The following is a 46,096-nucleotide window of genomic DNA, read 5'->3' as shown; positions in this document are numbered from 1 at the left end:
CGGTCCAGAACGACGCGCTCGTACCGTCGCTCGCCGTCACGTCCTGCCTGGCTTGGACCGTCTGCCCCGCCGACAGGACGAAGCCGGCCTCGGCAGGCGATCCGTCCACCAGATAGACCGTCGCCGTCCCGGCGATCCCGGACGGGTGCGAATAGACCCCGGCGGTGAAGGCCGCCTCCGGGCTCTGCTGCTCCGCCAGTACGCCGAGGCGAGGACTCTCGGTCCCGGTGATCGGATGCCGGGCGATCGTGGCCGCTGACGTGAACCGCTGCTCCAGGCCGTCCGCCGCGCGCACCGTCTCGGTGACGGTGTAGCTCGTGCCGCCCACCGCCCGCTCGTGCGCGGGGGCGAAGTCGTGCGCGACCACCGTCGCCGGGCCCGAGCCGTGGCTGTAGGTGCCCGGCACGTAAGCTTCCCCGAGCGGCATGCCGTCGTCGAGCGCGTCGAGCCGCGGTGCCGTCGCCTGGACGATCGGATCGACCTTCGGGCCCGGCTTCTTGGGACCTCCCTTGCCCTGGGTGGAGGCGCTCAGTCCAATACCAATCGAGATCAGCATAGGACCGTGATCCCGGTGGCGGTCGTCCCGGTGGCCCAGATCCGCGACACACGGATCGGAAAGGTGATGCCCGCGGCGACGAAGACGGACGCGACGTCTCCGGCCGCCGTGGTCACGCGCACCGAACCGGGTTCGGCCACGTTGAGCGCGCGCGACACCAGCGCCAGGTCCTCGTCGTCATGAGGCTGGATCTCGATCACGCGAGTGGCGGGACTCTCGAGGCCGCTCTGGAATCGCTTGAACGGATCGGACATTCGGCATCTCCTGAGGATGGAAGCGTCTGGGCGTTCCGGTCCGAAGGGGCCGGACGCCTTTGAAGCGCGACGATAGGAAAGCCGTGTTCACGGTTTTTTAAGCGACCGTCCGGCCCCCGTGGATCATCCGCACCCGGTGCGCTAGCACTCCCGAAACCGGAGGTTCCCGGCATGACGCCACCCAGACCGCTCCTCGCTCCGCGCCTCGGATCCGGAGCGCGCCTCGACCGCCCGCTCGCGGTCGATCCCGGCCTGTGGGAGGGCGCGACGGCGATCGCGCTGCAATGGTGCCGCGACGGGGATCCCATCGCCGGCGCCACCGGGTCCGCCTACACCCCCGCTGACGAGGACGACGGCGCGGCGCTGAGCGTCCGGGTGCGCGCCAGCGGCCCCGGCGGCGAGAGCCTCGCCGAGACGGAGCCCGTCCGCGTGACCTGCGCGGCGCCGGTGGCCAAGCCACTCGTCCTCGACGACGTCTTCGACGCCGGCACCGGCCTTCAGGTCGTGCCCGCCGCGCACGCCTTCGCCGGCCGGGCGCTCCGCTTCACCGCAGAAGGCGCGGGCGCCACGGCCGACCCGCGGACGGGCGAGGTCTTCGTCCCCACCGACCGCCCGACCGAGGGCGAGGACGTGGTGGTGACCGCCCGCAACTCGGGCGGCGCCGATCACCTGGTGTTCCGGGTCGCGATCGAGGGCGAGGCCGGGGAAGACCTCGCGCAGACCCGCCGGACCTCGGAGCTCGTCGCCGACGGCGTCACCTTCCGCTTCGCCGACGCCGCCGAGACCGGCGCCTTCATCACCGGTGCCGCCGGCGCGGGCGATCCGTTCGTGGTGGGGCCGGTGACACTGCTGGGCTACGATCCCGGCCCAGCGCGACTGCCCGGCGGCCGCGAGGTCAACGGCGCCATGGTGAACCCACCATGCGGCCGCACCTTCGGCTTCGACAGCATCGCCCGCAAGAAGTACGACCCGGCGCTGAACGCGGGCCTCCGCCTGCCGCTCCGCCTCGAGCCGGGCGACAGTCTGGTGGTCGCCGTCAGCGACCCGTCGGCCGAAGAGTCAAAGCGCTCCCTCGATCGGTTCGTGGTCCTGACCTGCCTGGCCGAGACGCCGCCCGCCGACGCCTTCCGCCCCCCCTATTCCGGGTCGGAAAAGCCGCTCCACCGGCTCGGCGACATCGACTTGTCCCGGCTCGCGCGGCTCGAGATCCACGCCGCCGACCTGATGCCGCCGCTGGCCGAGCTCGAGGCACGCTTCGCCCGCTTCGCCATGGACCCGGTGCCGAACTGGAACCGGGACTTCCTCAGGGCCGACAAGCATCCGCCGCACTACGGCCGCGGCCTCTGCCACGACGAGGCGGCGCCCTACGTCTGGGTCAACTCGGCGATGCCCGACGCGCACAAGCTCAGGCTGGTCCTGGGCCTCGTGCAGCGCGGCATCGACCGCTACGGCGTGTTCCGCAGCGCGCGCGAGCAGGGCTTCCAGCCGTGGCGCGGCAGCGGCGGACATAATTCGGGACGCAAGTTCTCGATCATGTTCGCCGGCCACCTGCTCGACGTAGACGAGATGCGCCACGTGGTGCGCCAGACGCCCCCGGGTGCAGGATTTCAGGAAGACGAGATGACCTTCCACATCGCCCCCGAGCATGTGGAGGCGACGAACGGTCCGGACTGGGACCCCTCCTACGAGGACCGGCGGCCGCAGCAGCCCTACCCGCCGGCCATGATCGGCACGCCGGAATGGCGCGGACGCCGCGAACCCGAGAAGGCCAGCGCCTCGTGGACCGGGCATCCCTACCGCCTCGTCGCCACCCACAACGCGATGCACGGCCAGACGCTGGCGGCGCTCGCTATGGGCCTGCAGGACGCCTGGGGGCACGACGCCTACTTCGACTACCACATCCGCTTCATGGAGATCATGAACGGCGCCTACGACCCCTGGCGGTTCCGCGGCGGCAAGCAGGCGCTCTACAACCCCGTGACCGGCTCGCGCCGCCAGGAGCCTTGGCCCGGCTGGCAGCGCCGCTGGCATGACGAATGGTCGTGGCAGATGCTCAAGCGCCACCGCTTCGACTTCTACCGCTTTCCCTGGAGCTAGCCCCGCGGGCTCCACGGCCGCCGTTGTCTGGCGGCCGGGCATCTGTCATGTTTCCGTTACAAACGGGATCGGCAGTCCGCGTCAGGCGGCCGGCCATGTGAAGGTAAGACACGACATGACGAGTGACCCCCATTCCTCCCACGCCGCGGAGGACAAGAAGTCGGATATCGACAACCTCTACGCGGCGCTGCGCACCGTCGATCTCGCGCCGTGGCTGATGAGCGGCGCGATGCTGGGGTGCATCCTCCATCAGGACACGCTTCCCGGAGACCGGGACATCGACTTCGGCCTGATGGCCACGGACAGGGACGCCTTCGACAGGGCAATCCCGGAGCTGAGGCGCCGAGGCTTCGACATCCGCGAGCGGTTCGATCCGGTCACGCTGCGCCGCAAGAACATGGTGACGCTCCGGCGCCGGTCGCTGCCGATCGACGTCAAGTTCTTCGACGCGAACGAGGGCTACGTCTTCCGCGAGATCCACAAGAGTTTCGACAGGAAGGCCGCGCTCGTTTGGGAGCTCGCCGATTTCCTCCACTTCGGACGGTTCGGCACGTACTCGCAGGTCCGGCGCAGGTCGGTCCTGCTCGCGCGGGTCCTGACGGCGGCGCGGGCGGTGACGCCGGGACCGCTGCACCGGGCGCTCGGACGCATGCTCTGCCGGAAGTGGCGGACGATGAACACTGCCTATGGCGTCGAGATCCACCGCGCGGAGCAGTTCGTGGACACCGAGAAGGCAGTCTATGCCGGCGCCGAGGTCCTCATTCCGCGCAACTGGCGGGAGTACGTCCTCGAGGAATACGGTGACGGCTGGCGCGATCCCGATCCGGCCGGAAAGGGCGGCTGGAACAAGAAGAGCCACCTCGTCTTCCCGAAGTCGAGGACGCAGCTGAAGCTGATCGACGCGGAGACCCTCGAGCGCTTCCGGGCTGCACGCCTCGTCGAGGCCTAGGGCGCCTTGCCTCCCGAGGCGGCGGGCATCACGCCGGATGCCGCCGCTTCCCGCCCTTGTTCAGCCGCCGACGCCCACCAGCGCCATCTCGCGGAAGGTCTGGCTCCCGGCGATGAGCTCGTCGTAGGTGCCGCTGGCCGCCACCTCGCCGTGCTCCATCAGGAAGATCCGGTCGCAGCCCCTCACGGTGCTCAGGCGGTGCGCGATCATGATGATCGTCTTGTCGTGGCCGAGATTGCGCACCGCGTCCATCACCGCCCGCTCGGTGAGGTTGTCGAGCGCGCTCGTCGCCTCGTCGAGGATCAGCACGCCCGGATCGTGGTAGAGCGCCCGCGCGATCCCGATCCGCTGGCGCTGGCCGCCCGACAGGCGCACGCCGCGCTCGCCGACCTTGGTCGCATAGCCCTCGGGCAGCTCGTTCACCACGAAGTCGTGCAGCTCGGCCAGCCGGGCCGCGCGCTCGACCGCGGCATGGTCGATCTTGCGCGCCTCGATGCCGAAGGCGATGTTGGCGGCGACCGTGTCGTCCACCAGGTAGATCTGCTGCGGCACGTAGCCGAGGTTGTTCTGCCAGGCGCGCCGCGTCTCCGGCGTGATCGCGGTGCCGTCGACACGAATCTCGCCCGCGTCGGGCGTCAGCAGTCCCAGGACCAGGTCGACGAGCGTCGTCTTTCCGGCGCCGGTGCCGCCGACGATGCCGATGGTGGTGCGCGCCTCGATCAACATGTCGACCCCCCGCAGCACGGCCCGGTCGGTTCCGCCGGGATAGGCGTAGCGGATGCCGCGCATCTCCAGCCGGTGCCGGAGCGGCATCGGCGGGATGATGCTGCCGTCGCGCAGCGGCTCGCCCGTCGCGCGGAGGGAGACGAGGTTGTTCCGCACCGCGTCGAGCGCCGGCGTCGCGCCCCTGAGGGTGCCGAACGAGCTGTAGACCCGCTGGATCGCCGGGAACATCCGCACCCCCGCCAGCGCGAAGAGGCCGAGCGTGGGGATGGCGCTGGTGAGGTCGCCACCCTCGCGCATCAGCACGAAGAGCACCAGCACGACCATGCCACCGAAGGTGGTCGCCTCAAGGATGTAGCGCGGCACCTCGTTGATCACGCTGCTCTTGACCGCTGTCTGCGCCAGCCGCCGCGACGGCACCTGGAACCGGCCGAGATAGTGGTTCTCGAGGCCGCCGAGCTTCACCTCCTTGATCCCGCCCATCATCTCCGAGCTGATGCGGAAGCGCTGCGTGTTCGCCTCGTAGCGGATGCGCCCGAACCTCAGGAGCATGCCCCGGACGCCGGCGAAGATCGCCAGGTAGATGCCGCCGACCACGAGCACCGAGGCCAGCGCGACCACCGGATCGACCAGCACCAGGAACGCCACCAGGAAGATCAGCGAGACGATCTGCGCCAGCACCTTCATCGCCGGGGACATCGCGCTGTTGATCACCTCGCCGACCTCCTGCAGCGCCTGCTTGCCGAGGTCGGCGGTGTGCTGCCTGAGAAACCAGACGTAGGGCTGGCGCAGGTAGGCCGCGATCAGCCGCGTGCTCAGATGGTGCCGCCGCATCTGGCTGAAGCGGGCGATCGCGTAGACGGTGACCAGCTTCACCGCCAGGCTGACGATGATCGCCACGAAGACCAGCACCCCCAGCATCACCAGGAACTCCTGATGATTGGCGGGATCCAGCGTCTCGTAGATCACCCCCATGGTCCGGTTCCGCTCGATCACGTCGGGGTCGGCGACCACGGCGAGGAACGGCAGGATCGCGGCCACGCCGATGAGATCGAACACCCCCATGACCAGGATCAGCCCGAGCAGCAGGAAGAAGTACACGCGCTCGCGCCCTTCGAGGAGGTCGAGGAGCTTTCGGTAGACGTCGATCAAGAACAGCCTCCGGCCATGTGGCCTTTTCGCACCGGCACCAACGCGCCCTTGTCTCACCCGAGGGGGCAGAGGCGCAATCGCGAAAGGGGCCGCCGGACCCGGCCGCCTCGCGAACGTGATAGGATGATCTGGTTCTGACTTTCTTAAAGTATCTCGACGAAATCTCGCCTTCCACTTGAGCGAACATGCCACTTCATCGCATGTGAGACGATAGTGGAGCCGGACCCAGGGCGGCCATCAACGGTTTGAGCACGGATGACACACGCCGCAACTCACGAGGTCGACGCTCCGCGCACCGGCGCCTCCCGCGACTGGCACCGGCCGGTCGTCGCCGCGACCTCGGCGGGGCTGATGGTCGTCTTCTTCGTCACGATGATCATGCCGGTCTCGGTCGACGTCGTCGGGCTGCGCCTCACCCCGCTCCGGATCTTCCTGCTGCTCGCGTTCGTGCCGCTCTTCGTGCGCCTGGTCTCCGGGCAGGTCGGGCGACTGAACGGCGTCGACATCTGCATGATGCTCTTCTGCGTCTGGATGTACGTCACGCTGCTGGTGAACAACGGCATGTCCCGCTTCGCCTATTCCGGCATCTCGACGGTCGAGCTGCTCGGCGGCTACCTCGTGGGGCGGTGCCTGATCCGCAACGCCACGGACTTCAAGCTGTTCTTCCAGATCCAGCTCGGCACGATGCTGTTCCTGGCCCCCTTCGCGCTCATCGACCACCTGACCAACCGGCAGATCTGGTCCGACATCCTGAGCATCTTCGGCGACGCCAAGTACCGCGGCGGCAGCTCCCGCCCGCGCTGGGGCCTGCAACGGGTCAGCACCGGCTTCGACCACCCGATCCTCTACGGCCTCTACTGCTCGCTCGCCGCCGCCACGACCTTCTACATCTGGCGCGACCGAATCGCCGGCGCCCTCGGCCGCTTCGCCTTCGTCGCGGGCATGGTCTTCATGTCGCTCTCGTCGGGCGCGCTTCTGTCGGTGATGATCCAGTTCTACCTGATGCTCTGGGACTGGATCACCCGCTCGAAGTGGAAGCTGCTGGCTCTTCTCTTCGTCGTCGCCTACGTCGCGCTCAGTGTCCTCTCGAACCGGGGACCGATCCTCATCTTCATCGAGGAGCTGACCTTCAGCCCCGGCACCGGCTGGACCCGAATCCACCAATGGAACTACGGCACCGCCGAGGTGATGCGGAATCCGATCCTCGGCATGGGCCTCCTCGGCGGCGACTGGGAGCGGCCTGGCTGGCTTACCAGCTCCGTCGACAACTTCTGGCTGGTGATCGCGATGCGGCACGGCCTGCCCGGCATCGGCTTCCTCGTAGGAGCCTTCATCCTGCTGACACGCCGAACCGTCTCCGCCGGACCGCTGCCCCCGCTCGAGGCGCGCTACCGGACGGGCTTCATGATTGCTTTCATCGGCCTCTGCTTCACCCTCGCGACCGTCCACATCTGGGGTGCGGTCAGCGTCTATTCGATGTGCTTCCTGGGCATCGGGGTCTGGTTCGCCGAGGTGGCTCGCCCGGAACCGGAACCTGCCGCTGACCCGCCCGATCCCGCGGCGCGGCCTGCGGGACCTGCACCCGGAAAGGCTCCGAAGATACGCCGCGAGCTGGCGCCACAGGAGCGTCGCGGGCCATCGGTCCGGACGGTGGAGCGCGAGCCGCGGGATTCGCGGCCTGCCAGAAGCGCCTCGGCCTCCGGCGACCGCTGGCTCCCATATCGCCGCAACCTGCACCGCGATCGGTCCAGGTAACCGTGGGTATGGGGATCCGGACGCTGCTCCCCATGGCTGCCGACGGCATCGGGCCGAGCTTCACCTGCGCCCGCCTGGTCGAGGGCGCACGCCGGAGCGGCGCCGATATCGACCTGCTGGTCAACAGGTACCGCATGGGCGAGCGCTCTCCGGGCGTGCAGGCGCTGCTTGGGGGGCCGCTGTCGCGCCTGCCCTACCGGGTGATCCACACGCCGGCCTCGCGCGCGCTCGAGCGCTGGTATCTCTCGCGGATCCGTCCCGGCGACGTCGCATGGCTCTGGCCCAGCGTGTCGCTCGACCTGCACGAGCGGCTCGCCCGCCGCGGCGTGCCGATCGTGCTCGAGGGCATCAACACCCGCATGGCCCGCGCCAGGGAGGTGCTCGACGCGGCCTACGAGAACTTCGGCGCGGCCCCCGCGCACGGCATCACCGAGGCGCGCATCGTCGAGGAAGAGGCCAAGTTCGCCCTCGCCGACACCATCTTCGCGCCGAGCCCGGGCGTCGAGGCGGCGCTGCGCGGCTCGCCGCTCGAGCACCGCTACCTCGCCTCGAGCTACGGCGTGGACACCGCGCAGCCGCTGCCGCCCCGCGCGGCGCGGCCGGGCGGCGTCACCTACGTCTTCTGCGGCTATTTCTGCGTGCGGAAGGGGGCGCACCACCTGCTCGACGTCTGGCCGCGGATGCCCTCGGACGCGCGGCTGCGCATCGTCGGCCGCATCGAGCCGGTGATCGCCACGCGCTACGCCGACCTGCTCTCCTCGGACCGGATCGAGGCGGTGGGCTTCACCCGCGACGTCGCCCCGCACTACGCAGCGTCCGACGTCATGGTGTTCCCCTCGCTCGAGGAGGGCGACCCGCTCGTGACCTACGAGGCGGCGCTGCACGGGCTGGCGATCGTCGCCTCGGCGCCCGGCGCCGGCCGGATCGGCGCCGAGCAGGACTGCATCACCGTGATCGACCCGCAGGACCGGGAAGCGTTCCTCGAGGCGCTCCTCGGGCTGCACCGCTCGGCCGAGGCCCGCGCCGACTGGGGCGCCCGCGCCCGCGCGGCCGTGTCCCGCTACGACTGGACCCGCGTCGGCGGCGCGCGCGCGGCCCAGCTCGCCGAGCGCTTCGCCGCCGGCCCCGCCCTGGCCTGAAGGTCGTCCGGCCGCGTCCCGGAGGTCCGGTATCCCGGCTGGACCGCTAGACGAGGCCCGCGCAGAAATCGTCCGGCAGCTGCCCGCGGGCGCGGGCGTCGCGGATGACCGCAGGCACGCCCTCGGTGAAGAAGCGCGGCCGCACGCCCGGATCGCCGACGTAATGGCGCGCCGCCGCCCCAGCCCGCGTGGCCCCCATGTGGATGTCGTAGGCGGGCGGCAGCGGCCGCGCCGCCTCCCCTTGCGTCGAGGCCAGCAGCGCGAACAGCGTCTGGTGCATCCAGTAGCGCAGCGGATCGGTGCGCGGATCGGCCGCGAGCGCGGCAAGCGCCGCGTCGAGGAAGGCCCAGTCTTCGTCATTGAGGCGCCAGGCCACCATGAAGCCGCCGTTCAGCCGGTCGGGCAGCGGCCCGACGCGCGCGCCCACGACCTCGCGCAGGAGCGCCTCGGGATAGGCGTAGCAGGGCCGCGCGTCGCGGTTCCACGCCATGCGCCAGCTCTCCGAGGCCAGGCACGCGCGCACCGCCACGGGGTCGTCCAGCACCAGCACGTCGCTGTCCATGTCCACCAGGCGCGGCGTTTCCGCGGCGGCGTAGAAGGCGCCGAGCTTCGAGCCGAAGTGATAGCGCCGGGTCCAGTCCAGCACGTGCGGAAAGGCGGCGAGCCGCGCCGCGACGGCCGCCTCGCTCTCCTCGGGCGACAGCACCCGCGTCCCCGGCATCAGGCGCCGCCAGAGGGCGATCGTCTCCGCCGTCAGTGTCCCGTCGGAATGCAGCACCAGCCGCGCCCGCGGCAGGAAGCGCATCATGCTCCAGCCCGCCCAGATCCCCATCGCCGCCTGGCCCTCGCCGCAGAGCGTATGCACCTCGGCCTCGACCTCCGCCGGCTCGGGCAGCGGCGTCAGCGCGCGCGCGGCCTCGACGATCCAGCCGGTCCGCGCCGCCACCGCCGCCTCGGCAAGCCGGCGGTTGCGCCGGCCGTGGAGCAGCCGGTCACGGGCGCGCCCCAGCCGGCGCCGCATTTCCTGGACTTTCACCGCCACCTCCTTCGGCCGGCCCCCGCGGATGCCGCTTGCCGAGGTCGGCACGACCTTGTCAACGACTGCCTAACCCGCGCCCGCTAGACGGACGTCACGTAGACCGGAGGCCGGCTTGCATTTCCTTGGCGGGTTTTCGCTTATAGTCGATACACTAAGCTGTCGGGTGAGGATGATCCGGATCGTGAACGAGCTGCCGTCTTGCGGACAAGCGGGCCTGTGAGCCTGTCATGAGCACCCCCGCGGTCTCCGTCGTGCTGCCCGCCTTCAACCGCGTCCACGCGATCCGCGACGCGGTCGACAGCGTGCTGCGCCAGACCTGGACGGACTTCGAGCTGCTCGTCGTCGACGATTGTTCGACCGACGACACGCTCGCGGTGGTGCGCGCGGTGGACGATCCGCGGGTGCGGGTGCTCTCCACCCCGCGCAACATGGGCCCGTCGGGGGCGCGCAACGTCGGCATCGCCGAGGCGCGGGGCGCGTGGGTCGCCTTCCAGGACAGCGATGACGAGTGGATGCCGGAAAAGCTCGCCCGGCAGATGGCGCGCCTCTCGGAGACGCGCGAGACGCCGTGGATCGCCGCCTATTGCGGCATGATCATCGTCGGCGGCGTGATGGTGAACGGACCGGGCCGCACCAAGGTGCGCTACTTCCCCGGCCCCGAGATCGAGGCGGTCGAGGGCGACATCCTGCCCACCCTGCTCAGGACCAGCCTCGTCAGCACGCAGATGCTGGTGGTGCGCCGCGACGAGCTGGAACGGATCGGCGGCTTCGACGAGAACCTGCCGGCGCTGGTCGACTGGGACCTGGTGCTGCGCCTCGCGGAGCGCGGGCCCTTCGCCTTCGTCGACGAGCCGCTGGTGCTGCAGCGCTTCTCGTCGAACTCGATCACCCGCGACCAGGCCCGCCGCACGCTGGCGCTCGAGCAGATCATCGAGAAGCACCAGCCCCAGCTTTCGCGGATGCCGGGCCTCCTGGCGCAGCAGTACCGCACCCTGGCCGGGGCGCACCGCCGGCTGGGCCGGGTGGCCGAGGCGCACCAGGCGATCGAGAAGGCGCGCCGGGTGCAGCCGCGCGACCCAACCCTCTGGATGCGCTCGGCCTACCTGAACTTCCGCATGGTCACGAGACGGCTGTTCGGCTAGGCCCCTGACCGGCAGCAGCAGCAACCGGGACCGATCGATGCGCATACACGGCGTGATGCTGGTGAAGAACGAGGCCGACGTCGTCGGCGACACGCTCCGCAGCGCGGCCCGCTGGTGCGACCGGATCTACGTCTACGACAACGGCAGCACGGACGGCTCGTGGGAGATCGTCCGCGAGCTGGGCCGGACCCACGAGGCGGTGATCCCGTTCCGGCAGGACGACGCGCCCTATGCCAACCAGCTCCGCGCCGAGGTGCTGGAGGCGGTGCGCGACGACCTCGCGCCCGGGGACTGGTGGTGCAAGCTCGACGCCGACGAGATCTACATCGACCACCCGTTCAACTTCCTGACCCGGGTGCCGGCGCACTACCAGCTCGTCTATGGCGCGAGCTTCCAGTTCTACTTCACCGACCGCGACCTCGCGGCCTGGGAGGCCGCGCCCGAGAAGTACGCCGCCGACGTCCCGGTCGAGGAGCGGCTGCGCTACTACATGAACAACCATTCCGAGCCGCGCTTCGCCCGCACGCTCGGGCCCGGCAACTGGATCAACGGCAACGCCTCCGGCACGCCCGTCTTTCCCTGGCGGATCTGGCTCAAGCACTACCAGTACCGCTCGCCGGAGCAGATCCAGAAGCGGATCGAGAACCGCCGCGCGGTGGCCAGGACCGGCGCCGGCTTCCGGCACGAGGCCTCGGCCGACTGGGGGCGGCGGCTGAAGGGCGAGGCGGCGCAATCCTCGGCCGAGGCGGACTGGCGGGAGCGCGTGGTGCCCGCGGACCAGCTCTGCCACGACGCCGGCGACGGCCGCTTCATCCAGCGCGAGGATCTGATGCGGCCGATCCCGATGCCGCGCTTCGGCGACGACGTGCGGCTCGCCTACGAGCGGATCAGGTTCCGGATCGAGCTGCGCCGCCGGCGGCGCGCCAAGGGCGCGCGGGCCTGAGCGGCCCGGGCAGGAGCCGATGCCCCTGCCCGGCCCCTTGATCAGAAGACGAACTCGTCCGCGCCGAGGCTCCGCAGCACGGTGAAGTCGTCGATCTCGCCCTGGATGCTCGGCCCCCAGTTGTCGCCGAGATGCATCGAGAAGTACGACCGGCCGGGCGTGTGCCCGCTGGCCTCGACCGTCCCTTCGGACTCGCCGTCCACGATCAGCTCCAGGTCCTCGCCGTCGTAGTCGAGCCGGACCGCGTGCCAGTCGTCGTCGTCGAACACGGCGCTCTTGCTCCTGAGCTCGAAGTCGCCGTCCGAGGTCTCGAGCAGCACGGTCATGTGCCCGTCCTCGCCGACCCCCATGTCCAGCGTGCCGTGCTGGTAGAGCAGCCGTCCGGCGGCGTCCGGGCTCGCGGCGCGGAAGTCGAAGTCGATGGCGAACTCGTCCATCTGGTAGAGCAGGTCGTTCGAGCGGCCGAGCCGGACCGAGTTCTGCCCGTTCATCACGTAGGACGTGCCGCCGTCGGGGTCGGTGCCCCAGGCTTCCATGCCGAGCGACCGCGCCGAATCGTGGTAGCCGGAACTGTCCTCAAGCCCGTCCTCGAACGTCAGCCGCAGCACCGGCGACCGTCCCGCGGCGGGTGCGCCGCCGCCCGCCGGATTGCCGCCGGTGACGGGGGCCGTCGGGTCGTCGTCCGGCTCGTCCACGGGATCGGGCTCCTCGACCGGATCGGGGTCCTCCACCGGGTCCGGCTCCTCGACCGGATCGGGCTCATCCACGGGGTCCGGATCCACGACCGGGTCGGGCTCCGGCTCCGGCTCCGGATCGACGACCGGATCGGGTTCCTCGACCGGATCCGATCCGCCGCCATCGACCTCGCCCACGATCCCGGCGTCCCCGCCGAGGCGGACGTTGTCGATGACCGCCGGCAGCGTCTCGTGCCAGGCATGGCCCAGGATCATGCTGTGGCTCCCGGCCCGGGCCGTGGTCCCCGAGGCCGCGGTCTCGGCCACCACCTCGCCGTCCGCCACGAGGGCGAGGCTCTCGCCATCATAGGCGATGCCGATCCGGTGGAACCCGGTGTCGTCGAACACCGGCCGGTCGCTCGTCAGCTCGTAGCTGCCGTCGCTCGTCCACATCCGGAAGCGGACCGTTCCGTCGTCGTTGACGCGGCCGTCGAACACGCCGTTGAAGTGCAGGAAGTAGCCTTCCTCCCCCTTCTCCGACAGGCGCAGGTCCATCGTCAGGCCGAACGAGTCGAGTTCGTGGATCTGCCCGTTGCCCCGGTCGATGCGGATCTCGCGGTCGCCGCCGATGCGGTAGCCGTCGCCGCTCTCGCCGGCCGGCTGCTCCTGCGGCCCCATCAGCTCGACGTTCGAGGCGTAGGGCGAGCGGTCGCTCACCCCGCCCTCGAAGTCGAGGACGAGGAGGTCCGCGTCGGCGTCGACCGGCGGAGCGGGCTCTTCCCCGCCGTCGTCCGCACCATCGTCCTCGTCGTCGCCGTCATCCTCGCCCGGATCGGCCGGCCCCGGATCGCCGGCACCTCCGTCCTGATCCTCGCCGCCGTCCTGATCGCCGTCGTCGGAATCGTCCCCGGTCTCCTGGTCGTCGCCGTCGGTCGGGCCGCCTGCGTCGCCGCTCCCCCAATCCTCGGGCAGCGTTCCGGCGACCTCGGGATCGGCGCTGAAGTAGATGTTGTCGAGCACCGCCGGGACGGTCTCGTGCCATGCATGGCCGAAGATCATGCTGGAATGATTGATGGGCGCGGTCATCCCCGAGGCTTCCGTCTCGGCCACGATCTCGCCGTCGGCGATGAGCGCCAGCCGCCCCTCGACGCCGTCATAGGCGATGCCGATCCGGTGGAATCCGGTGTCGTCGAATACCGCCCGGTCGGTCGTCAGCTCGTACCTGCCGTCGCTCGTCCGGAACTGGAACCGCACCGTTCCATCGTCGTTGACGCGGCCGTCGAACACGCCGTTGAAGTGCAGGAAGTAGCCCTCGCCTCCCTTCTGCAGCAGGCGCAGGTCCAGCGTCAGACCGAACGTCTCGAGGTTGTGGATCTGCCCGTTGCCCCGGTCGACCCGGATCTCGCGGTCGCCGCCGATGCGGTAGCCGTCGCCGCTCTCGCCGCTCAGCAGCTCCTGTGGCCCCAGCAGCTTCAGCTTCGACTCGTGCGAGGAGAGGTCGACCGCGCCATCCTCGAAGTCGAGGATCAGCAGGTCCTTGGTCTCGACCGAGAAGTCGCGGGTGATGCGGTCGGCCACCTTGCCGTCGCGAACCACCTCGAGCGTGACCGAGTGCGCGCCCTCGCCGTCATAGAGCCGCTCGACCGTCTCGCCCTGCTTCACCACCCCGTCCGAGAAAGTCCAGACGAAGCGGGTGTCCGGACCCGCCGCGCGCCCGTCCTCGTCCAGCGACAGGCCCGCGTCGAACTCCACCAGATAGCGGTCATCGGGCGCGTAGCCGTAGGAGATCACCGCCTCGACGCCGTCCTCCGACCGGGTCTGCGCCTGCGACAGGCTCGCGCCGACCTTGCCGTTCCAGGGGCTGTCGGGCAGCAGGCGCAGGTCGCGCAGGTCGACCAGCCCCTCGGCCAGCGCGTTGACGAAGTGCGTCCCCACGTAGTCGGGCGAGCGCGGGTCGTCGTAGCTGAGCGAGACGTTGTTGTTCCCCGTGATCCCGTCGCCCCAGGACGTGCCGGAGGAGATGTTGTTCTCGATCACCGCGTCCGTCACGTTGACCAGGCGGACCTTCGGCGCGCCGCTGACGCCCTCGCTCCATGCATGCGTGTACATCGCCGAGGCCTTGTTCCACAGCAGCGTGTTGCCCTCGACCCTCACGCCCGTGGTGTCGGCGACATGGACGCCGTGGATGTGGCCGTTGCGGATCACGTTGTCGGTGATCTCGATGTCGCTGTAGAGGCCGGTCGAACCGACCTTCTCGTTGCGGATGAAGATCGTCTGGCTGGCCGGCCCGTTGCCGCTGTCGAAGTAGTTGCCGCTGATCCTGACATCCTGGGTCGCACGGTTCGTGTTGTTGCCCCAGATCTGGATCATGTCGTCATGGTTCCGGTCATTGGTGGAACCATAAAAATCGTGGAAGTGGTTGCCGGTGATCTCGATGCCGCGCACGCCGCCCATGCGGATGCCGTCGCCCTGGATCTTGGTGAACTCGTTGCCCTCGATCCTGATACCGTCGGCCTCGAACACGCCGAGCGCGTGGTAGTAGCCGGTGATGGTGTTCTCTGCGAAGACGACGTTTTCGCTGCCTTCGATGTTGCCCAGCCCCGCGCCCTTCTCGACGTTGGTGGTGTTGTTCTTGACGATGAAGCCGTCGGCGTCGCTGCGGAACTCCACGTCCCGGATCTCGACGTTCTTCGAGCTGCCGATCCGGAAGTCGCCGTCCCACCAGTCGTTGCCGGCTCCGGTGCCGTCCACGACCAGGTTCGTCACCGTGACGTTCTCGACGCCGCTCATGTTGAGCTGGCTGACCAGAACGGGCTCATCGGGATCCTGCGAGGTGATCAGGACCGGCGCCTTGCCCGCGCTGTCGCCGTCGAACGAGACGTTGAACCGCTCGGCGCCGCTCTCGATGAGGATCGTCCCGCCGTTCCCCTTCGAAAGCGCATCGTAGGCCGAACGCAATTCCTTCTCGTCGGACACCAGGATGGTGTCCGCCCGCTGATTGTCTGCCATGACTGTCCCCGTCTTCTTGCTGCGCGACTGCTAGCGCAGGGGCCTCGGCATTGCATCCGCCAGCTCAACAACGGGGCGGCAGAGTGCGGATTGTTGCCGACAAGGGCTCAATCTTGCCGACCGGAGGAACCGGCCCGACCCGGGCCGCCCGCTTTCGCCACTCTGCCGCAGGCACCCGCAACGCGCCTCGCGCCTCGGGTCAGGTGCGGCAGCCATCGCTCGCGCGTGGGTTGCGAATCGCTACTCGCCTGGGGCGGTGTAGCCTTGCAGCCAGTCGCGGCGGGCGTGCCAGACCGCTTCCCAGGTCTCGCGCCGGGTGCCGCCGGCAAGTCGGCCGCCGGTCATCCGCAGCGCGCCCCAGAGCCACATCAGCCCCACCCCCAGCGGCACCAGCGCCGCCGGCCAGTGGTCGCGGATGAGTTGCGTGCGCGCCTGCGCCAGCAGCACCCGCTTGCCGGACTGGGTGCGGCTGGCGGCGCCGACGAGATGCATGATCTGCGCGTCGGGCGTGATCGCCGGGCGCCAGCCGCGGGCGCGGGCGCGGGCGCAAAGGTCCGCCTCCTCGCCGTACATCCAGTAGCGCAGGTCGAAGCCACCCAGCTCGCGCCAGAGGTCGCGGCGGATCAGGAGGAAGCAGCCGACCACGATGTCGACCTCACGCACGCTGTCGCGCTTCCAGGATGGCATCGCCTCGGGGTTGAAGAGCTCCGAGCGCGGGAACGCCGCCGTCAGCCCGGTCGCCATGCAGAACGCGCTCCAGGGCGTGATCCGCCGCCAGCAGGAGGCGATGTTGAGGCTGCCGTCGGGGAACACCGTGCGGCCGCCGTAGATCCCCGCCTCGGGGTGCGCGCGGGCGAAGGCCATCAGGTTGTCGATCGCCCCCTCGTGCACCTCGGTGTCGGGGTTGAGGAGCAGCAGCCACTCGGTCCCCGCCCGATCGGCCACCCGGTTGTTGGCGGCAGCGAAGCCGATGTTGTCGTCCGACGCGATCAGTTCGGCCTCGGGGAACTCGGCCGCCACCGCCTCGGCCGAGCCGTCCTCCGAGGCGTTGTCCCAGACCACCACGTGCAGCGCGGTCGCCTTCGTCGTGGCGTGGAGCGTCCTCAGCGCCGCCAGCGTCAGCTCGCGCGTGTTGTAGCTGACGACGATGACCGTCAGCTCGGCCGGCTGTGCCTCGGGGCGCCCGTCGTCGGCGCGGCGGGTCTCGGTCATGCCTCGATGAACTCCTTCAGGCGGGCGATCAGGGCGTCGCGGCTGGCGCTGCCGCCCTCGCCCGCCGGGTCCAGCTCGCGCGCCAGGATCGGCCCCAGTTCGTCCGCCTGCCACGCGACATGGATGCCGGGCAGCTTCGCCACCGCCCGCGCGGTTGCCAGCTGGTGGTCGTTGCGGTGCTCGCCCAATGCGTGGCGCCGGGGCAGAATCACCAGCGGCCGCCGGTGCCGTCGCGCCGAAAGGATGGAGCCGATCCCGGCGTGGGCGACGACCACGCGCGCCTCCTTGAAGAGCGCATCGAACTCGGCGGGCGCCAGCGTCGGGCGCTGGTCGAGGTGCGGCCAGGCCCCCTGCCCCCGTCCCGAAACCGGCCCGGTCTGCGCCACCACGCGCTCGCCCGTCTCGGCCGCGATCCGCTCCATCGCGTCGATCAGGCGCGGAAACGGCAGCTGGGTGCCGACCGTGACCAGGATCACAGCACCGCCCCCGCATACCCGGCTCCGGATTGGGCTGCGACATGTTCCCACTGGCTGAGCCAGAGGTCGGCCACCCGCCGCGCCAGCCGGCCCGACAGCGACATCTCCTCGGCGTTGGCGACGGAATCGACCCAGATCGTCCGCGCCCCCCGCGCCTTGCCGAACGCCAGCGCGATCACGCCCGGCAGCGCGCCGGTCGAGATCACCACCTGCGGCCGCACCCGCCAGACGAGCCGCACGAGCGCCGCGGTCGAGTGCAGCGCCGCGAGCTTCCGGTCGCGGTTGCAGTCGGGCACGATCACCGCCGGCGCCGCCCCGAAGCGTTCGGGCAGGCCCGGCATGGTCGTCGCGTAGGTGACGTCGTGCCCCTCGAAGGCGGGGCGCATCTCCATCAGCTGCTGCCAGTGCCCGCCGCCCGAGGCGATGGCCAGGATCCGCTTGCCCAAACCGTACCGCTCCTTCGCTTCGTCTCGGGAGGTAAGGCCCAGGGACAAAGATTGTGCAAATGTTTCGCGGCGAAATATCGCTCAGGGCCGCCCAGTGGCCGCCTGGCGCAGCATCCAGCCCGCCCGTGCCAGTCTGAGGCGCGTGAGCGTCCCCAACGCCCGGCCCTTCTCGGCGGCCGAAAGGCGGGGATCGCGCAGCACGCGCGGCGCGTGGGCCAGGACGCTCGCCGGCATCGCCAGCGCCTTCGTGGCCCAGAGCGCCCGAGCGCCCTGCCCGTCCGTGGCGAAGCCCTCGGCGCTCAGCCGCCGCCACTTCTTCGCCAGCGACGCCCAGTCCCCGCGCGACGGATGCGCCACCCTCAGCGCATCGTCGTAGACGAGCCGCGCGCCCCCCGCGACCGCCCGGCGGCACCAGTCGAGATCCTCGCTGAGACCGGGCACGAACGGCCCCGTCGCCTCGAACACCGCCCGTGTGGTGACGAGGTTCGCGGTGACGGAGAAGCCCTTCTGCTCGACATAGGCCCGCTGGTCGAAGGCGAAGACCGTCTCGAACGCCTGCGGCCCGCTGCGGGGCCCCTCGGTCTCGTCGAAGACGTCTACCCGCCCGCCGGTGACGGTGCCGAACCTGACCGCCCGCCGCGCCGCCGCCAGCCAGTCCGGCGCAGGCACGCAGTCGGCGTCGAGGAAGATGAGGCCCGTGGCGGTCGTCTCGGCCACGCCCCGGTTGCGTGCCGCCGCCGCGCCCTTCTGGGCCTCGGTCACGAACCGCGCCCAAGGATGCGCCGCCCGCACTGCGTCGAGGCTCTGGGTCGAGCCGTTGTCGACCACCACCAACTCGATCCCCGAGCGATCCTGCGCCGCGAGAGCGTCGAGGCACCGGCCGAGCCGTGCCACGTCGTCGTAGTGCGGAATGACGATCGCGGCCCTCGGGCGCCCGTTCGTCGCGTCGGTGGTGTCGCTCATAGCCTCGCTCGCGCAGGACGTCCGGGGCGGCAGATAGCCCGCCCGGCCGCGCGACGGAAGCCGCCTCCTCAGCCGCCGAAATGTTTCGCGCGCGAAACATCTAGCCAACAAGTCATTGATTTCGCGACCGGCCTTGGGGCGAAACACGGGTGTGCCAGGCGGCGGAAGATGGCTGGCGTGGTAAATCCGCCGAGCCCGGGATGCCGCGCAGGATGTTTCGCGCGCGAAACATCTGCCGCGCAAGTCATTGAAACCGCCAGATCAGGCGTTGCGCTGCGCGAGCCATGCCTCGAGATCCCTCGCCAGCGCCTCGTCCACCCCCGCGCCCTCGAGCACGATGCGGTGGCCCTTGCGGGAGAGGCGCACCCCCGGTTCGGGGCGCGCGGGTGCCGTGGGCGGCTTGCGCAGAACGCGGGCCAGCGCCGCCTGCTCGGCCGCGGCGTCGGCGGATGCGGTGGCCTCCAGAGCGGTGCGCAGGCGGGCGGCGAGGCCGGCGTCGGCATCGAGCGACTTCGCGAGGTCGAGGCCCAGCCGCTCGGGCAGCGCGGCGGGAAACCGCAGGGCGCCGTCGAGTGCCTGGTAGAGCGTCAGGAACGACCCGATCTTGGAGCGCTTCGGCCGGCTCGCCGTCGCGAAGAGTGCCCGCACCGCGTGGCGCGCCGTGGGGTAGAGGCCGAGCTCCGCCGCCTTGGCCGCCACCCGCGCCCGCTCCCAGTGGCTGAGGCCGACGCGGATCTCGTTCTCGTCGACCATCGCCTGATATGCCTCGGCCGCGCCCTCAGGGCGGCGCAGGATCGCCTCGACCCGCTCGAACCGCGGATCGCCCGTTTCGTCGCGAAGCGCCCGGAGCGCGGTCAGCCGGCGCCAGCCCGAGATCAGGCCGAACCGGCCCTCGCTCAGCTCGACCACCTCGATCGGGGTCTGCTGACCGCGGGCGGCGATGCTGGCCTTGAGCGTCGCCATCTCCTCGCCGTCGGCGCTGAGCCGGTCGCGCACCAGATGCTCGGCCTCGATCGCATCGAGCGGGATCTGCTGGATGAAGCGCCCCTCGCGCCGCGCCGCCTCGAACTCGGACGAGAGCTCGGCAAGCGCGGCCTCGGCCGCCGCCTCGCCGGCGACGCGGGCGATCGGCGGACGGCCGCGGGTGACAGTGCGGGCGAGGCCCATCGCCTTGGTCTCGGGCGCGGCCTCGGGTTCGGCGAAGATGGCGGGGGTCAGGCGCTTGCGGGCCATGGAAGCCTCCTGGTCGCGGGACGGGCAGGGTGGGGCGGCCGGGGTTGAGGGCGCGCGAAACGGGCGTTCGCCGCGAAACGTCGCTCGGGCCGATCTAGTGAATCCAGTGACTTGGCAGCGGGATGTTTCGCGCGCGAAACATCTCGTGGCTGTCGCCGGATTTCGGGACGCGCTAGACCGGGCCGCCGGAGCGAGGGGAGGGCGGGATGCGGAGCGAGAAGGACAAGATGCTGGCGGGCGAGCTCTACGTGGCGGAGGGTCCCGAGATCGCCGCGGACAGCGCTCGCGCGAACGCCTGGATGGACCGCTTCAACGGCCGCCTCGCCATGCCGCGCGAGGAGCGGCACGCGATGCTCGTCGAGCTCTTCGCCCATGCGGGAGAGGGGGCCTTCATCCGGCCGCCGTTCCACTGCGACTACGGCTACAACATCAGCCTCGGCGCAGGCGCGTTCCTGAACTTCGGCTGCATCATCCTCGACGTGGTGGAGGTAGCGATCGGCGAGATGACGCAGATCGGGCCGGGGGTGCAGATCCTGACCGCCGACCATCCGCGCGATCCGGCGCTGAGGCGGCAGCGGCTGGAGTTCGGGCGCCCGGTGCGGATCGGCGCGAACGTCTGGGTGGGCGGCGGCGCGCTCTTCATGCCGGGCGTCACGGTGGGCGACGACGCCACCGTCGGCGCGGGCGCGGTGGTCACGCGCGACGTCCCCGCGGGCGCCACCGTGGTGGGCAACCCGGCGCGGATCCGCGTGCCCGCCGGAGATGTGCCGTCTACGTAATATCAGTGGGTTAAGAGGAGGATGTTTCGCGCGCGAAACGTTTCGCGGCATCACTCGGCCACCTGCGCCGCGGCCTTCGCGGCCCGCGCGTCGCGCCGCCAGGTGCCGTAGAGAAGGCGCTTGAAGCCGGCATAGGTCTCGTCGAACGTGGCCCGGCCCCGCGCGTAGGTCTCGCGGTTGAAGTCGCGGTAGTCGGCCTCGTAGATGCCCGACGCGGCCTCGCCCGCCTGGCCGATCAGCGCGGTGTAGTCCTGCCGGTAGGGGCTGAGGGTGCGGCCCAGATAGGCGCCGATCAGGCTCGCCATCTCGGCCTGCTGGCCGCCGTCGTAGCGGGTGACGACCGCGCGCACCGCGTCCCACTCGAAGGCGAGCTCGGGCCGGCCCAGGGCGCGGGCGGCCATGTTCTCGCCCTCCTCGATCGAGGCGAAGGTGGCGTGCAGCATGTCGAAGAACCGGCCCGTCGAGTCGAACTCGAGGAAGCTCGCGCCGAGCGGCACCAGCAGGATGTCGGCGGCGGAGAGGCCGTTGATCGTCAGGTAGCCGAGGGCAGGGGGCGTATCGAGGAAGACGAGGTCGTAGCGGTCGAGCACCCCGTCCTCGGCCAGGCTGTCGGAAAGCGCGTCCCACAGCTTCCAGGCCCGCGACTGCATCCGCCAGACCGGGATCTGGAACTCGGACCAGTAGAGGTTCAGCTGCGCGCCGATCAGGTCGATGTTGGGCCAGTGGGTCGGGCGGATCACGTCGGCGGCGGTCATCTTCAGCGCCTCGGTCATCGTCTCGTCGAGCGGCACCGGCTGGTCGCCCCGGTCCATCCGGCGCTGGTTGTCGACGCGCAGATGGCGCGCGTAGTGCCGGGCGAGGAGGGGGAAGACGGTGCCCCACTCGTCCTCCACCCGGGCGCCGAAGACGCTGGTCATCGAGCCCTGGCTGTCGAGGTCGACGACCAGCACCCGGTAGCCGTCGAGCGCCGCGGACATGGCGAGATGCGCACAGGTCGAGGTCTTGCCGACGCCGCCCTTGAAGTTCGCCACCGCCACGATCTTGGCCGGCAATCCCTGGGGGCGGTAGGGCAGGTACTCCTTGGCCTTGGACCCCTCGGCGCCGAAATGGGCGCGCAGCCGCAGCACCTCGTCGAGGGTGAACCACTTGGCGCCGCCCTCGGTCTCGGACCGGCCCTGCGGCAGGCCGGGGTTCTCGCGCAGCACCCGGCGGAAGTGACCCGGCGCGACCGGGATCAGATACTTGGTGATCTCCCACGTCGAGAAGAGGCGCAGCCGCTTCGTCCCAGCTTCGTCGAGACCCCGCCCGGCGAGGTCGTCGCGCCCCCGGCGGCAGGCCTCGGCGATCGCCGCGAAGCCCCCGGTCCCGGTCGGCGGGTCGAGCTCCGCCAGCGCCGCGTCGGGCGAGATGTTGAAGTACGGAGGAAGGCCGTCCCTGCTCATGCCGCTGCCTCTCTGTCTCGCGACATCTGGAATGTGCCGCGTTTTTCTCAGCATGTCACGAATCGCGTCACATGGGAAGAACTTCGGGACACAGGCGGGTTTCCAGGGCTTTCCGGGGGTGGCGGCGCCTCCGGAGGTCCGGCCTCGAAAAAAGACGCGCTGTTAGATCTACGTTATTTCTCTGTTACGGGTCCACCGCCGCCGGCCCAAGTCCTTGGAGGCGTTGCGCTTTCGACGCCATGCTTTGGCCCGGGCGATTCCGATCCCACGATCGCGCGACTCCGAAGCCACGACCGCCCGATTCCGATCCCACGATCCCGGCGCTGGACCGGGCGGGGCGGGGTCCGTAGCGTGGGTGTCAATGAAACGACGAACCGGACAACCGGGCGGATGGACGAGGCGGGCAGGCATCAGGTGAGCGCGGGCGGCGGGGTGGCGGCGCGCGACTTCTTCGTGTGCGACATCCTGGCGGCGATCCCCAAGCACGACCTCGCCTCAATGGAACATCCGGTCTTCTCGCTCTCGACTCGGCCCGACCGGCGGGTGCTGAGCTATCTCCACGGCGAGACCGAGATCACCGTGACGCCGAGCGTGAAGGGCCGGGCCACGATCTTCGACGCCGACATCCTGATCTTCTGCATCAGCCAGCTCGTCGCCGCGCTGAACGCGGGGCGGCCGACCTCGCGCCGGGTGACGCTGACCGCGCACGACCTCCTGCTCGCCACCAACCGCGAAACCTCGGGCGACGGCTACCGCCGCCTCCGCGACGCGTTCGAGCGGCTGGCCGGCACGCGGATCACCACCAACATCGCCACCGGCGACATGGAGGTGACGACCGGCTTCGGCCTGATCGAGGAGTGGCAGATCGTGCGGCGGACGCGCCAGGGCCGGATGGTGAGCGTGAGCGTCACGCTTTCGGATTGGCTCTACCGCGCGGTGCTGTCGAAGTCGGTGCTGACGCTTTCCCGCGACTACTTCCGGCTGAGGAAGCCGCTGGAGCGGCGGCTCTACGAGCTCGCGCGGAAGCATTGCGGCCGCCAGCCCGAATGGCGCGTCTCGGTTGAGACGCTCTCCAAGAAGTCGGGCTCGGCCAGCCCCCGGCGCGTCTTCCGCGCGATGCTGCGCGAGATCATCCGGGCGGACACCATCCCCGACTACCTGCTGGAGGAGGAGCCGGGCGACCTGATCCGGGTGAGCCGCCGCGCGATGGTGATCGAGCCGGGGGAGGGGCCGCACCTGAGCCCCGAGGTGCTCGACGAGGCCCGCGCGCTCGCCCCCGGCGCCGACGTCCACGCGCTGGCCGCCGAATGGCGGGCCTGGTGGGCCTCGACCGGCCGCCCCCGCCTGCGCGCCCCCGACCGCGCCTTCCTCGGCTGGGTGAAGGCGCGTGGAGGCAGGTAGAGAGGGCGCCCTCGCGCGGGATTTGTCATCTCACGGTGAACTTGTGGTCGTAATGGGGGGTTCGGGTTCCGTCGCGCGGCGAAGGAAAGAGCACCATGCAGAACGTCTTCTTCCATATCGGCTTTCCGAAGACAGCGACGACGACGCTGCAGAGGACGATGCGCGACTTCGACGGGTGCGCCTATCTGGGCAAGGGCCTGCGGGATTCGCTGCAGCCCTCCGACTCGCTCGAGATCGCGCGTGCGGTGTTCTTCGCCGACACCCGCCGGTTCGAGGCGATGCTTCCCGACCTGAGGACGCGCCTCGCGCGCCACGCGGCCGCGTCCCCGTGCGTCTTCGTGTCGGACGAGGCCTTCGCCTTCGCCGAGCACATGGTCCTCGGCCGCAAGTGGCAGCGGCAGGTGGTAACGGACCACGAGACAGTGGCCGAGCGGCTGTCGCGGATCGCGCCGGGGGCGGGCATCCTCTTCAGCGTGCGCGAGCAGGTCTCGCTCCTGGAGAGCTTCTACCGGCAGCATGTCAAGATCGACGCGCTGTCGGAGCCCTTCGGCAGCTACATCCAGCGCGAGATCGACGCGCTGCCGCACCGCTCGATGCTGCATCATCTCCGCTACGACGAGGTATTCTCGGCCTACCGGCAGCGCTTCGGCGACCGCATCCTCGTCTCGGTCTACGAGGCCTACGCGCAGGACTTCGGCGGCTATCTCGACGACGTCGCGAGGTTCTGCGGCATGGACGCGGCGGGGCTGCGGGCAAGCTGGCAGGGACGGCGCCTGAACGAGAACGTGGTCTACGGCGCCTTCACCGGACGGCTGCGGCGCCACGTGCCCGATCGGCTGCTTGCGACGCTCTCCCCCGCACGCAGGCAGGCGATCCGCAGGCGGCTCTCGCGCGGGCCGGCCGAGGTGGCCTGGAGCGGCGCGCAGCGGCAGGCGGTCGCGGCGCATTTCGAGCGCCCGAACGCCACCTTCGCCTGGCAGGCGGGGCTCGACCTCGAGCGCTTCGGCTACATCCTGCCGGAGCCGGACGTCACGCCGGTCACGAGGATACGGTCCGCCGCTGTCCCGTGAGGTGGTACTTCCCGTTGAAGAGCCAGCCGAGGGCGGGCACCCGGGCGACGAGCCCGAAGTGGAGCACGTAGCCGAAGCCGAAGGTCAGCGGCACGACGCACGCATAGAGCGCATAGACCCCCTCGACGACCGGCCCGAGCGCGAGCGCGAGCGCGTAGATCAACGTGAAGTGGAAGAGATAGATCGTGTAGACCGAGGCCGAGAGCCGCGCGACCCAGATCCGCTCGCCCGAGAGGAACGCGCGGAAGACCAGCAGCAGTGCGCAGACGGCCGCGGCGGTGATGGTCTCTTCGGCGGCGATCTCGACCACCGTGCGGACCGGCTCGGGCAGGCCGGCGGGCAGCCGCGGAAGGAGTGCGTAGAGCGCAAGTCCGGCGGCGAAGGTGACGAGGCTGATCCGGTGCATCGCCTCGAAGAGCGGCCGGTGCGCGAAGGCCGCCATCCCGATCAGGAAGTAGATCCAGTAGCCCAGCGTCGCCCGCGGCAGCCAGGCGAAGGGCCCGCCCTCGAGCGCCGCCTCGAAGGTCAGCCGCCAGACGATGCGCGTGGCGATCTCGCCGCCCGCGGCGATCAGCGCGACGAGCGGCACCGTCAGCGGCCCCGACCGCGCCAGGCGGTCGATCGCCGCGCGCAGGGGGCGGCTCTCCAGCAGCGGGCGGATGAGCGGCACCGCGGCGACGTAGACCGAGAGCGAGACCAGGAACCACAGGTGCAGGTGCCAGCTCTGCGGGCCGCGGGCGGGCACGGGGCGCTCGCCGGCGAGGTAGTCGAGAAACCCCACCGGCCCGGAGTGCCAGAGATAGACGAGCCAGTTGGTCAGCGGGACGAGCAGCACGAGGCCTGCCGCCAGCGGCACCAGCAGCGCCTGCGCGCGGGCGCTGAGGAACGCCGCGTTGCCCCGCCGGCTGGCCACCATCAGCGCGAAGAAGCCCGAGACCACGAAGAAGGTCGCCATGCGGAAATGGTCCGAGACCAGCGAGACCAGCGACATCCCCGGCGCGTAGCCCAGCGTCGCCGCGTGCAGGAAGAGCCCGAAGAGCATCGCGAAGCTGCGCAGCGCGTCGATGTAGTGGAGACGTCCGGTCATCAGGTGCTCTGCATCTGGCCCTTGTCGCGGCGGGCACGACGGGCGATTGGAACGGATCGACATTAGGGGAAGACCCCCCGTGGCGAAAGCTGCTCGCGAGGTAACATGCAAAGGCTGACGGAGTCCGAACCGCTGCGCTGCTTCAAGGCCTACGACGTGCGCGGCCGGATCGGGGTGGAGCTCGACGAGGCGGTGGCGCGGCGGATCGGCCGCGCAGCGGCGCGTGTCCTGTCGCCCCGGCTGGTGGTGGTGGGCCACGACGCCCGCGCCTCGAGCCCCGGCCTGGCCGCCGCGCTGGCCGAGGGGCTGCGCGAGGGCGGGGCAGGGGTGTGCGACATCGGCCTCTGCGGCACCGAGGAGGTCTATTTCGCGACCGGCCGCCTGCCGGCGGACGCGGGCATCATGGTCACCGCCTCGCACAACCCGATCGACTACAACGGCATGAAGCTGGTGGGTCCCGGCAGCCGCCCGCTGAGCGAGGCCGAGTTCGCGGCGATCCGCGATGCCGCCGCGGATCCCGGCACCGCGCCGGCGGCGGGGCAGGGGGGCCTCGAGACGCGCGACCTGCGCCCGGCCTATGCCGCCCATGTGGCCGACCAGGTCCGGGCCGAGGCGCTCGGGCCGATGCGGATCGTCACCGACGCGGGCAACGGCACCGCGGGACTGGCGCTCGACGCGATCGCGGCCGAGCTCGCGCGCCGGGGCGCCCGGCTCGACCTCGTGCGCGTGCGCCACGAGCCCGACGCAGGCTTTCCGCACGGCATTCCGAACCCTCTGGTGCCGGAGAACCGCGCCCTCACCGCGGCGGCGGTGCGCGAGGCGGGCGCCGACCTTGGCGTCGCCTGGGACGGCGACTTCGACCGCTGCTTCCTCTTCGACGCGACCGGCGCCTTCGTGCCCGGCGAATACGTCGTGGCGCTCCTGGCCCGCGCGGTGCTGGCGCGCGAGCCCGGCGCCGCCATCGTGCACGACCCGCGCGTGATCTGGGCGATCGAGGAGACGGTGGCGCGCGAGGGCGGCCGCGCGGTCGCCGCGCGGACCGGCCACGCCTTCGTCAAGGCGGCGATGCGCGAGAGCGGCGCGGCCTATGGCGGCGAGATGTCGGCGCACCACTACTTCCGCGACTTCTACTTCTGCGACAGCGGCATGATCCCGTGGCTGAGGATCGTGGAGCTGCTCTCGGCCTCCGGCCAGAGCCTGGCCGAGGCGGTGGCCGAGCTGCGCGCGCGCCATCCCTCCTCGGGCGAGATCAACTTCGAGGTGCCCGACCCGGCGGCCGCGATCGCCCGCGTCGAGGCGCGTCTCGCCCCGGACGCCGAGGCGGTCGACCGGCGCGACGGGCTCGGCCTCGGCTTCGGCGCCTGGCGGCTGAACCTGCGCGCCTCGAACACCGAGCCGCTCCTGCGGCTGAACCTCGAGACCCGCGGCGACGCCGAGCTGCTCCGCCGCAAGACGGCGGAGCTGACGGCGCTGATCGGGGCAGGGGCCGGCTGAGCGGCTCAGCCGGGCGTGCGCCCGCGCAGCTCGGCCAGCACCGCCTCGAGCCCGGCACGCCAGTCGGGGCGCGCGAGGCCGAAGACGGCCTCGGTCGCGGCGCAGTCGAGGCGCGAGTTGAGCGGCCGCGGCGCCGGCGTGGGATAGTCCGCGGTCGGGATCTCCGTCACCTCGACCGCGAGCCCCGCGGCGGCGAAGATGGCGCGGGCGAAGCCGGCCCAGCTGACGTCGGGCGCGCCCGAGTAATGGTAGGTGCCGGTGCGGGCGGGTTCGTCGGCAAGGCCGCGCGCGATCGTCAGGCAGGCGCGGGCGATGTCGGCAGCGGGCGTCGGGCCGCCGACCTGGTCGGTGACGATGCGCAGGCCGTCGCGCTCGGCCCCGAGGCGCAGCATCGTCTTCACGAAGTTCGACCCGTGCGCCGAGAACACCCAGCTGGTGCGCAGGATGGCGTGCGTCCCGCCGGCGGCGCGCACGCCCTCCTCGCCGGCGAGCTTGGAGGCGCCGTAGGCCCCGAGCGGGCCGGTGGCGTCCTCCGGGGCCCAAGGCCGGTCGCCGGACCCGTCGAAGACGTAGTCGGTCGAGATCTGGACGAAGGGCAGTCCCCGCGCGGCGCAGGCCTCCGCCATCGCCGCGGGCGCCGCGCCGTTGGCGGCGAAGGCAGCCTCGCGATTGTCCTCGGCGGCGTCGACCGCGGTCCAGGCGGCGGCGTTCACGACCGCGTCCACCTCGGCCGCCGCGACGGCGCGGGCGCCGGCGGCGGGGTCGGCGAGATCGGCCTGCTCCCGCCCGAGAAACACCGCCTCGGGCGCGATCCGCGCAAGCTCGGTCGCCACCTGTCCCGTTCGTCCGAATACCAGAAGACGCACTGCTCACCCCTCGCGGCCCGGACCCTCCCTTAGCCCGGACGCGTCCCGGGCGACACCCCGTCCGAGGGCGGGTCAGCCCTGCCGGAGCAGGCGGATGCGCCGGCGGACGCGCCTCAGCAAATTGTGCCTAAACCCGGCGCGGGCGCGGGCCAGGAGGTGCCAGCGTTGTCTAGCGATCCAGGCCTCGAAGCTGTAGCGCGCCTCGTAGTCGCGCCGCACCGCGTCGCGGGCCTCCGCGCTCTCGGCCCGCGCGAGATCGCCGGCCAGCGCGTCGACGATCCGCGCCCAGTCCCGCGGCCGGTGGAGTGCGGGCTCCTTGCGCTCAACGATCCGGCGGACGCCGAACAGGCTGACCTGGCAGATGCCGCGCATGGCGGCGATCACGTCGAAGTCCCGGGTATGGTCGTGCCGCAGGAGAATGAATCGTGCATGCGGGGCCCGCAAAAGGACTGCGGCGTGGAAGGCTGAGCCCTGCAGCCCCGCGACGACCTCTGCGTGCGCAAGCATGGACAACTGCTCCTGCACGGAGTGCCGCTCGGGAGCGACGATTCGCCAGCCCCGCGCGGCCAGCACGTCCTCGATAGCAGGTTCGCCTTTGCTGCGCCGGTTCGGCGTCGTGCCGCTGCGCGAGAGCCAGATGCGCCCGTAATCCTCGGCCGGAGGCTCCTGCCGGGCCAGGAACTCCGCGTGCCGGGGATGGACCTGCCCCGCGATCCGGTGGCCGATCTCGGGCACGATCAGCCGCCGGACCCGCACCGGCCCGTCTGGGAAGAGATGCCCCCCGGTCAGGCCGGCCATGCCCAGGATCTCGTCCTGCCAGCGCGCCGGCGGACCGCCCGAGATCCAGACGAAGGGCATCGGGCCAAGCTCGTCCACCACCCAGCCGCGGGCGAGCGATTCGAGCAGGAAGTGTCCGAAATGATGGAAGAAGGGGCCGCCGTAGACGTGCGGCGCCTCGACGACCGGCAGCGCGTCGCGGTCCAGCCCCGCGATGGCGGGCGCCTGCGCCACGGGGCCGCCGCCCCAGGTGCGGGTGAGCAGCGAATTCCCGATCAGCCGGCCCTCGGCATCGAAGGCGGCGCCGTCGATACCGCGATAGACGCCGCGGTTCGCGGTCGGCACGACCAGCGCGTCCTCGTAGACGCGGTAGCGGAGCGGCTCGTCCGCGGCGGGAAACTGTTCGATCTGAGGCTCCATCGCGCGTCTCCGGCAGGTCAGCCGGTGCCGAGGCGGCGGCCGACGCCGTCGCGCTCCATGAGCGGGCGCCACCACCATTCGTTCCCGAGGTACCAGTCGACGGTGCGGGCGAGCCCCTCCTCGACGGTGACGGAGGGACGCCAGCCGAGCTCGTCGCGGATGCGGGAGGGGTCGATCGCGTAGCGGGCGTCGTGGCCGGGGCGGTCGGTGACGAACTCGATGAGCCGCTCGTGCGGGGCGGCGTCGGGGCGACGGTCGTCGAGCAGGCGGCAGATGGTGCGGACGAGGTCGATGTTCCGCCGCTCGTTTTCGCCGCCGATGTTGTAGTTGCGGCCCGTCCGGCCCTTCTCCAGCACCAGGAGGAGCGCGTCGGCGTGATCCTCGACATAGAGCCAGTCGCGCACGTTCTCGCCCGCCCCGTAGACCGGGACCCTGCGCCCGTGCAGCGCGTTCAGGATCACCACCGGGATTAGCTTCTCGGGGAAGTGGAACGGCCCGTAATTGTTCGAGCAGTTGGTCAGGACCACCGGCAGCCCGTAGGTCTCGTGCCAGGCCCGCACCAGGTGGTCGGACCCGGCCTTCGACGCCGAATAGGGGCTGCGCGGGTCGTAGGGCGTTTCCTCGGTGAACTGCCCCTCGGGGCCCAGCGAGCCGAACACCTCGTCGGTCGAGATGTGGTGGAAGCGAAAGCTCTCGGGCCGGCCGACCTTCACCCAGTGGGCGCGCGCCGCCTCGAGCAGGTGGAATGTGCCCATGACGTTGGTCTCGACAAACGTCGCAGGCCCGTCGATCGAGCGGTCGACGTGGCTCTCGGCGGCCAGGTGCATCACCGCGTCGGGTCGGTGCGCGGCGAAGATCCGGTCGAGCGCCGCGCGGTCGCGGATGTCGGCCCGCTCGAAGGCGTAGAGCGGGCTCCCGGCCACCTCCTCGACGTTTCGCAGGTCGGCGGCGTAGGTCAGCGCGTCGAGGTTGACCACCTCGTGGCCGCGGCTCACGGCCAGCCGCACCGCCGCCGAGCCGATGAACCCGGCCCCGCCCGTCACCAGTATCTTCATCGCGCTCCCCGTCCTTGGCGTCAGGCGCCCTCTAGCAGGGTCGCGCCGTCCTGTCCCCCAAGCTTTCGGTCCAGGGTAACCAGCGCCGCCCCCGCCCGCCGCGCCGCCGCCAGGATCATCAGGTCGGCGAAGTCCGCGGCCCCCGCGCGATAGGCGTCGAGCGCGCGGGCGGCATCGTCGGCGGTCTCCACGGCGAAGGTGCTGGTGCTCAGGACACCTTCGAGGGCGTTGCAGATCTCCCCCCGCGGCAAGCGATAGACCCGGCGCAGCACCCAGGCGAGCTCGACGAGCACCTCGCGCGCGACGAAGCCGGGCACTTCGGGCGTGAGGCCTCCGACCAGGTTCTGGGCAAGGTGTTCCTGGGCGGTGTCGTCCCCGACCAGGATCCGGACCAGGATGTTGGTGTCGAGCGCGATCACCTCTCGACGGCGCGGCGGAACCGTGCGGCGGCTTCGTCGGCGATGGCCTCGTCCATCTCCTCGAGCGAGACTGGCGGTCCCTCGTAGTGTTTCTTCAGCATCCCGAAGAGCGCCGAGGCGGGCTTCGGCCGGACGATCCGCACCGTGTCGCCGTGGACGAAATAGCGCAGCTTGTCGCCGGGCTTGAGCCCCAGCGCCTCGCGCACCTCCTTGGGCAGGGTGGTCTGGCCCTTCGAGGTCAGGGTGGATTCGATCATGCGGAGCACCTCCGAGTAAGGAGAATAGACTCTGCGCCTTGCAAACTCAACTCTGGCCTTCCCAGCGGAACGGGCTCTCGAACGCCTCGAGCGGCGGCGCGGCGGCGTCCTTGTCGCTGAGGATCGGGGCGGAGAGGCCGGCGGGCAGCGGCCAGTCGATGCCGCAGCTGTCCCAGCGGACCCCGCCGTCGGCGGCGGCGGCGTAGTAGCCGGTGCACTTGTAGACGACCTCGGTGTCGTCCTCGAGCGTGAGGAAGCCGTGCAGGAAGCCGGGCGGGATCCAGACCTGGCGGCCGTTCTCGTGGCTGAGCTCCTCGCCGACCCAGGCCCCGTAGGTGGGCGAGCCGCGCCGCACATCCACCGCCACGTCGAAGAGCCGGCCGCGGCCGCAGCGCACAAGCTTGCCCTGGGCGTGCGGCGGCGCCTGGAAGTGCATGCCCCTGAGCGTGCCGGCGCGGGCGCTGAGCGAATGGTTGTCCTGCACGAAGTCCGCCTCGAGCCCGGCCGCGGCCAGCGTCCGGCGGTTCCAGGTCTCGGCGAAGAAGCCGCGCGCGTCGCCGAACCGCTTCGGCGTCAGGACCATCACTCCGGGCAGGCCGGTCTCGCGCACATCCATCGGGGCACCTCTCTCCTCGTTACCGCCGGCGGCATAGCAGGCCCCGACGCACCAGCCCATCCTGTCAGGGGCAGGAACGTCGCGGTAGCGAACCTCCTCGTCGGACCTGCGATCGGAGCCGCAGCCGTGCTCTGCGGAGAGGGTTCGCATTAACTTGTGTCGGGAAGTGGGCGAAGGCAGCAGGCCATTGTGGCGAAGGACGGCCACACATCCCCAGCCTCGTGATGGTGTCCAGCCGCAGCTTCCTGTGCGGCGACTGCCCATTCAAGGCATCGAAGCGTGCTGGTGAAGCCCGGGTCACCCCGATTGTTCGACCACCGGGTTCGAGAGGGTCGGCGTCCATCCGGACCAGCGCATCGGCTGCGAGGCGGTGCGGCCGGATGGCCACCTGCCGGGAGCGCCATCAGGACGCGCGGGCCGGACCGCCGTATCGGGCGGATGAACGGCCTCGCGATCGAGGGCCGGCCCCCGGGGATGTGTCCGGGGGCCGGCTGGTTGCCCGATGGCTCAGGTCTTGTTGCGCCGGCGGCGCCAGGCACCGAGGCCGCCGAACGAGCCGAGCGCGCCGCCGAGCAGCAGCACCGAGGCCGGCAGCGGGATGACCCCGTCGGGCGGCGGCGGCGGCGGGGGCGGGGGCGAGACGCCGGGCGAGAAGGCCGAGGCGATCGGCGTCAGGTAGCTGTCGGCGTTGTCGAAGCCCGAGATCGTGGCGAGGAACGGATTGTCCGCCTCGACCACGCCCGGCCCGGTCCCCACGGCGATCGAGCCGTAAAGGATGCCGTCGAGCAGGGTGAAGCCCGAGGTGTCCACCGCCACGCCGTCGAGCTTGAGCGAGGCCGCGTCTCCTGCCGCGATGGCGATGTTGAGCTGGTTCTGCGAGAACGCCTCGCCGCCCACCGGCGTAGTGAAGGAATAGGCATCGAGCAGCTGATCGACGCTGGGGATCAGCGCATAGGCGGGATCGCCCGTGGACCGGGTGCCACCGACGCCGCGCATGAACTGGCCGACGCTGACCGGCTTGTCGGAGGTGATCTTCGAATTGCCGACATTGTCGACCTGCAGCACCTCGCCCGCGTCGATCGTGCCCACCAGGACACCGTTGATGAAGACGTCCGTGTCGTCCTCGGCGGCGATGACGCGGACCAGATCCTTTGCCGTCCCCGCGAACGGAGTCTCGGCCACCAGGAATTCGGTATCGAAGTTCTCGACGCCAAACTGCTGCTGGATCATGTGGTCGCAGGCGACGGTTCCGATGGGAACCTGCGTGCACTCGTTGCCGGCGAAGACCGCGACATCCTTATCGGACTGCACGCGCGTGCCGCTCAGGTCGCCGCCCGTGCCCGACTCGTAGAAGATCGACTCGCCCTTTTGCAGCGTCACCTGCACCGGCACACCGTCCGCCAGGCCCGAGATGCTCTTGGGGGTGATCGTGACCGTCGTGTTGTCCTCGGTCGCCGTGACGGACATCTGCGAGCCGCTGCCGAAGGCAGACGAGTTCACGCTCGGGACTGCAAGGACGCGGTAGTCCCGGCTGAGCCCTTCGAGGTCGAGCAGCGTGGTCATGTCGGTCGAGAAACCCGCCCGGTTCAGGGCGAGGCCGCTGATCGGGTCGGCCGATTCAACCAGCAGCGAGAGGTTGTTCTTGACCCCGCTATCGGTCATCTCGCGCCCTCTCGAACCCAGCGCCAGTGTGTAGACGCCGGTGTTGTCGATCGCGAAATTCTGGTTGAAGCCGTCGTTGCCCGTGACCGTGCCGGTCGTCCCCTCGGCCCCGAAGATGAAGACCGAGTTGTTGCCGGCGTTGAGGTTCTCGTGGAAATTGGCGATGAACGAGGCGTGTGCCGCTCCGGAAAGCAGCAGGCACGCCAACGCGCTCGCCGTTCCCAACCAATATGATCTTGGATGCATGCGTTACTCCTATCCCCCGGCGCCGCACCCAGGCTGGCAAAAGCATAAAACGCTCCAGCCCGGTAGAAGGCCGCACTAGAAAAGCTGGCGTAAATTCGCCGCCGGATAGAGGGTTCGACAGAGACTGATCTATGTCAAGAACCTTGCGGCATTTATGAAAAGATTCATCTTTCGGAACAGCCGCGCGCCCGGATTTCGCGCGGCTTACGCAGCCTCAAGATGAAAGTTATTTTTACGAACAACCAATAATTGTGCGTTCCCGAATTACTGCGCCGGGAGCGCCTGCAGCGCCTCCACCGCCGCGGCGCCTTTGGTGAAGTTCGGGTCGGTCGAGGCCACCGCCTTCTGCAGATGCTCCCGCGCCGCCGCGACGTCGCCCGTCGCCAGGCGGGTCATGCCGACGTGGTAGTTGGCCCACGCATCGTCGGGGTTCTCCGCCACCACCGGCTCCAGTACCGCGAGCGCGTCCTCGTGCCGGCCCTGCAGGTGCAGGAGCCAGCCGTAGGTGTCGCGCAGCTGCGGAATGTCCGAGGCGCGCAGCTGCTGCGCCACCGCATGCGCCCGCTCCAGCCGCTCGGCGTCGTCGGCGAAATGGTCCGAGACCAGCGCGGCGTAGTTGTTGGCCACCAGCAGGTTGTCGGGATAGGCCTGCACCAGACCCTCCATCAACCCGAGCGCCTCCTCGTAGTCGCCCTTGCGGACCAGGATCTCGGCCAGCGGCATCTGCAGCTGCGGGTTGCCGGGCAGGGTGGCGAGGCCGGCGCGGATCGCCGCCTCGGCACCCTCCGCGTCGTCGCGGATCATCAGGTGGCGCGCCAGCGTGACATGCGCGAGCGGGCTCTGGGGCAGGGCGGCGACCACGCCCCGGTACGCGGCCTCGGCGTCGGCGTCCTCGTCCGCCAGCTCGTGGAGGGCACCCCGCATCAGCAGCGCCGCCGGGTTGCCGGGCGCCTGCGCCAGCAGGTCCTCGACATAGGTCTCCGCCGCCGCGGTGTCGCCTTGGGCGAGATAGCTCTGCACCAGCCCCGCCGCGGCGCCCACGTCGGCGCCCCCGGCGGCCAGGCCGCGCAGGACGGACTGCGCCTCCTCGGTCTGGCCTCGGCCCTGCAGGACGGCGACGCGGATCTTCTCGGAATCGCCGATCGCCGCGGGCGTGCCCACCTGACGCAGCGAGGCGGCGACCGCCTCGGCCCCCGCCCAGTCCTCGGCCGCGAGCCGCAGGACGCCGAGCGCGGCGAGGAGCTGCGGCGCGTCCGGGTGCCGGCGCATCGCCTCCTCCAGCAGCGCCGCCGCCTCGTCCGCGCGGTCCGCCTCCTGCAGCGCGGTGGCGGTCTCGAGCGCGATGCGGGGCTCGTGGCCCGAGGCGCGGGCCGCCTCCTCGAGCCGGGCGAGCGCCGCGTCGCGGTTGCCCGCGCGCGCCTCGGCCCGGGCCGCCAGCCTGAGCAGCGCCACGTTCCGCGGCTCGGCCTCGAGGCCCGCCGCGATGTCGGTGCGCGCCGACTCGAGCTCGAGGTCCTGCAGGCGGTACATCGCGCGGAACGCCAGCGCATCGGCGTCGTCCGGCGTCTCGGCGAGCATCGCCTCGACCTCGGCCTGCGCTGCCTCGGCCTGCCCATCGACCGCCAGGAACCGCGCCAGCAGCAGCCGCGCCGCGCGCCGCTGGTCGGGGTCGATCGGCCCGTCGGCCAGCGCACGCAGCGCGTCGCGCGCCTCCGACCGGGCGCCGGTGTCGTGGATCAGCTGGACCCGCGCCAGCTCCAGCGGGAACGGCTCGGGCGCCGCCTCGATCAGCGCCTCGAGCGCGGCCCGCGCCGCCACGGCGCCTCCCTGCGAGGCGCTGAGCCGCACGATGTCGAGCGCGGTGGCGGTGTCGCCGGGCGTGACCTCCAGCACCCGCCGGAGCGTCTCGATCGCCTCGTCGGTGCGGTCGGTCCGCACCAGCAGGAGGGCGAGGCGCTTCAACGTGTCGGTGTCGGAGGGATCCTGCTCGACCCGCCGGCGCAGCGCCTGCTCGGCCTCGAAGAGCGACTGCGCCGGCCCGATGCCGAGCGCGTCCCGCGGCGCCGCGAGGCCGCCGAGGGGCCCTCCCATCGCGCCCTCGTCGAACATCTCCTCGACCGTCATCTCCTCGTCGAGGACCGCCGCCTGCGCGCCGGGGGCGGCGACGACCGCCAGGAGGCAGAGCGACGCTGCGAAAACTCTCGGGCTCGAAAATACCATGTCAAAAAACCTGCAAGGGGCGAACACGAGCCGGGATAGTAGGAGAGGGGGCGGAACCGCTCAACTCTCCGTTCCGTGACGGCCCCGCGTCACCAGCGGGCCCGCACCTCCGCCAGCGCGCCGAAGACCGGGTCGCGCGAGAGGAGCACCATGTCGAGCAGCTCGGCCGTGGAGGCGATGAGCCGGTCGAACGGGTCGCGGTGATCCCAGTCCCGCAGGCTCGCGTGGAGGCAGATCTCAGGGCTCAGGGGCGCGAGCGTGCCTCCCTGCTCGCGCAGGATCCCGGGCAGCCGCGCGGCGTGGGGCTCCATCGCCGGCCACCGGCCGATGCGGACCTTCTGCCCGATCTCGAAGAAGCTGATCGGGCTGACGCAGACCGCGTCGGCGCCCTCGATCTCCCGCCGCGCCCGGGGCGAGAGCCGGCCCTCGTCGGCGAAGGACCAGACCCAGGCATGGGTGTCGAGCAGGAGCGTCGCCATCAGGCGCCTTCCCAGTCGGCCAGCTCCTCCTCCGAAAGGGGTTCGAGAAAGTCCGGCACCTCGCCGAGCTGGCCCGCGAGCGTTCCCAGCCGAAAGCCGGACTGCGGGATCGGGACCAGCCGCACCACCGGGCGCGACCCCTTGGCGATGACGACCTCCTCGCCCGCGAGGGCGGCGTCGATGAGCCGCGAGAGCTGGCTCTTGGCGGCATGCACGGTGAACTGCACGAGCGTCCTCCTTGACATGGCTAACTTAGCCATGCCGGAGGCGCAGGCAAGATCGGGGAAGGCGCCTCCTGCCGCCGCAGGAGGCGCGGAGCGCGGCCTCTACTGCGCCGCGAGGCGGCTCGAGGTGACGTCGGCGAGAAAGGCCTGGAACTCGTCCCGCAGCTCGTCGCGGGCGAGGCCGAAGGCGACGGTCGCCTGCAGGAACCCGGCCTTCGAGCCGCAGTCGAAGCGCTGGCCCTCGAAGCGCACGCCGTGCACCGGGCGGCCGGCCGCGATCTCGGCGGCGATCGCGTCGGTGAGCTGGATCTCGCCCCCCGCGCCCGGCTTCTGGCTGTCGAGGGAGCGCATCACGTGCGGCGAGAGGATGTAGCGGCCGATCACCGCGAGGTTCGAGGGGGCGTCCTCCGGCCGGGGCTTCTCGACCATCCCGCGGACCGAGACGAGGCGGCTCATGTCCTCCTCGATGTCGAGGATGCCGTAGGCCGAGGTCATCTCGCGCGTGACCTCCATCGCGGCGACCATCGAGCCGCCGGTGCCCTCGTATGCGTCGATCATCTGCCTGAGGCAGGGCCTCTCGGCGGCGATCACGTCGTCGGGCAGAAGCACCGCCACCGGCTCGTCGGGGCCGACCATGCGGCGGGCGCACCAGACCGCGTGGCCGAGGCCCAGCGGCTCGGCCTGGCGGACGTAGGCGATCGCGCCCGAGGGCATGTCCGTCTTGTGCAGCTCGTCGAGCAGGGCGTGCTTGCCCTTGGCCTCGAGCGCGGCCTCGAGCTCGGGCGCGCGGTCGAAGTAGTCCTCGAGCGCGGACTTGCCGCGCGAGGTGACGAAGATGAACTCCTCGATGCCGGCGGCGCGGGCCTCATCGATGGCGTACTGGATCAGCGGCCGGTCGACGAGTGTCATGATCTCCTTGGGGATCGACTTCGTCGCCGGGAGGAACCGGGTGCCGAGCCCGGCCACAGGGAAGATCGCCTTGGTCACCTTCGGCGTCATCGAATCACTTCCTTCAGCTGTGTATGGGTCCTGATGATGGACACCGGATCATGGTCTTTTCTTGTTCCCGGGACAGCAAAATCGCTTTTGAACGCATCGACGGCATGAAGTGGCCGGTCCCGCGGGGGATCCGGCCGTAAATCCATACCTGAACGGAGAGCGTCAGGCCTTCCGACGCGTCAACCTGAAGCCGAGGAGGGCGGTTCCGAGCAGCAATGCGCCCGCGGGCACCGGCACCGGCACCAGGTCACCCAGCTGCAGGCCGGCGAGAGCGAAGTCGCCCACGCCCACGCCGTCGTTGCCGGCCCCGGCATCGAAGGTGAAGCTGCGCCCCGTGAAGTCGACCGCGAACATGCCCGCACCGGCGCCGCCCGGGCGGTAGAATTCGACCGCCTCGAAGCTGTCGAGGAAGTTCGTTCCCGTCGGCGGCGCGCCCGAATAGAGCGAGGCGCTCTCGGCGTTGCCATCGCGGGAGCGGAAGAGGTCCATGAAGGACACGCCCGTCAGCCGCACATCGCGGTCGAAGGTGACGGTCACGTACTCCCTCCGGCCGATCTCGTCGTCGCCGAGGCCCACGCCGTCATCCTGGTAGGTGAGGCGGTTCGAGCTGCCGGTGAGGGTGAAGTTCACGCCCGAGACGCTGCCGGTGGCCATCGCGGCCGACTTCGAGCTGAAGGTCGACGAACTGGTGAAATCTATGGTCGCGGCAGTTGCCGCTGCGGCCCCGGCCAGAAAGCCGGCGATCGCCAATGCGCTTGTCCTGATGGCAAATGCCATGTCCTCGTAACCCCCTCAATCGTGTCCCGTGGGCGCAAAGCACGCGCCCTCTCGTCAAGACGAACCGTGCAGGTGCCGCCCGGTTCCACATTGGCGTTAACTTTGCATGGAATTCCACCGGTTGCTAGCCGCGGCCGCAGAATAATGCCCCGAACGCATGCCTCGCCGGCAGTCAGCCGCGTCCGTAGGCATCCTCGTAACGGATGATGTCGTCCTCGCCGAGATAGGTTCCGGTCTGCACCTCGATCAGGTACATCGGCACCCGGCCGCGGTTGGCCATGCGGTGCGTCTGCCCGAGCGGGATGTAGACCGACTGGTTCTCGGAGACGAGGCGGACCTCCTCGCCGACCGTCACCTCCGCGGTTCCGGCGACCACGATCCAGTGCTCGGACCGGTGCATGTGGCTCTGCAGGCTGAGCACTCCGCCGGGGCGGACCATGATCCGCTTCACCTGGAAGCGGTCGGAAAGGCAGAGCGTCTCGTACCAGCCCCAGGGCCGGTGGAAGCGGGGGTAGTCGTCGGCCTGCGGCGCCTCGGCCTCGCGCAGCGCCGCCACCACCTGTCGCACGTCCTGCGCGCGGTCCATGTCGGCCACCAGCACCGCATCGCGCATCGCCACCGCCACGACCCGGTCGAGCCCTAGGCCCACCAGGCGCAGCGAGCCCTCCTCCGAGCGCAGGTAGCTGTCGCGGCAGTCGATCGCGGTGACGGGGCCGTGCCCGACGACCCCCTCGGGCGTCTGCGGGCTGACCTGCCAAAGCGCCTCCCAGCTGCCGAGGTCGGTCCAGCCGCAGTCGAGCGGCACCGCCATCAGCGGCCGCCCGCCCGCGCCGGGGCCGGCCCGGCCGGCGGGCTCCATCACCGCATAGTCGACCGAGATCGCGCGCGCCCGGGCGTAATCCGCGCCGAGGCGGAAGAAGCCGAGATCCTGCGCGCCCTCCGCGATGGCGGCGCGGCAGGGCTCCAGCAGGTCCGGCGCGTGCGCCTCGAAGGCGGCGATGGCGTCGCCCGCGCGGAACAGGAACAGCCCCGCGTTCCAGAGATAGCGCCCCGCCGCCAGCATCCCCGCAGCGGTTTCGGCGTCGGGCTTCTCGCGGAAGCTCTCGAGCCGCACGGCCCCGGCGCCGGCCGGCGCGTGGCCGAGCTCGAGATAGCCGTAGCCGGTGTGCGGCCGGTCCGGCACCACGCCGAAGGTGACGAGCGCGCCCTCCTCCTCGACCGTCTCGGCGCCGCGGGCGACCGCCTCGAGGAACGCCGCGCGGTCGGCGATCAGGTGGTCCGAGGGCGCGACCAGCATCATCGCCTGCGGGTCGTCGAGCATCAGCGCGGCGGTGAGGATGGCGGAGGCGGTGTCGCGGCCGGCGGGCTCGACCACCACCCGGGCGTCGGTCAGGCCGATCTCCGCCGCCTGGTCGGTGGCGAGGAAGCGGAACGCGTCCCCGGTCATCACCAGCGGCGCGTCGAAGCCCTCGCCCGAGAGCCGCCTGAGCGTCGCCTGGTAGAGGCTCTCGCGCCCGACGAGCGGGGCGAACTGCTTGGGGAACGCGGCGCGCGACGACGGCCAGAGCCGGGTGCCGGAGCCACCGCAAAGGATGACGGGATGGATCACGCGCGCTCGCCGGAACTGGTCACGCGGCGGTTATCGCCGGAAGCCCGAGGCGTTTCAACCCGCTGCGTCCCGGGCCGGAGCCGCTCCCCGGGACCCGGCGGCCGTCGCGCGGCTGGCGGGGATCGGTGCCGCGCCCCCTCGCGGGGTTCATGCGCCGTCGCCCGCGCCGGGCGGGCAGAGCAGCGCGCCGATGGAGTGCGTCCGGCCGATCCGCAGGTGGCTGTAGCTGCCGCCGGCGAACCAGTGCAGCCGCTGCGTCCCCGGCTCCCACGCCCAGAGCCCGTCCTCGGTGCGGGCGAGCAGGTAGAGCGCCTCGCCGTGGGCGCCGATCCCGTCGCCCTCGGCCGCGAGGCTGCGCAGCTCGGGCCGCAGCACGAAGAGGCCGTGCGCCGAGGGCACCGCGCCGACCGCCTGCAGCGTCACCGCCCCGCAGATCAGGAGGGGCAGGGCGCCCGCCTGGCCCGCGGCGAGGCGCGGCACCGCGTAGCCGCAGATGCCGAGCGCCGCGACCGCGAAGAAGACCACCTGGTCGGCGCGGGACGAGAGGCTGCGCAGGTCCGCGGCGACGATGTCGCCCACCACCCCGTCGCGGGTGCAGATCGCCTCGGGCGCGGCGAACAGGAGCCCCCGGATGCCGAGCGCGCCGCCGAAGGCCGACATCATGTAGCCGATCAGGAAGAGCGCGAGCACGGCGATGCCCCAGGGCGTCTGCCGGTCGAGCCAGCGCGCCGTGCGGGCGATGCGGCCGGGCTCGGCCGCGGCCTCGGCGCGGGCGCGGCGGCTCAGCCAGCGGACGGTCTCACCGAGGACCAGCACCAGCATCAGCGCCAGCATCGCCTGCAGCGCCCAGCGGGCGGCGATCTGCGCCCCGAGGCCCAGGTACCAGAGCGGCTCGCGCGAGGTGTTGGCGAGCTCGAGCCCCAGCATCCCCTGATGGGTGACGGTGGCGATGAAGCCGAAGGCGTAGAGCACTGCGGTGATCCCCGCGAGCACGCCCGAGAGCCAGCCCAGCAGCTTCCCGAATGCCTTGACGAGTTCCATCGGAAGCCCCGTGTGGTCTGGGCCGATCGCCACGGAGCGGCAAACTAGCATGGTCCTGAACGGCTTGCACGAAATCCGGGGCGGGCCTCGAAAGGCCACCGCATCGCGCGGGAGGCGAGGCGGCGCGACCTGGTACATCAAACTGGTTTACCCAAGGTAAGCCTGCGTGGTAGGCTCGGGCATGTTTCGCACCTCAGCCATGCTCGTCGCCGCGGCCCTCCTTCTCGGTGCCTGCACGACCGGAGATCCCACCGCGAGGCTTCTCGCGACGGGCCCCAACGTGCGCGTCGACGGTGCGCCGGCCGAGCACGGGACGTGGGTGCGGCAGGGCGCCACGATCAGCACCGGCGCCGGGTCCTCGGCCATCGTCCGCTGGAGCGAGGGCACCACGCTGCAGCTCGACCAGAACTCCGACCCGCTCGTGGTGTGGGAACCGCCCGACGTGGCGATCAACGTGGGCGTCGGCTGGTTCCTGATCGACACCGGCGAGATGAGCGTGCGGATCCGCAACGAGCTCGCCGTGGTCTTCGTGGGCTCGACCGTCGCGGTCAACGTGGTGCCGGGGCAGAGCCTCACCACCTACCTTCTCGAAGGCTCGGCGCAGCCGCTGGAGCCGGCGGGCCGCCCGCTGCGCGAGGGTGAGAAGCTTATCGCCTATCCCGGAAACCGCCTCGTCTACCTGCCGATCACCCCGGCCGAGCGCGCGATGATCGAGCAGCGGTTCGAGCGCTGGGACTTCCCGCGCAGCTTCCAGAGCCACGAGGACGATGACGATTACGAGAACTCGTCCGACGACTTCGATACCGATGACGATTTCGACGACTCCCCCTAATACTCTCGGCCTTGTGGCATGCTCCTTGCTCCTTGCTCGCAGCCGTCTGCCTTCGCCGGGGGTGACGTTTCCCGCCGAAACGCCGGACGCCCGCAGGTGACGCCGGCCGGGGGAAAAGGCGCGCCTCGTCGCTGACGTGCCGGCTCCGGGGCTTGCCTGAGGCCCCGTCTCTGCGATCACCGGCGGAAAGGGCTTGTGCATCTTTTCGACGCACACGAGACCGGTCCGGAACAGGTGCATGGCGGCATGAGCAGGCAGACGATCTACCAGGCGGGCGCGCGGACCGCCGCGGCGCCGGCGCCGAGCCTCAGGGGGCGGGCCAGGGGCTGGATGCGGCGGGCGGGGCAGCGGCTCGTCGGGCTCGGCCTGCCGCCGCGCCTGGTGGGCTACCGCTGGACCCGGCACCTCGCCGCGGCGGACGTGGCCGGGGTGACGGAGATCCATCCGGCGGCGACCGCCCGCGCGCCGCTGCCCCGCATGGTGGCGCGGCGCGAGGACCTGCCGGACGAGCGGGGCTGGTTTGGCTACGCCTTCCGCGACGTGCCGGAGCGGCGGGCCGGGCCGACGCGGCTCCTGCGGCTGGCGGAGGCGCGGGTGCTGGCGGCGCGGCCCGGCCGCGACTACGCGCCTGCCATCCTCAACGCGCGGGGCCGCAGCCTCGACCTGCGCGAGATCCGCTACCGCCCGTTCCATGCGCCGCTGGCCGCGCGGAGGCCCGACCTGACGCTGGACCGCGCGGTCTGGTTCGCCGAACGGGTCTACGACAACCACGCGCACTGGCTGACGGCGCACCTGCCGAAGCTCGCGCAGCTCGTGGAACTGGGCGAGACCGCCGACCTGGTCCTGCCGGCCGAGCGCACCCCGGTGATCGACCACAGCCTGGCGCTTCTCGGCATCGACCCGGCGACGCAGCCCGAGCTGCCCTCGGGGGCGGTGCTGGCCACGCGCGAGCTGGTGCTGCTCGAGACCGACCGCTTCCGCCCCGAGCTTCTGCGGCTGGCGCGCCGTATGACCGTGGGCGAGGGTGCGCCCGGCACACGGCGGGTCTTCGTCAGCCGCCGCTCGGCCCGCGGCCGCCGCCTGGTGGACGAGGAGGCGCTGACGCCGATGCTGCGCGACTTCGGCTTCGAGATCGTCGAGATGGAGCGGCTCGACTTCCCGGCCCAGATTGCGCTGATGCGGGAGGCGGGGGCGCTCCTCGCCCCGCATGGGGCGGGCTTGGCCAACATGCTCTTCTGTGCCGAGGGCACCCGGGTGATCGAGATCGCCGACCCGGCCTATCCGAACCCGAACTTCTACGCGCAGGCGGTCGGGCTGGGGCTGGACTACGCGCTGGTCCGCGGCCGCGGAGTGGGCGGGGGCCATCCGCTCGACCAGGACCTCGCCGTCGACGAGGCGGACCTGCGCCGCGCGCTCGAGACCGTCCTGGGGTGAGCGTCAGCGTCGTCATCCCCTGCCGCGACGGCGCGGCGTTCCTGGCGCAGACGATCCGCTCGGTGCTGAACCAGACCGCGCCGCCGGACGAGGTGCTGGTGATCGACGACGGCTCGACCGACGCCAGCCCCGACATCGCCCGGTCCTTCGGCGGCCCCGTCGCGGTGCATGCCGGCCCGGCGCGCGGCGCTTCGGCGGCGCGGGTCCGGGGGGCGGCGCTGGTCCGCGGCCAGCGGCTCATGTTCATGGACGCCGACGACCTGCTGACGCCGGGGACGCTGGCGGCGCTTTCGGCGGCGCTCGACGCGGGGCGCGCGCCCGGCCTCGCGATCGGCCCCTGGGACCGCTACGAGCGCGTCGGGCCGGCCTGGCTGGCGCGGCCGCCCTCGATCCCGCACCGGCGGCCGGGGCAGGACGACCTCTCGGCCTGGATGACCGGGCGCTATTCGCCGCCCTGCGCGGTGCTCTGGGACCGCGCCGCCTATGACGCCAGCGGCGGCTGGGATGCCGAGAGCCGCGGCGACGACGACGGCAACCTGATGCGCCGGGCGATGGCGCGCGGCGTCCCCATCCGCCGCACCCGCGACGGCCTCTCGCTCTACCGCCGGCTTCCGGGCGAGGCGCTGTCGCTGAGCGGCCGGCGCTTCTCCGAGACCGGTCTGCGCTCGCGCCTGCGCGCGCTCGAGAACACCCGCGACGAGCTGGTCCGGGCGGGACGCCTTGACCGATATCGCGTCGAGCTCTCCGACATGGCGCGCGCCCTGCGGCGCGACGCCCGCGAGCATCCGGACATCGCCGCGGCGGCCGAGGCCCTGATCCTCTCCCCGCCGGCCCGGCGGGGGCGCCTTGCCGCGGCGGGCGCACGGCTCCGGGCCGAGCTCGACCACCGCTTCGGCCCCGTGGCGCGCCCGGCCCGAGTCGCCGCCGCGGTGGAGGCGCCGCCGGTGACGGAGGGTCCACAGGTCAGCGTCGTGCTCCCCGCCGAGCCTGGTATCGACCTCGCGCCCGCCATCGCCAGCGTCCTGGGGCAGAGCTATGGCGCGCTCGAGCTGATGGTCGTGGGCGAGACGGACCCGGCCGGCCTTGCCGACGATGCGCGGTTGCGCCTGGTGCCCGCCGCGGGTGGCCTGGCCGAGGCCCTGAACGCGGGGCTGGAGGCGGCGCAGGGCGCCTATGTCGCCTTTCTCGACCCGCGCGACGTCTGGCAGCCGGACAAGCTCGCGCGCCAGGTCGGCCTGCTCGAGGCGGCGGCGCACCGGGTCGGCGTCTGCTCCACTGGCGCGGAGAGCGATGCGGAAGGGCAGCTTCCGGCGCGCGGGCAAGGCGACTTCTTCGCTGCGCTGCTCTGGCGCGAGACGCTTCGGGCGCCCGGTTCCACGGTGCTGGTCCGCCGCCAGGTGGTCGAGGCGGTGGGCGGCTTCGACCCGACGCTGCCGGCGCTCGCGATATGGGAGTGGCTGCAGCGGGCGGCCCGCCTCTATCATTTCGCTTCGGTGAACGCGCCGCTCGTCCGCCTCGGGCCCCGCCCGATCCCCGATCCCGCCGCCGAACGCGCCGCCCGCGCGGCGCTCTGGGAACGCAACCGTCACGCCCTGCGCCGCGCGGGCGTCGCGCACGCCTATCTGCTCGACAGCGCCCGCCAGACGGCATCCTGCGGCGATCGCGCCGACGCCGCCCGGCTCGCCCTCCGCGCCATGGCCCAACGCCCCCTCGCGCAAACCCGCACCCGGCCGAGACCCGACTCCGGCAGAGACGGTCGACATCCACGAGGCGAATATAGCGCTCGGTAGGATGCCATATGGTCCACGCGCTTCTCGATGCCGGCGAGCGCGTCGTGGTCGTGAGTGATCTCTCGACGGGGCGGTCCATGCGGTGCCCGAAGGCGTCACCTTCGTGGAAATCCGCGTCGGCGAGGCGGCCGATCTTCTCCTCCACGGCGGCGGTATTCGCCAAGTGGCAAGGACCTGGTGGCCGAGGACGACGAACTCGGGCCCGCCTCGCCTTACGGCGCGACCAAGCTGCGACCGAGGAGTTGATCGCGGCGCAGGCGGCGCTCAGGGCAGGCGTGCTGCGCTACTTCAACGTGGCGGGAGCCGATCCCGCGGGGCGCGCCGATCAGTCGACGCCCGAGGCCACGCACCTCATCAAGATCGCCTGCGAGGCCGCCTGCGGCCTGCGCGATGAGGTCATCATGTTCGGCACCGACTGGACCACGCCCGACGGCACCGGCGTGCGCGACTACATTCACGTCTCGGGCCTCGTCGCGGCGCACCTGCTGATGCTGAACCACCTGCGCGCGCGGGCGGCGCGTCGCTCACGCTCAATTGCGGCTACAGGCGCGGCTATTCGGTGCGCGAGGTGCTGGACGCCGTGGCGCGGGTCTCCGGCACGTCGTTTCCGGTCGCGCGACACCGTCAGTCCGTGGCGTTTGGCCAGCATCTCGGCTGCCGCCAGCGTCCGAAATCCTGATAACTCTCCCGGACCAGCGCCGGCGCATAGTCGCGCCTGCCGACATGGATCTTGCTGTTCGGCGCGTGCTGCTTCCAGCGGGAAGAGGTGACACTTCTGCTTTTCTCACGGGTGACATTTGAGCTTTGCGGCTACAATTGTTGCGACGCTTAATGAAGATTATGTGACGCCGTCAGCCTCGGCGCGAGCAGTCGTTCGGCAGCGGCAGCGTCCGGTGTGCTCTGAGCCCTGAGAACTGGGCCGCTCCTGGCGGGAAAATCCGGTACTGTCTGGACGCCCGCCCCGAGCCAGGCGCGACCGCGGCGGCAGTTGCGTGGCAGGCGGTTGAGCGACATAACATGTCTACTTGACTAGACGAGTTGCGTCTTGCGCCCACATGCGAGAAGCAAGGTCTCGGGGAAGACTCCCATAAACGGGAGCGATGGGAGGACCTGCATCCGATGGTGCTGAGCGAAGCCGGGATCCGCGCACTGTTTCCCGAGATCGACGAAATCTCCGACGCGGAACTGCGCCGGAACGTGGCCGACATCTGGATCGAGGTCGCGGCCGAGGCGGCGTGGGACCGGCTGGAGGACGTTCCCAAGAATCTTGACGCCGAACGCGATCGCCGCCTGACCGATCACATTCGCGGCGTGACCCGCATGGCGCTGGCCCTCGCA

Annotated in this window: 42 protein-coding genes (1 of these 42 running past the window's edge); 16 read left to right on the top strand and 26 right to left on the bottom strand. The window is 71.1% G+C overall.

Annotated elements, in window-relative coordinates; all coding sequences use genetic code 11:
- On the bottom strand, nt 1-556 hold a 556-nt coding region (locus tag JM664_RS05320), incomplete at its 3' end, for a hypothetical protein (RefSeq protein ID WP_227418881.1).
- Entirely contained in the window at nt 550-810 is a 261-nt protein-coding gene (locus JM664_RS05315; protein WP_227418880.1) for a spike base protein, RCAP_Rcc01079 family, read from the bottom strand. The genes JM664_RS05315 and JM664_RS05320, both read right to left, overlap by 7 nt.
- Nucleotides 811-981: 171 nt before the next feature.
- Here JM664_RS05315 and JM664_RS05310 point away from each other — a divergent pair, with 171 nt between their 5' ends.
- Nucleotides 982-2,907 carry a hypothetical protein gene (locus JM664_RS05310; RefSeq protein WP_227418879.1) on the top strand — a complete coding sequence of 642 codons (1,926 nt, stop codon included), beginning with the start codon at nt 982-984 and terminating at the stop codon, nt 2,905-2,907.
- A gap of 115 nt (nt 2,908-3,022) precedes the next feature.
- Complete coding sequence (locus JM664_RS05305; protein ID WP_227418878.1) at nt 3,023-3,856, top strand: LicD family protein; 834 nt, start codon at nt 3,023-3,025, stop codon at nt 3,854-3,856.
- Nucleotides 3,857-3,916: 60 nt separating this feature from the next.
- Here the strand turns inward: JM664_RS05305 and JM664_RS05300 are convergent, their stop codons facing one another.
- Nucleotides 3,917-5,731 (bottom strand): ABC transporter ATP-binding protein, encoded by a 1,815-nt coding sequence (locus JM664_RS05300; protein ID WP_227418877.1) that lies wholly within the window; start codon nt 5,729-5,731, stop codon nt 3,917-3,919.
- A gap of 255 nt (nt 5,732-5,986) precedes the next feature.
- Between JM664_RS05300 and JM664_RS05295 the strand changes: the two genes are divergently transcribed.
- A complete protein-coding gene (locus JM664_RS05295) occupies nt 5,987-7,486 on the top strand; it encodes an O-antigen ligase family protein (RefSeq protein WP_227418876.1) in 1,500 nt (499 codons plus the stop codon).
- An 8-nt stretch (nt 7,487-7,494) separates the two neighbouring features.
- A complete protein-coding gene (locus JM664_RS05290; RefSeq protein WP_227418885.1) occupies nt 7,495-8,625 on the top strand; it encodes a glycosyltransferase family 4 protein in 1,131 nt (376 codons plus the stop codon).
- A 46-nt stretch (nt 8,626-8,671) separates the two neighbouring features.
- Here the strand turns inward: JM664_RS05290 and JM664_RS05285 are convergent, their stop codons facing one another.
- Nucleotides 8,672-9,661: a hypothetical protein gene (locus JM664_RS05285; RefSeq protein WP_227418875.1), complete on the bottom strand. Its 990-nt coding sequence runs from the start codon at nt 9,659-9,661 to the stop codon at nt 8,672-8,674.
- 230 nt (nt 9,662-9,891) lie between these two features.
- Between JM664_RS05285 and JM664_RS05280 the strand changes: the two genes are divergently transcribed.
- Complete coding sequence (locus JM664_RS05280; RefSeq protein ID WP_227418874.1) at nt 9,892-10,806, top strand: glycosyltransferase; 915 nt, start codon at nt 9,892-9,894, stop codon at nt 10,804-10,806.
- Nucleotides 10,807-10,843: 37 nt separating this feature from the next.
- A complete protein-coding gene (locus JM664_RS05275) occupies nt 10,844-11,749 on the top strand; it encodes a glycosyltransferase family 2 protein (RefSeq protein WP_227418873.1) in 906 nt (301 codons plus the stop codon).
- Nucleotides 11,750-11,790: 41 nt separating this feature from the next.
- On the opposite strand, the gene JM664_RS05270 is transcribed toward JM664_RS05275, so the two are convergent.
- From JM664_RS05270 to JM664_RS05245, 6 genes are all read right to left on the bottom strand, one after another.
- The gene (locus JM664_RS05270) at nt 11,791-15,432 is read right to left on the bottom strand and encodes a LamG-like jellyroll fold domain-containing protein (RefSeq protein ID WP_227418872.1); all 3,642 of its coding nucleotides are present in this window, start codon (nt 15,430-15,432) and stop codon (nt 11,791-11,793) included.
- A gap of 240 nt (nt 15,433-15,672) precedes the next feature.
- The gene (locus JM664_RS05265; RefSeq protein WP_227418871.1) at nt 15,673-16,644 is read right to left on the bottom strand and encodes a glycosyltransferase family 2 protein; all 972 of its coding nucleotides are present in this window, start codon (nt 16,642-16,644) and stop codon (nt 15,673-15,675) included.
- Nucleotides 16,641-17,120, bottom strand: coding sequence for a glycosyltransferase (locus tag JM664_RS05260; protein ID WP_227418870.1), 480 nt, complete (start codon nt 17,118-17,120; stop codon nt 16,641-16,643). The genes JM664_RS05265 and JM664_RS05260 overlap by 4 nt, the downstream gene beginning before the upstream one ends.
- Nucleotides 17,117-17,566, bottom strand: coding sequence for a glycosyltransferase family protein (locus JM664_RS05255; RefSeq protein ID WP_227418869.1), 450 nt, complete (start codon nt 17,564-17,566; stop codon nt 17,117-17,119). Before JM664_RS05255 ends, JM664_RS05260 begins: the two co-directional genes overlap by 4 nt.
- A gap of 81 nt (nt 17,567-17,647) precedes the next feature.
- The gene (locus JM664_RS05250) at nt 17,648-18,529 is read right to left on the bottom strand and encodes a glycosyltransferase family 2 protein (RefSeq protein ID WP_227418868.1); all 882 of its coding nucleotides are present in this window, start codon (nt 18,527-18,529) and stop codon (nt 17,648-17,650) included.
- Nucleotides 18,530-18,790: 261 nt separating this feature from the next.
- Nucleotides 18,791-19,762, bottom strand: a complete 972-nt coding sequence (locus tag JM664_RS05245) for a ParB/RepB/Spo0J family partition protein (protein ID WP_227418867.1) — start codon at nt 19,760-19,762, stop codon at nt 18,791-18,793.
- Nucleotides 19,763-19,968: 206 nt separating this feature from the next.
- Here JM664_RS05245 and JM664_RS05240 point away from each other — a divergent pair, with 206 nt between their 5' ends.
- Nucleotides 19,969-20,541: a sugar O-acetyltransferase gene (locus JM664_RS05240; RefSeq protein WP_227418866.1), complete on the top strand. Its 573-nt coding sequence runs from the start codon at nt 19,969-19,971 to the stop codon at nt 20,539-20,541.
- Between the two features lie 50 nt (nt 20,542-20,591).
- Here the strand turns inward: JM664_RS05240 and JM664_RS05235 are convergent, their stop codons facing one another.
- On the bottom strand, nt 20,592-21,983 hold the full coding sequence (locus JM664_RS05235) for an AAA family ATPase (protein WP_227418865.1): 1,392 nt from the start codon (nt 21,981-21,983) through the stop codon (nt 20,592-20,594).
- 390 nt (nt 21,984-22,373) lie between these two features.
- On the opposite strand from JM664_RS05235, the gene JM664_RS05230 reads away from it, so the two are divergent.
- The gene (locus tag JM664_RS05230) at nt 22,374-23,384 is read left to right on the top strand and encodes a replication initiator protein A (protein ID WP_227418884.1); all 1,011 of its coding nucleotides are present in this window, start codon (nt 22,374-22,376) and stop codon (nt 23,382-23,384) included.
- A gap of 95 nt (nt 23,385-23,479) precedes the next feature.
- Nucleotides 23,480-24,454, top strand: coding sequence for a sulfotransferase (locus JM664_RS05225; RefSeq protein ID WP_227418864.1), 975 nt, complete (start codon nt 23,480-23,482; stop codon nt 24,452-24,454).
- Here the strand turns inward: JM664_RS05225 and JM664_RS05220 are convergent.
- Complete coding sequence (locus tag JM664_RS05220; protein WP_227418863.1) at nt 24,423-25,541, bottom strand: acyltransferase family protein; 1,119 nt, start codon at nt 25,539-25,541, stop codon at nt 24,423-24,425. The two genes, JM664_RS05225 and JM664_RS05220, sit on opposite strands and share 32 nt — an antisense overlap.
- A 105-nt stretch (nt 25,542-25,646) precedes the next feature.
- Here JM664_RS05220 and JM664_RS05215 point away from each other — a divergent pair, with 105 nt between their 5' ends.
- A complete protein-coding gene (locus JM664_RS05215; protein ID WP_227418862.1) occupies nt 25,647-27,035 on the top strand; it encodes a phosphohexomutase domain-containing protein in 1,389 nt (462 codons plus the stop codon).
- Between the two features lie 5 nt (nt 27,036-27,040).
- Here the strand turns inward: JM664_RS05215 and rfbD are convergent, their stop codons facing one another.
- From rfbD to JM664_RS05155, 12 genes are all read right to left on the bottom strand, one after another.
- A complete protein-coding gene (gene rfbD / locus JM664_RS05210) occupies nt 27,041-27,901 on the bottom strand; it encodes a dTDP-4-dehydrorhamnose reductase (protein ID WP_227418861.1) in 861 nt (286 codons plus the stop codon).
- Nucleotides 27,902-27,973: 72 nt separating this feature from the next.
- The gene (locus tag JM664_RS05205; protein WP_227418860.1) at nt 27,974-29,098 is read right to left on the bottom strand and encodes a glycosyltransferase family 61 protein; all 1,125 of its coding nucleotides are present in this window, start codon (nt 29,096-29,098) and stop codon (nt 27,974-27,976) included.
- A 17-nt stretch (nt 29,099-29,115) separates the two neighbouring features.
- A complete protein-coding gene (gene rfbB / locus JM664_RS05200) occupies nt 29,116-30,153 on the bottom strand; it encodes a dTDP-glucose 4,6-dehydratase (protein ID WP_227418859.1) in 1,038 nt (345 codons plus the stop codon).
- A gap of 20 nt (nt 30,154-30,173) precedes the next feature.
- The gene (locus JM664_RS05195; protein ID WP_227418858.1) at nt 30,174-30,572 is read right to left on the bottom strand and encodes a PIN domain-containing protein; all 399 of its coding nucleotides are present in this window, start codon (nt 30,570-30,572) and stop codon (nt 30,174-30,176) included.
- Nucleotides 30,569-30,829: an AbrB/MazE/SpoVT family DNA-binding domain-containing protein gene (locus JM664_RS05190; RefSeq protein ID WP_227418857.1), complete on the bottom strand. Its 261-nt coding sequence runs from the start codon at nt 30,827-30,829 to the stop codon at nt 30,569-30,571. Before JM664_RS05190 ends, JM664_RS05195 begins: the two co-directional genes overlap by 4 nt.
- 46 nt (nt 30,830-30,875) lie before the next feature.
- Nucleotides 30,876-31,445, bottom strand: coding sequence for a dTDP-4-dehydrorhamnose 3,5-epimerase (gene rfbC / locus JM664_RS05185; protein ID WP_227418883.1), 570 nt, complete (start codon nt 31,443-31,445; stop codon nt 30,876-30,878).
- Nucleotides 31,446-31,952: 507 nt separating this feature from the next.
- Nucleotides 31,953-33,353: a hypothetical protein gene (locus JM664_RS05180; protein WP_227418856.1), complete on the bottom strand. Its 1,401-nt coding sequence runs from the start codon at nt 33,351-33,353 to the stop codon at nt 31,953-31,955.
- Between the two features lie 264 nt (nt 33,354-33,617).
- Nucleotides 33,618-35,573 carry a tetratricopeptide repeat protein gene (locus JM664_RS05175; RefSeq protein ID WP_227418855.1) on the bottom strand — a complete coding sequence of 652 codons (1,956 nt, stop codon included), beginning with the start codon at nt 35,571-35,573 and terminating at the stop codon, nt 33,618-33,620.
- 89 nt (nt 35,574-35,662) lie between these two features.
- Nucleotides 35,663-36,052 carry a type II toxin-antitoxin system VapC family toxin gene (locus tag JM664_RS05170; RefSeq protein WP_227418854.1) on the bottom strand — a complete coding sequence of 130 codons (390 nt, stop codon included), beginning with the start codon at nt 36,050-36,052 and terminating at the stop codon, nt 35,663-35,665.
- On the bottom strand, nt 36,052-36,297 hold the full coding sequence (locus tag JM664_RS05165) for a type II toxin-antitoxin system Phd/YefM family antitoxin (protein WP_227418853.1): 246 nt from the start codon (nt 36,295-36,297) through the stop codon (nt 36,052-36,054). The genes JM664_RS05170 and JM664_RS05165 overlap by 1 nt, the downstream gene beginning before the upstream one ends.
- A gap of 81 nt (nt 36,298-36,378) precedes the next feature.
- Complete coding sequence (galU, locus tag JM664_RS05160) at nt 36,379-37,275, bottom strand: UTP--glucose-1-phosphate uridylyltransferase GalU (protein ID WP_227418852.1); 897 nt, start codon at nt 37,273-37,275, stop codon at nt 36,379-36,381.
- A 162-nt stretch (nt 37,276-37,437) separates the two neighbouring features.
- Nucleotides 37,438-37,929: a hypothetical protein gene (locus JM664_RS05155; protein ID WP_227418851.1), complete on the bottom strand. Its 492-nt coding sequence runs from the start codon at nt 37,927-37,929 to the stop codon at nt 37,438-37,440.
- Between JM664_RS05155 and JM664_RS05150 the strand changes: the two genes are divergently transcribed.
- Nucleotides 37,922-38,062, top strand: a complete 141-nt coding sequence (locus JM664_RS05150; protein ID WP_227418850.1) for a hypothetical protein — start codon at nt 37,922-37,924, stop codon at nt 38,060-38,062. The two genes, JM664_RS05155 and JM664_RS05150, sit on opposite strands and share 8 nt — an antisense overlap.
- A 162-nt stretch (nt 38,063-38,224) precedes the next feature.
- Here JM664_RS05150 and JM664_RS05145 read toward each other — a convergent pair whose 3' ends face one another.
- Together JM664_RS05145 and JM664_RS05140 are read right to left on the bottom strand one after the other, a co-directional pair.
- Complete coding sequence (locus JM664_RS05145) at nt 38,225-39,661, bottom strand: mannose-1-phosphate guanylyltransferase/mannose-6-phosphate isomerase (protein ID WP_227418849.1); 1,437 nt, start codon at nt 39,659-39,661, stop codon at nt 38,225-38,227.
- Nucleotides 39,662-39,808: 147 nt separating this feature from the next.
- The gene (locus JM664_RS05140; protein ID WP_227418848.1) at nt 39,809-40,735 is read right to left on the bottom strand and encodes a hypothetical protein; all 927 of its coding nucleotides are present in this window, start codon (nt 40,733-40,735) and stop codon (nt 39,809-39,811) included.
- Between the two features lie 148 nt (nt 40,736-40,883).
- Between JM664_RS05140 and JM664_RS05135 the strand changes: the two genes are divergently transcribed.
- From JM664_RS05135 to JM664_RS05115, 5 genes are all read left to right on the top strand, one after another.
- Nucleotides 40,884-41,534, top strand: a complete 651-nt coding sequence (locus tag JM664_RS05135) for a hypothetical protein (RefSeq protein WP_227418847.1) — start codon at nt 40,884-40,886, stop codon at nt 41,532-41,534.
- Nucleotides 41,535-41,780: 246 nt separating this feature from the next.
- Complete coding sequence (locus tag JM664_RS05130; protein ID WP_227418846.1) at nt 41,781-42,968, top strand: glycosyltransferase family 61 protein; 1,188 nt, start codon at nt 41,781-41,783, stop codon at nt 42,966-42,968.
- Nucleotides 42,965-44,758: a glycosyltransferase family 2 protein gene (locus tag JM664_RS18845; protein ID WP_227418845.1), complete on the top strand. Its 1,794-nt coding sequence runs from the start codon at nt 42,965-42,967 to the stop codon at nt 44,756-44,758. The genes JM664_RS05130 and JM664_RS18845 overlap by 4 nt, the downstream gene beginning before the upstream one ends.
- 8 nt (nt 44,759-44,766) lie before the next feature.
- On the top strand, nt 44,767-45,528 hold the full coding sequence (locus JM664_RS05120; protein WP_406675769.1) for an NAD-dependent epimerase/dehydratase family protein: 762 nt from the start codon (nt 44,767-44,769) through the stop codon (nt 45,526-45,528).
- A gap of 349 nt (nt 45,529-45,877) precedes the next feature.
- On the top strand, nt 45,878-46,096 hold the start of the coding sequence (locus tag JM664_RS05115; protein WP_227418844.1) for an HD domain-containing protein. 378 nt of this gene lie beyond the right edge of the window; the window shows 219 of its 597 coding nt (coding positions 1-219); the start codon lies at nt 45,878-45,880; its stop codon lies beyond the right edge, outside the window.

This window comes from Roseitranquillus sediminis, assembly GCF_016918935.1.
GTDB classification, from domain to species: domain Bacteria; phylum Pseudomonadota; class Alphaproteobacteria; order Rhodobacterales; family Rhodobacteraceae; genus Roseitranquillus; species Roseitranquillus sediminis.
Note: the sequence above shows the minus strand (reverse complement) of the source record. Positions and strands in the feature narration are given on the sequence as shown.

Coding starts and splice junctions, on each gene's coding strand:
- JM664_RS05315 (WP_227418880.1), bottom strand. CDS start 810: ATGTCCGATCCGTTCAAGCGATTCCAGAGCGGCCTCGAGAGTCCCGCC.
- JM664_RS05215 (WP_227418862.1), top strand. CDS start 25,647: ATGCAAAGGCTGACGGAGTCCGAACCGCTGCGCTGCTTCAAGGCCTAC.
- JM664_RS05180 (WP_227418856.1), bottom strand. CDS start 33,353: ATGCATCCAAGATCATATTGGTTGGGAACGGCGAGCGCGTTGGCGTGC.
- JM664_RS05310 (WP_227418879.1), top strand. CDS start 982: ATGACGCCACCCAGACCGCTCCTCGCTCCGCGCCTCGGATCCGGAGCG.
- JM664_RS05245 (WP_227418867.1), bottom strand. CDS start 19,762: ATGGCCCGCAAGCGCCTGACCCCCGCCATCTTCGCCGAACCCGAGGCC.
- JM664_RS05250 (WP_227418868.1), bottom strand. CDS start 18,529: ATGAGCGACACCACCGACGCGACGAACGGGCGCCCGAGGGCCGCGATC.
- JM664_RS05220 (WP_227418863.1), bottom strand. CDS start 25,541: ATGACCGGACGTCTCCACTACATCGACGCGCTGCGCAGCTTCGCGATG.
- JM664_RS05235 (WP_227418865.1), bottom strand. CDS start 21,983: ATGAGCAGGGACGGCCTTCCTCCGTACTTCAACATCTCGCCCGACGCG.
- galU (WP_227418852.1), bottom strand. CDS start 37,275: ATGACGCCGAAGGTGACCAAGGCGATCTTCCCTGTGGCCGGGCTCGGC.
- JM664_RS05270 (WP_227418872.1), bottom strand. CDS start 15,432: ATGGCAGACAATCAGCGGGCGGACACCATCCTGGTGTCCGACGAGAAG.
- JM664_RS05155 (WP_227418851.1), bottom strand. CDS start 37,929: ATGGCCACCGGCAGCGTCTCGGGCGTGAACTTCACCCTCACCGGCAGC.
- JM664_RS05265 (WP_227418871.1), bottom strand. CDS start 16,644: ATGACCGAGACCCGCCGCGCCGACGACGGGCGCCCCGAGGCACAGCCG.
- JM664_RS05305 (WP_227418878.1), top strand. CDS start 3,023: ATGACGAGTGACCCCCATTCCTCCCACGCCGCGGAGGACAAGAAGTCG.
- JM664_RS05230 (WP_227418884.1), top strand. CDS start 22,374: ATGGACGAGGCGGGCAGGCATCAGGTGAGCGCGGGCGGCGGGGTGGCG.
- JM664_RS05205 (WP_227418860.1), bottom strand. CDS start 29,098: ATGGAGCCTCAGATCGAACAGTTTCCCGCCGCGGACGAGCCGCTCCGC.
- JM664_RS05290 (WP_227418885.1), top strand. CDS start 7,495: ATGGGGATCCGGACGCTGCTCCCCATGGCTGCCGACGGCATCGGGCCG.
- JM664_RS05280 (WP_227418874.1), top strand. CDS start 9,892: ATGAGCACCCCCGCGGTCTCCGTCGTGCTGCCCGCCTTCAACCGCGTC.
- JM664_RS05275 (WP_227418873.1), top strand. CDS start 10,844: ATGCGCATACACGGCGTGATGCTGGTGAAGAACGAGGCCGACGTCGTC.
- JM664_RS05120 (WP_406675769.1), top strand. CDS start 44,767: ATGGTCCACGCGCTTCTCGATGCCGGCGAGCGCGTCGTGGTCGTGAGT.
- JM664_RS05135 (WP_227418847.1), top strand. CDS start 40,884: ATGTTTCGCACCTCAGCCATGCTCGTCGCCGCGGCCCTCCTTCTCGGT.
- JM664_RS05295 (WP_227418876.1), top strand. CDS start 5,987: ATGACACACGCCGCAACTCACGAGGTCGACGCTCCGCGCACCGGCGCC.
- JM664_RS05130 (WP_227418846.1), top strand. CDS start 41,781: ATGAGCAGGCAGACGATCTACCAGGCGGGCGCGCGGACCGCCGCGGCG.
- rfbC (WP_227418883.1), bottom strand. CDS start 31,445: ATGGATGTGCGCGAGACCGGCCTGCCCGGAGTGATGGTCCTGACGCCG.
- rfbB (WP_227418859.1), bottom strand. CDS start 30,153: ATGAAGATACTGGTGACGGGCGGGGCCGGGTTCATCGGCTCGGCGGCG.
- JM664_RS05175 (WP_227418855.1), bottom strand. CDS start 35,573: ATGGTATTTTCGAGCCCGAGAGTTTTCGCAGCGTCGCTCTGCCTCCTG.
- JM664_RS05190 (WP_227418857.1), bottom strand. CDS start 30,829: ATGATCGAATCCACCCTGACCTCGAAGGGCCAGACCACCCTGCCCAAG.
- JM664_RS05165 (WP_227418853.1), bottom strand. CDS start 36,297: ATGTCAAGGAGGACGCTCGTGCAGTTCACCGTGCATGCCGCCAAGAGC.
- JM664_RS05170 (WP_227418854.1), bottom strand. CDS start 36,052: ATGGCGACGCTCCTGCTCGACACCCATGCCTGGGTCTGGTCCTTCGCC.
- JM664_RS05240 (WP_227418866.1), top strand. CDS start 19,969: ATGCGGAGCGAGAAGGACAAGATGCTGGCGGGCGAGCTCTACGTGGCG.
- JM664_RS05225 (WP_227418864.1), top strand. CDS start 23,480: ATGCAGAACGTCTTCTTCCATATCGGCTTTCCGAAGACAGCGACGACG.